General features: G+C 69.9%; 48 protein-coding genes and 1 pseudogene (1 of these 49 running past the window's edge). 29 read left to right on the top strand and 20 right to left on the bottom strand.

The window, feature by feature from the left end:
* Positions 1–627, bottom strand: partial view of a signal recognition particle-docking protein FtsY gene (gene ftsY / locus HBH26_RS12695; protein ID WP_168135002.1) — the 5' portion only. Its footprint begins 303 nt before the window's first position; only the first 627 of its 930 coding nucleotides appear in the window; the start codon lies at positions 625–627; its stop codon lies beyond the left edge, outside the window.
* Positions 624–1883, bottom strand: a complete 1260-nt coding sequence (locus tag HBH26_RS12690) for a MiaB/RimO family radical SAM methylthiotransferase (protein WP_168135001.1) — start codon at positions 1881–1883, stop codon at positions 624–626. Before HBH26_RS12690 ends, ftsY begins: the two co-directional genes overlap by 4 nt.
* Between HBH26_RS12690 and HBH26_RS12685 the strand changes: the two genes are divergently transcribed.
* From HBH26_RS12685 to rimM, 5 genes are all read left to right on the top strand, one after another.
* Positions 1882–2454 (top strand): DUF924 family protein, encoded by a 573-nt coding sequence (locus HBH26_RS12685; RefSeq protein WP_168135000.1) that lies wholly within the window; start codon positions 1882–1884, stop codon positions 2452–2454. The two genes, HBH26_RS12690 and HBH26_RS12685, sit on opposite strands and share 2 nt — an antisense overlap.
* A gap of 395 nt (positions 2455–2849) precedes the next feature.
* Entirely contained in the window at positions 2850–4370 is a 1521-nt protein-coding gene (gene ffh, locus HBH26_RS12680) for a signal recognition particle protein (protein WP_168134999.1), read from the top strand.
* Between the two features lie 119 nt (positions 4371–4489).
* Complete coding sequence (gene rpsP / locus HBH26_RS12675) at positions 4490–4906, top strand: 30S ribosomal protein S16 (RefSeq protein ID WP_168134998.1); 417 nt, start codon at positions 4490–4492, stop codon at positions 4904–4906.
* 53 nt (positions 4907–4959) lie between these two features.
* Positions 4960–5118 carry a hypothetical protein gene (locus tag HBH26_RS20755; RefSeq protein WP_239024772.1) on the top strand — a complete coding sequence of 53 codons (159 nt, stop codon included), beginning with the start codon at positions 4960–4962 and terminating at the stop codon, positions 5116–5118.
* 1 nt (position 5119) lies between these two features.
* The gene (gene rimM, locus HBH26_RS12670) at positions 5120–5596 is read left to right on the top strand and encodes a ribosome maturation factor RimM (RefSeq protein ID WP_338057357.1); all 477 of its coding nucleotides are present in this window, start codon (positions 5120–5122) and stop codon (positions 5594–5596) included.
* A gap of 29 nt (positions 5597–5625) precedes the next feature.
* On the opposite strand, the gene HBH26_RS12665 is transcribed toward rimM, so the two are convergent.
* Together HBH26_RS12665 and HBH26_RS12660 are read right to left on the bottom strand one after the other, a co-directional pair.
* Positions 5626–6672, bottom strand: a complete 1047-nt coding sequence (locus HBH26_RS12665) for an NAD-binding protein (RefSeq protein ID WP_168134996.1) — start codon at positions 6670–6672, stop codon at positions 5626–5628.
* Complete coding sequence (locus tag HBH26_RS12660; protein WP_168134995.1) at positions 6669–7580, bottom strand: NAD(P)/FAD-dependent oxidoreductase; 912 nt, start codon at positions 7578–7580, stop codon at positions 6669–6671. The genes HBH26_RS12665 and HBH26_RS12660 overlap by 4 nt, the downstream gene beginning before the upstream one ends.
* Before the next feature lie 87 nt (positions 7581–7667).
* Between HBH26_RS12660 and HBH26_RS12655 the strand changes: the two genes are divergently transcribed.
* From HBH26_RS12655 to HBH26_RS12620, 8 genes and pseudogenes are all read left to right on the top strand, one after another.
* A complete protein-coding gene (locus HBH26_RS12655) occupies positions 7668–8024 on the top strand; it encodes an AbrB/MazE/SpoVT family DNA-binding domain-containing protein (protein WP_168134994.1) in 357 nt (118 codons plus the stop codon).
* Positions 8021–8395 (top strand): type II toxin-antitoxin system VapC family toxin, encoded by a 375-nt coding sequence (locus HBH26_RS12650; protein WP_168134993.1) that lies wholly within the window; start codon positions 8021–8023, stop codon positions 8393–8395. Before HBH26_RS12655 ends, HBH26_RS12650 begins: the two co-directional genes overlap by 4 nt.
* Positions 8392–9110: pseudogene (trmD, locus tag HBH26_RS12645) on the top strand (tRNA (guanosine(37)-N1)-methyltransferase TrmD); the annotation flags it as partial. The gene HBH26_RS12650 and the pseudogene trmD, both read left to right, overlap by 4 nt.
* Positions 9111–9123: 13 nt before the next feature.
* Positions 9124–9516, top strand: coding sequence for a 50S ribosomal protein L19 (gene rplS, locus HBH26_RS12640; protein ID WP_168134991.1), 393 nt, complete (start codon positions 9124–9126; stop codon positions 9514–9516).
* A 140-nt stretch (positions 9517–9656) separates the two neighbouring features.
* Positions 9657–11894 (top strand): S9 family peptidase, encoded by a 2238-nt coding sequence (locus tag HBH26_RS12635; protein ID WP_239024771.1) that lies wholly within the window; start codon positions 9657–9659, stop codon positions 11892–11894.
* Between the two features lie 9 nt (positions 11895–11903).
* Complete coding sequence (locus HBH26_RS12630; protein WP_168134990.1) at positions 11904–13097, top strand: hypothetical protein; 1194 nt, start codon at positions 11904–11906, stop codon at positions 13095–13097.
* Between the two features lie 36 nt (positions 13098–13133).
* Positions 13134–14168 carry a DUF2336 domain-containing protein gene (locus tag HBH26_RS12625; protein ID WP_168134989.1) on the top strand — a complete coding sequence of 345 codons (1035 nt, stop codon included), beginning with the start codon at positions 13134–13136 and terminating at the stop codon, positions 14166–14168.
* Positions 14165–15511, top strand: coding sequence for a sensor histidine kinase (locus HBH26_RS12620; protein WP_338057356.1), 1347 nt, complete (start codon positions 14165–14167; stop codon positions 15509–15511). The genes HBH26_RS12625 and HBH26_RS12620 overlap by 4 nt, the downstream gene beginning before the upstream one ends.
* A gap of 11 nt (positions 15512–15522) precedes the next feature.
* Here the strand turns inward: HBH26_RS12620 and HBH26_RS12615 are convergent, their stop codons facing one another.
* From HBH26_RS12615 to gltX, 3 genes are read right to left on the bottom strand one after another with little or no spacing between them, the layout of a single operon-like run.
* Positions 15523–15729: a hypothetical protein gene (locus HBH26_RS12615; protein WP_168134987.1), complete on the bottom strand. Its 207-nt coding sequence runs from the start codon at positions 15727–15729 to the stop codon at positions 15523–15525.
* Between the two features lies 1 nt (position 15730).
* A complete protein-coding gene (locus HBH26_RS12610; RefSeq protein ID WP_168134986.1) occupies positions 15731–17014 on the bottom strand; it encodes a citrate synthase in 1284 nt (427 codons plus the stop codon).
* Positions 17015–17027: 13 nt separating this feature from the next.
* Entirely contained in the window at positions 17028–18449 is a 1422-nt protein-coding gene (gene gltX / locus HBH26_RS12605; protein WP_338057355.1) for a glutamate--tRNA ligase, read from the bottom strand.
* Positions 18450–18610: 161 nt separating this feature from the next.
* Between gltX and HBH26_RS12600 the strand changes: the two genes are divergently transcribed.
* From HBH26_RS12600 to HBH26_RS12575, 6 genes are all read left to right on the top strand, one after another.
* On the top strand, positions 18611–20674 hold the full coding sequence (locus HBH26_RS12600; RefSeq protein ID WP_239024782.1) for a ComEC/Rec2 family competence protein: 2064 nt from the start codon (positions 18611–18613) through the stop codon (positions 20672–20674).
* Between the two features lie 94 nt (positions 20675–20768).
* Entirely contained in the window at positions 20769–21419 is a 651-nt protein-coding gene (locus HBH26_RS12595; protein WP_168134984.1) for a hypothetical protein, read from the top strand.
* A gap of 20 nt (positions 21420–21439) precedes the next feature.
* Positions 21440–26992, top strand: a complete 5553-nt coding sequence (locus HBH26_RS12590) for a cupredoxin domain-containing protein (protein ID WP_168134983.1) — start codon at positions 21440–21442, stop codon at positions 26990–26992.
* Positions 26992–28761 carry a YncE family protein gene (locus HBH26_RS12585; protein ID WP_168134982.1) on the top strand — a complete coding sequence of 590 codons (1770 nt, stop codon included), beginning with the start codon at positions 26992–26994 and terminating at the stop codon, positions 28759–28761. The genes HBH26_RS12590 and HBH26_RS12585 overlap by 1 nt, the downstream gene beginning before the upstream one ends.
* Entirely contained in the window at positions 28758–29342 is a 585-nt protein-coding gene (locus HBH26_RS12580) for an SCO family protein (protein WP_168134981.1), read from the top strand. Before HBH26_RS12585 ends, HBH26_RS12580 begins: the two co-directional genes overlap by 4 nt.
* Positions 29324–30508 carry a c-type cytochrome gene (locus HBH26_RS12575; protein WP_168134980.1) on the top strand — a complete coding sequence of 395 codons (1185 nt, stop codon included), beginning with the start codon at positions 29324–29326 and terminating at the stop codon, positions 30506–30508. Before HBH26_RS12580 ends, HBH26_RS12575 begins: the two co-directional genes overlap by 19 nt.
* A gap of 54 nt (positions 30509–30562) precedes the next feature.
* On the opposite strand, the gene HBH26_RS12570 is transcribed toward HBH26_RS12575, so the two are convergent.
* From HBH26_RS12570 to HBH26_RS12550, 5 genes are all read right to left on the bottom strand, one after another.
* Positions 30563–31528, bottom strand: a complete 966-nt coding sequence (locus HBH26_RS12570) for a DUF1861 family protein (protein ID WP_168135075.1) — start codon at positions 31526–31528, stop codon at positions 30563–30565.
* 61 nt (positions 31529–31589) lie between these two features.
* Positions 31590–32441: a carbohydrate ABC transporter permease gene (locus HBH26_RS12565; RefSeq protein WP_168134979.1), complete on the bottom strand. Its 852-nt coding sequence runs from the start codon at positions 32439–32441 to the stop codon at positions 31590–31592.
* The gene (locus HBH26_RS12560; RefSeq protein ID WP_168134978.1) at positions 32438–33328 is read right to left on the bottom strand and encodes a carbohydrate ABC transporter permease; all 891 of its coding nucleotides are present in this window, start codon (positions 33326–33328) and stop codon (positions 32438–32440) included. Before HBH26_RS12560 ends, HBH26_RS12565 begins: the two co-directional genes overlap by 4 nt.
* Complete coding sequence (locus tag HBH26_RS12555) at positions 33328–34611, bottom strand: extracellular solute-binding protein (RefSeq protein WP_168134977.1); 1284 nt, start codon at positions 34609–34611, stop codon at positions 33328–33330. The genes HBH26_RS12560 and HBH26_RS12555 overlap by 1 nt, the downstream gene beginning before the upstream one ends.
* The gene (locus tag HBH26_RS12550) at positions 34608–35882 is read right to left on the bottom strand and encodes an AGE family epimerase/isomerase (protein WP_168134976.1); all 1275 of its coding nucleotides are present in this window, start codon (positions 35880–35882) and stop codon (positions 34608–34610) included. Before HBH26_RS12550 ends, HBH26_RS12555 begins: the two co-directional genes overlap by 4 nt.
* Positions 35883–36012: 130 nt before the next feature.
* Here HBH26_RS12550 and HBH26_RS12545 point away from each other — a divergent pair, with 130 nt between their 5' ends.
* The 3 genes from HBH26_RS12545 to HBH26_RS12535 all read left to right on the top strand — a co-directional run bounded on the left by HBH26_RS12545 (position 36013) and on the right by HBH26_RS12535 (position 40968).
* Positions 36013–37089 carry a LacI family DNA-binding transcriptional regulator gene (locus tag HBH26_RS12545; RefSeq protein ID WP_168134975.1) on the top strand — a complete coding sequence of 359 codons (1077 nt, stop codon included), beginning with the start codon at positions 36013–36015 and terminating at the stop codon, positions 37087–37089.
* The gene (locus HBH26_RS12540; protein ID WP_168134974.1) at positions 37086–38168 is read left to right on the top strand and encodes an ABC transporter ATP-binding protein; all 1083 of its coding nucleotides are present in this window, start codon (positions 37086–37088) and stop codon (positions 38166–38168) included. Before HBH26_RS12545 ends, HBH26_RS12540 begins: the two co-directional genes overlap by 4 nt.
* A 73-nt stretch (positions 38169–38241) precedes the next feature.
* Positions 38242–40968 carry a TonB-dependent receptor gene (locus HBH26_RS12535; protein WP_168134973.1) on the top strand — a complete coding sequence of 909 codons (2727 nt, stop codon included), beginning with the start codon at positions 38242–38244 and terminating at the stop codon, positions 40966–40968.
* 27 nt (positions 40969–40995) lie between these two features.
* Here the strand turns inward: HBH26_RS12535 and HBH26_RS12530 are convergent, their stop codons facing one another.
* From HBH26_RS12530 to HBH26_RS12500, 7 genes are all read right to left on the bottom strand, one after another.
* Positions 40996–42579: a Na+/H+ antiporter gene (locus HBH26_RS12530; RefSeq protein ID WP_168134972.1), complete on the bottom strand. Its 1584-nt coding sequence runs from the start codon at positions 42577–42579 to the stop codon at positions 40996–40998.
* Between the two features lie 227 nt (positions 42580–42806).
* Entirely contained in the window at positions 42807–43871 is a 1065-nt protein-coding gene (locus HBH26_RS12525; protein ID WP_239024770.1) for an acyltransferase family protein, read from the bottom strand.
* A gap of 458 nt (positions 43872–44329) precedes the next feature.
* Positions 44330–47185 carry a TonB-dependent receptor domain-containing protein gene (locus HBH26_RS12520; protein ID WP_168134970.1) on the bottom strand — a complete coding sequence of 952 codons (2856 nt, stop codon included), beginning with the start codon at positions 47183–47185 and terminating at the stop codon, positions 44330–44332.
* A 445-nt stretch (positions 47186–47630) separates the two neighbouring features.
* Entirely contained in the window at positions 47631–48782 is a 1152-nt protein-coding gene (locus HBH26_RS12515) for a discoidin domain-containing protein (RefSeq protein WP_239024769.1), read from the bottom strand.
* A gap of 222 nt (positions 48783–49004) precedes the next feature.
* Positions 49005–49841, bottom strand: a complete 837-nt coding sequence (locus tag HBH26_RS12510; RefSeq protein ID WP_168134968.1) for an outer membrane protein — start codon at positions 49839–49841, stop codon at positions 49005–49007.
* A gap of 88 nt (positions 49842–49929) precedes the next feature.
* Positions 49930–50940: a ferritin-like domain-containing protein gene (locus HBH26_RS12505; RefSeq protein WP_168134967.1), complete on the bottom strand. Its 1011-nt coding sequence runs from the start codon at positions 50938–50940 to the stop codon at positions 49930–49932.
* A gap of 56 nt (positions 50941–50996) precedes the next feature.
* Complete coding sequence (locus tag HBH26_RS12500) at positions 50997–51980, bottom strand: ferritin-like domain-containing protein (protein WP_168134966.1); 984 nt, start codon at positions 51978–51980, stop codon at positions 50997–50999.
* 122 nt (positions 51981–52102) lie between these two features.
* On the opposite strand from HBH26_RS12500, the gene HBH26_RS12495 reads away from it, so the two are divergent.
* From HBH26_RS12495 to HBH26_RS12465, 7 genes are all read left to right on the top strand, one after another.
* Entirely contained in the window at positions 52103–52705 is a 603-nt protein-coding gene (locus HBH26_RS12495; RefSeq protein ID WP_168134965.1) for a sigma-70 family RNA polymerase sigma factor, read from the top strand.
* Positions 52695–53393, top strand: coding sequence for an anti-sigma factor (locus tag HBH26_RS12490; RefSeq protein WP_168134964.1), 699 nt, complete (start codon positions 52695–52697; stop codon positions 53391–53393). Before HBH26_RS12495 ends, HBH26_RS12490 begins: the two co-directional genes overlap by 11 nt.
* Positions 53394–53655: 262 nt before the next feature.
* The gene (locus HBH26_RS20750) at positions 53656–53976 is read left to right on the top strand and encodes a YdeI/OmpD-associated family protein (RefSeq protein WP_168134963.1); all 321 of its coding nucleotides are present in this window, start codon (positions 53656–53658) and stop codon (positions 53974–53976) included.
* A 55-nt stretch (positions 53977–54031) separates the two neighbouring features.
* Positions 54032–54658, top strand: a complete 627-nt coding sequence (locus HBH26_RS12480; RefSeq protein ID WP_168134962.1) for a glutathione S-transferase family protein — start codon at positions 54032–54034, stop codon at positions 54656–54658.
* A 413-nt stretch (positions 54659–55071) separates the two neighbouring features.
* The gene (locus HBH26_RS12475) at positions 55072–55488 is read left to right on the top strand and encodes a hypothetical protein (RefSeq protein WP_168134961.1); all 417 of its coding nucleotides are present in this window, start codon (positions 55072–55074) and stop codon (positions 55486–55488) included.
* 125 nt (positions 55489–55613) lie between these two features.
* On the top strand, positions 55614–56039 hold the full coding sequence (locus HBH26_RS12470) for a hypothetical protein (RefSeq protein ID WP_168134960.1): 426 nt from the start codon (positions 55614–55616) through the stop codon (positions 56037–56039).
* A gap of 76 nt (positions 56040–56115) precedes the next feature.
* Positions 56116–56496 carry a hypothetical protein gene (locus HBH26_RS12465; protein WP_168134959.1) on the top strand — a complete coding sequence of 127 codons (381 nt, stop codon included), beginning with the start codon at positions 56116–56118 and terminating at the stop codon, positions 56494–56496.
* On the opposite strand, the gene HBH26_RS21195 is transcribed toward HBH26_RS12465, so the two are convergent.
* Positions 56493–57545, bottom strand: a complete 1053-nt coding sequence (locus tag HBH26_RS21195; RefSeq protein ID WP_338057352.1) for a tyrosine-type recombinase/integrase — start codon at positions 57543–57545, stop codon at positions 56493–56495. The two genes, HBH26_RS12465 and HBH26_RS21195, sit on opposite strands and share 4 nt — an antisense overlap.
* Between the last annotated feature and the right edge of the window lie 126 nt (positions 57546–57671).

The following is a 57671-nucleotide window of genomic DNA, read 5'->3' as shown; positions in this document are numbered from 1 at the left end:
GATCTTCGCCAGTTCGTCCATCAACTCGCGCTTGTTCTGCAATCGTCCGGCGGTGTCGACGATCAGCACGTCCGTGCCGATCGCGGTCGCCTGCTTCACCGCATCCCAGACGATGCCCGCCGCGTCGCCGCCCTCCGGCCCGGTGACGATGGGCACGCCGATCCGCTCCGCCCAGGTCTTCAGCTGGCCGATCGCGGCGGCGCGGAAGGTGTCGCCGGCGGCCAGCATGACGGCGTAATCCTGTTCGAGGAACAGGTGCGCCAGCTTGGCGATGGTCGTGGTCTTGCCCGATCCGTTGACGCCGATGACCAGGATCACCTGCGGGCGCGGAAAGGCGTCGATCTCGATCGGCCGCGCGACCTGCGCCAGCACCGACTCCACTTCCTCGGCGACGACCAGGCGGATGCCCAGCTCCTCCATGTCGCGCTCGAACGTGCCCTCGGACAGGCGATGGCGGACGCGGCCGGCGGTCTCCGGCCCCAGGTCCGACGCGATCAGCGCCTCCTCGATCTCGTCCAGCGTGCCCTCGTCGAGCCGCGCGCCGCCCAGCCCGGCGAGGTTGCCGACCAGGCGGTCGGAGGTGCGGCGGAAGCCGCCGAGCAGCTTCTCGTGCCAGCTGTTGCTCATGATGCGTGTCCGATGAGATGGGTGTCGGTGGCGGCGGTGATGTGGAGCGTCATCAGCTCCCCGACCTCCGCTCGCCCTGAGCGCAGTCGAAGGGCAGCCGGGGCGCCCGGGCTTCGATGGCGCTCAGGGCGAACGACGGGAAAAGGCTCGCGGTCGAAGCGCACCTCCGCGAACCCCGGCGCGTGGCCGCGGTCGCCGGGCTTCTCGATCAGCACCGCCTGCCGCGTGCCGACCAGCCCCACCAGCCACGCCGCCTTGCGACGGGCCGATGCGTCCCGCAGCCGCTCGGCCCGCTCCTTCGCCACCAGCGGCGCGACCTGCGGCATCCGGGCGGCGGGGGTGCCGGCGCGCGGGGAATAGGGAAAGACGTGGGCGTGGACGATGTCGCACGTGTCCACCGCGGCCAGCGTCTCGGCGAACATCGCCTCGCTTTCGGTCGGAAAGCCCGCGATCAGGTCCGCGCCGATGGCGATGTCCGCTCGCGCCGCCTTCAGCCGCGCGACCAGCCGCACCGCATCGGCGCGCGAGTGGCGGCGTTTCATTCGCTTCAGGATCAGGTCGTCCCCCGCCTGGAGCGAGAGGTGGACGTGCGGCATCACGCGCGGCTCCTGCGTCAGCAGCGCGAACAAACGATCGTCGACCTCGGCCGGATCGATCGATGACAGGCGCAGCCGCTCCAGCGCGGGCACCTGCGCCAACAGCGCCTCCACCAGCGCGGCGAGCGGCGCGTCACCGTCGCGAAAGCTTGTCAGGTCGACCCCGCTCAACACCACCTCGCGCGCGCCCGCCTCCACCAGCGCCGCGATGCGCGGCACCGCCTGCGCGATCGGCTCCGACCGGCTCGCACCGCGCCCGGCGGGGATGGCGCAAAAGGTGCAGGCATGGTCGCACCCGGTCTGCACCGCCACGAAGCCGCGGGTATGCGCGCGCGGCTGCGCCATGTTGCCGGGGCGGCCCCAGCTCGACGGCAGCAGCTTCGCCGCATTGGGGACGATCCGGTCCACCTCGGGCATCGCGGCGAAGGCGGCGCGATCCATGTCGGACGCGCAGCCGGTGACGATCAGCTCCGCCGCAGGCCGCGCGCGACGCAGCCGGCGGATGGCGGCGCGCGTGTCCTTCACCGCGCGGTTGGTGACCCCGCAGCCGTTCACCACCGCCACGTCGCGCCCCGCGGCGAGCGCGCGGATCGTTTCGCTCTCGGCGATGTTGAGGCGGCAGCCGAGGGTGACCACCTCGGGCTGGGGAAGCGACGGCATGGCGGGCGATCTAGTTACGACAGAGGGCGAAGTCGACTCCGCCGCGGGTGAGGTGCTGGACTTCTGGTTCGCCCTGTCGACGGAGCAGCGGTTCGCGAAGGACGCGGCGCTGGATCGCGAGATCGGCGAGCGCTTCGCCGCGCTGCGCGACCGCGTGGCCGCGACCGGCGCCGCGGGCTGGCGTGACGATCCGCGCACGCTGCTGGCCGCGATCATCCTGCTCGACCAGTTCTCGCGCAACTTGTTCCGCGGGCAGGCGGCGGCGTTCGCGGCCGACCCGCTGGCGCGGCGGCTGACCGCGGAGGCGCTGGCGAAGGGGTGGGACGCGGGGCTGACCAACGAGGAGCGCGTGTTCCTCTACATGCCCATGATGCATGGCGAGGATGCCGAGTCGCAGCGGCGCAGCGTGGAACTGTTCACCGCGCTGGGCGAGGAGGAGAACCGCAAGTTCGCCGTGGATCATGCCGAGGTGTTCGCGCGCTTCGGCCGCTTTCCGTCGCGCAACGCGGCGCTGGGGCGGGAGACAACGGCGGAGGAGCGGGCGTACCTCGATGCGGGTGGGGGCTGGTAGGTGCACGCGAAGCCGCGAAGACGCGAACGGGTTGCGGTTCACGCGGAGGCGCGGAGACGCGGAGATTCGCGCTCGCGGTGATGTCCCGAGCCGCCATCGGCGGCTCCATGACGCCGTGCCGACACGATTCTGTCTCGCTGACGCGAGACGATCCCGCGAGCGCTACCCCCTCCGCGTCTCCGCGTCTCCGCGCCTCCGCGTGAACAACACTTCTTCTTCGCGGCTTCGCGCCTTCGGGTGAACCCACACTTGCCCAATTGCGCCTGATCCGCTAACCGACCGCCGACGTTCCTCCGTTGAACGCATGTGACAAGCGCCCATGTGGTGCACGCTGGCCGGCGAGGTTTCGCCCGCCGGCGTTTCTTGCGTTCGGCGGCGGATGGGAAGGATTGTGGATGTTCGATAGCCTGAGCGATCGTCTTGGCGGTGTGTTCGACCGGTTGCGTGGCCGTGGCGCGCTGACCGAGGCGGACGTGCGCCAGGCGATGCGCGAGGTGCGCGTCGCACTGCTGGAGGCCGACGTCGCGCTGCCGGTCGCGCGCGACTTCGTCGAGAAGGCGACGGAGAAGGCGATCGGGCAGAACGTCCTGCGCTCGGTCACGCCCGGGCAGCAGGTCGTCAAGATCGTCAACGACGCGCTGGTCGAGATGCTGGGCGGCGACGATGCCGAGGGCGCGACGCTCCAGCTGGACGTGGCGCCGCCCGCGATCGTGATGATGGTCGGCCTACAGGGCTCGGGCAAGACGACGACCACCGCGAAGATCGCACGCCGCCTGTCCAAGGGCGGCGGCATGACCGGCGAGAAGCCGCGCCGCGTGCTGATGGCCTCGCTCGACGTCAATCGCCCGGCCGCGCAGGAGCAGCTGGCGACGCTGGGCACCCAGGTGGAGGTCGCGACGCTGCCGATCGTCGCCGGCCAGCAGCCGGTCGATATCGCGCGGCGCGCAGTGCAGGCCGCGAAGCTGCAGGGCTTCGACGTGCTGATGCTCGACACCGCGGGCCGGCTGCACGTCGACAGCGCGCTGATGGACGAGATGCGCGCCGTGGCCGACGTGGCGCGGCCGCAGGAGATCCTGCTGGTCGTCGACGCGCTGACCGGGCAGGACGCGGTCAACGTCGCCACCAATTTCTCCGAACAGGTGCCGCTGACCGGCGTCGTGCTGACGCGGATGGACGGCGACGCACGCGGCGGTGCCGCGCTGTCGATGCGCGCCGTCACCGGCAAGCCGATCAAGTTCGCGGGCGTCGGCGAGAAGCTGGACGCGCTGGAGGCGTTTCAGCCGAGCCGCGTCGCCGGCCGCATCCTGGGCATGGGCGACGTCGTCAGCCTGGTGGAGAAGGCGGCCGAGGCGATCCAGCAGGAGGATGCCGAGCGCATGGCCTCCCGCCTGGCGCAGGGGAAGTTCGACATGAACGACCTGCGCGCGCAGCTGGGGCAGATGCGCCGCATGGGCGGGCTGGGCGCGCTCGCCGGCATGATCCCGGGCATGAAGAAGGCGCAGGCGGCGATGGCGTCGGGCGCGGTGGACGAGAAGATCCTGCTGCGCATGGACGCCATGATTACGTCGATGACGCCCAAGGAGCGCGCCAAGCCTGAGCTCATCAACGCCAAGCGCAAGATCCGCATCGCCAAGGGCAGCGGCACGACCGTGCAGGACGTGAACAAGCTGATGAAGATGCACCTCGAAATGTCCACCGCCATGAAGAAGATCAAGAAGATGGGCGGGTTGAAGGGCATGATGGCGATGCTGGGCAAGGGCGGCGGCATGGCCGGGCTCGGCAACGCGCTGGGCGGGCCGGAACTGGGCGACATGCTGGGCAAGGCGGCGCCGGGCGGCTCCCTGGGCGGGATGCCGGGATTGCCCGGCGGGATGCCGGGCCTGCCCGGTCCGCCGGGGTTCAAGTTCAAGAAGTGATCGTCGCCCCTGCGGAGGCAGGGGCCCATGTCTCCCATCCACGGGCGGCGCCGATCGTTGAAGCAGAGATGGGCCCCTGCCTCCGCAGGGGCGACGGATTGAAGGCAAGGAAGTTACCCATGGCACTCAGCATTCGCCTGTCGCGTGGCGGCTCGAAGAAGCGTCCCTATTACCGCATCGTCGTCGCCGACGCGCGTTCCCCCCGCGACGGCAAGTTCATCGAGCGGATCGGCAGCTACAACCCGCTGCTGGGCAAGGAAGACGAGAAGCGCGTGGTGCTGGATTCGGAGCGCGCGTCGCACTGGCTGAGCGTGGGTGCGCAGCCGACGGATCGCGTCGCCCGCTTCCTCGACAAGGCCGGGGTGAAGGAGCGCGCCGCGCGCAACAACCCGCAGAAGGCCGAGCCGGGCGAGAAGGCCAAGGAGCGCGCCGAGGAGCGTGCCGAGAAGCTGAAGGCGCAGCAGGAGGCCGAGGCCGAGGCGGCGAACGCGCCGGCAGCCGAGGCCGAGGCTCCCGCGACCGAGACCGCGGAGTAAGGCACCGGAGCGGCCATCGTGCGTTGCCCTTCGCTTACGTGAAGGAGCGCACGATGACCGCCATGGTACCTGATCCCGATCCCCGCACCGCACCCGATGACGACGAGGACGCCACCCAGCCCCCCGCCGACAACCGCGGGGTCTCGACCCAGGAACCCGCCGAAGGGAGCGACGACGCCCCCGCCGGCGGACCGGGCTCGCCCGACGCCTGACGTGCCGGCCGGCGCCGCGGTGCTCGCCGCGGTGACCGGCGCGCACGGCGTCGGCGGCGAGGTGCGGCTGAAGGTGTTCGCCGACGACTTGGGCGCGCACCGCGTGCTCAACGGCGGGGCGCTGACGCTCGCCGGCCTGCGCGACGGCACGATCGCGCGCCTCGCCGAAGTGCGCGACCGGTCCGCGGCGGAGGGCCTGCGCGGCACCCTGCTGTGGGTACCGCGCGAGGCGCTGCCCCCCCTCGACGAGGGCGAATATTACCATGCCGACCTGATCGGCCTCGCCGCCGTCAGTACGACGGGCGAGGCGGTCGGCACCGTTGTCGCGGTCGAGAACTTCGGCGCCGGCGATGTGGTCGAGATCGAGCGCGCTCCGGTCGATGGACGGGCGGGCAAGCGCGTGATGGTGCCCATGCACGCGGTGCCGGACTGGGGCGACGGGCGGCTGACCGTGGAGGCGGCGTTCGTCGAAGAGTGACGGGCGTCGGGGAGTGATGGATGGGGCGGTCAGTCCGGCTGGCCGCGCACCACCTCCACCACCCGGTCGCCGGGCGCGAGGCGCTCCGCCTCGTCATCCCAGAACCCGTAGACGTGGTCGCCGCGCTGCACGCGCAGGCCCTTGCCGGTGGCGATGCCGGACAGCGGCCGACCCACCTCGTCCGGCGTCACCTCCCGCTCGCGCAGCGCCACCCGGCCGCTGGCGGCGGCCAGGTCGGCGAGATAGTCGGCGATCGCCGGACCATGGGTCGATCCCGCCAGCAGCAGCCCGGCGAAGCTGGTCGGATTGATGACGGTGTCGGCGCCCGCCTGGTGCGCCAGCGGCTCGTTGTCGTGCGATCGGATGCTGACGCTGATCGGCACGTGCGGAGCCATGCGGCGCGCCGTCAGCACGATCAGGATCGACGTGTCGTCGCGACCGGCCGCGACGATGATGGCACGCGCCCGCGGCGCCTTCACCGCCTCCAGCGTGGCGTCGCGCGTGGCGTCGGCCGCGAGGACCGCCACGCCCAGCTCCTCCGCCTCGCGCAGGTCGTCCTCGTTCAGGTCGATCGCGACGATGCAGGCGGGGTCCGCGCCGCGACGGATCAGCTCCTTCACCGCGCCCGCGCCGCTGCGGCCGAACCCGGCGACGACCACGTGGTCTTGCAGCCGGTCCTGGATCAGAGACATGCGCCACTTCTCCCAAATGCGCTTCAGCAGGAAATCGTACGCGGTGCCGAGGAAGATCAGCCACACGAACAGCCGGATCGGCGTGACGACGAAGGTGTCGAACAGCCGCGCCTGCGGCGTCACCGGGATGATGTCGCCGTAGCCGACCGTCGTCACCGTGATCATGGTGAAGTACAGCACGTCGACGAAGCTGATATGGCCATCGACATTGTCGCGCAGGCCATCGCGGTCGAACCAATGCACCGCCAGCGCGATGCCGATCAGGACGAAGACCAGCACGGCGCGCCACAGCAGCGCCACCCACACCGGGATGCCCGCCCGCCGGTGCAGCCGCAGCCGATCGCCGGCGCGGGCCGCGCGGCGGCGAGGGCGCGTGCGCCTCACCGCCGCAGCGGTGCGCGGTCGGCGAGCGTGTTGCGGATGGTGGTGGCGGCGACGCCGGCCTCGCCCATCGCATGGCTGATCTGATCGAGCCCCTTCACCACGTCCCCCGCCGCGAACAGCCCCGGTATAGACGTCCGCTGGTGGTCGTCCACCTCCAGGCAGCCTTCCGCCGTCGCCCGCGCGCCGGCGGCGACGGCGAGCTCGGAGCGGATGCGCGAGCCCAGCGCGGGGTAGACGCTGTCGAACGCCATCCGCCCCGCCGCGGTATCCAGCGCCAGCCGGCCATCCTCGATCGCGAAGCCGCCGCACGGCCCCTCGACGCGCGCGATCCCGGCGGCATCGAGCGCGCGTGCGCAGGCGTCGTCGAGGTCGTGGACCGCGGCGGGGGAGACCAGCGTCACGTCGCGCGTGTAGCCGCGCAGGAACAGCGCCTCGCGCATGCCGTGATCGCCCGTGCCGACGACGCCGACGCGCTTGTCGGTCACTTCATAGCCGTCGCAGATGGGGCAATAGCGCAGCAGCCCGGCGGCCAGTGCGCGGTCGTGCAGCGCGGCGTCCATGTCGGGCCGGTGGTTCACGACGCCGGTGGCGAGCAGGACGGTGCGCGCGCGCCACTCGCCATGATCGGTGCGCACGCCGAAGTCGTCGCCGTCGCGCGCCAGGGCGGTGACCTCCACCGCCTCGCGCCGCGCGCCGTAGCGTTCCGCCTGCGCCAGCATCAGCGCGAGCAGGTCCTTACCGGCGATGCCGTCCGGGTACCCGGCATGGTTGTGCGTGCACGGGATCGTCGCGGCGCGGCTGGAGCCGCAGTCGAACAGCCGGATCGAGAGGTGGAAGCGCGCGAGATAGATCGCCGCGGTCAACCCCGCCGGCCCCGCGCCGATGATGATGCAGTCGTCGGTTTCCATGGGCGCGCAACACGATGGGGCCGGCGGCGTTCCCTTGAGGGATCCCTGCTCATCATGTATATACCGCCCGTATATACGGAGGTTCGGATGGACATCCCTGATCGTAGCGATGAACACCGGCGCAAGGCAGGATGGGATCGTGTGGTCGGATCGATGCCCTGGTTGCGGGTACGGGACCGGAAGCACTATCGCGTGAAGGTCTTCAAATCCGGCAACTCGCTCGCGGTGCGATTACCCGCGGGGCTCGATCTGCGTGCTGGCATGGAAATGGAGCTGGACGTCGAGGATGGCCACATGCTGACGCTGGAACCGGTGGAGCGTCCGAAGCGCAAGTTCAACGTGGCCAAGGTGTGCGGTTCCGCCACGAGCCTTCAGCCGATCGCGGATGACGATCGCTCCTTCGATGACCGTCCGTTGCGCTGGTCGGAACAAGACGCCGAATGAAGTACCTGCTGGACAGCAACATCATCATCGCGCTGGTGATGAACACTCATCCGGGCGTCGTCGCGCGGGCCGCCCGGTGCGACGAGGATGAGATCGTGACCAGCGCGGTCGCCATCGCGGAAGTGGCCTACGGTTCCGCTCGGGAGAAGCCGCCGGCCATGGAGCAGCTGGCGTCCTTCCTGGAAGAGGTCCCCGTACTGGCGTTCGACTACAAGGCGGCGCTCGCCTATACGACGCTGCCGTTCCGCCGTGCGAGTTACGATCGCCTGATCGCGGCGCATGCGCTGTCGCACGATCTTGTGGTCGTCACCGACAACTCACGCCACTTCGCCGACATTCCGGACCTCCGCGTCGAGAACTGGATGGCATGACCTTCCGCGCCACCATCCTCACGCTCTACCCCGACATGTTTCCCGGTCCGCTCGGCCACAGCCTGGCCGGCCGCGCCCTGGCGGAAGCGAAGTGGACCCTCGACGCGATCAACATCCGCGATTCGGCCACCGACCGCCACCGCACCGTCGACGATACGCCTGCGGGGGGCGGGGCGGGGATGGTGCTGCGCGCCGACGTGGTCGCGCGCGCGCTGGATGCCATCGCGGACGGGCGGCCGGTGTTGGCGATGACACCGCGGGGGCGCCCGCTGACGCAGCGGCGCGTGCGCGACCTCGCCGCCGGGCCGGGCGCGATCGTCCTGTGCGGCCGGTTCGAGGGGTTCGACGAGCGGTTGTTCGAGGCGCGCGCGATCGAGGAAGTCGCGATCGGCGACTACGTCCTCTCCGGCGGAGAGATGGCGGCGCTGGTGCTGCTGGACGCTTGCGTTCGGCTGCTTCCCGGCGTAATGGGCGCCGCTTCCAGCGGGGACGAGGAGAGCTTCGAGAGCGGCCTCCTCGAATATCCGCATTATACCCGACCTAATGAATGGGAAGGGCGCACGATCCCTGACGTGCTGCGATCGGGGGATCATGCGAAGGTCGCCGCCTGGCGGAAACGACGGGCGGAGGACGATACACGGCTACGGCGGCCGGACCTTTGGGAGCGCCACGTCGGCGCTCGGGTCGGTCGCCCTCTGGCGCGCAGCGACGAAGAAGGACGTTCGTAAGTGAACATCATCCAGCAGCTCGAGGCCGAGCAGATCGCCAAGCTGACCGGCGCCCGCGCCATTCCGGAGTTCCGCCCCGGCGACACGCTGAAGGTCGGCGTGAAGGTGGTCGAGGGCGAGCGTACCCGCGTGCAGAATTACGAGGGCGTGTGCATCGCCCGCGCGAACAAGGGCATGGGCTCCTCGTTCACCGTCCGCAAGATCAGCTTCGGCGAGGGCGTGGAGCGCGTCTTCCCGCTCTACTCGCCCAACATCGAGTCGATCACCGTGGTCCGCAAGGGCGCGGTGCGTCGCGCGAAGCTGTACTACCTGCGCGGCCGCACCGGCAAGTCGGCGCGCATCGCCGAGCGCCGCGACACGCGGTCGGCGAAGGATGTCGCCGCGGCCGAGTAAGCGATCCGGCTTGGGCAATGCCAGGGGGCGCGGACGGGATGCCGTCCGCGCCCTTTCGCGTATGCGGCGAGTGGGCGCGCGTGGCCCTTTACCTCGCCCGTGCATCTGCCGATAAGCCGCGCACCAGCGGGGAGAGTTTCATGTGGCGAGTGGCGGTGGTGATGGCGGCGGCGATCGTGAACGTGCCGGCCGTGGCGGCTGATCGCGCGCCGCTGACGCTGGAGCGCGTCTTCGCCAGCCCCGACCTCGCCGGACCGCAGCCGCAGGCGCTGCGGCTGTCGCCCGACGGCACCTTGCTGACCTCGGTCCGCCCCCGAACGGACGAGAAGGAGCGGTTCGACCTGTGGGCGCTCGACACGCGCACGGGCCAGTCGCGGATGCTGGTCGATTCGAAGAAGGTCGGCAGCGGCGCCGCGCTGTCCGAAGCGGAGAAGATGCAGCGCGAGCGCGACCGCTCGCTGACCGGCAAGACCGGGATCCTCACCTACGACTGGTCGCCGGACGGACGCACCCTGCTGGTGCCGATCGACGGCGACCTCTACCTGGCGCAGCGCGACGGCGGCGCGCGGCGGATCGAGGGGACCAAGGACGCGCTGAACCCGGCGATCAGCCCGCGCGGCCGCTTCGTCAGCTTCGTGCGCGACCAGAACCTGTTCGTCCAGCCGCTGGCCGGTGGCGCCCCGCGCGCGCTGTCGCGGGACGGTGGCGGCACCGTCCACTGGGGCGAGGCCGAGTTCGTCGCGCAGGAGGAAATGGATCGTCGCACCGGCTATTGGTGGTCGCCCGACGAGACCCGCGTCGCCGTCGCGCGCTTCGACGAGGCGCCCGTGCAGGTGTCGGTGCGCGCCGCCATCGGCGACGCGGGCACGAAGATCTACGAGCAGCGCTATCCCGCGGCGGGCACGCCCAACGTGCGGATCGCGCTCTATGTCGCCGGGCTCGACGGGCGCGAGCCGGTGAAGGTGGATCTTGGCCAGGACACGGACATCTATCTCGCGCGTGTCGACTGGCTGCCGGACGGCTCCGCGCTGCTGGTACAGCGGCAGAACCGCGCGCAGACGCGGCTGGACATGCTGCGCGTCGACCCTGCCACCGGCAAGGCCACCTTGCTCTTCACGGAGAAGGCGGGCGCGAAGAGCTGGATCAACCTGACCGACGCCTATCGCTGGATGGCGGACGGCAGCTTCTTGTGGCGGTCGGAACGCGACGGCTTCGGGCACCTGTGGCGGTGGAAGGCGGGCACGTGGAGCCAGCTGACCAAGGGGCCGTGGGTGGTGCAGGGCCTGGTCGCGGTGGACGAGCCCGGCGGGCGCGTCTTCGTCACCGGCAACAAGGACGACGTGCTGGAACAGCATCTCTACGCCGTCGACCTGAAGACCGGCGCGACGACGCGGCTGACGGAGCGCGGCTGGTGGAACAATGCGGTGGGCGACGGCACGGGCACGCGCTTCATCGTCACCCGCTCCAATTCCGCGCAGCCGGCGCAGACCTACCTGGCCGACGCGAGCGGAAAGCGCGTCGCCTGGATCAACGAGAATGCGGTGACGGGCGCGCACCCTTATGCGCCGTATCTCGCCGCGCATCGCTCGCCCGAGTTCGGCACGCTGAAGGCGAAGGACGGGACGACGCTGTATTGGGAGATGATCTCGCCCGTGCGCGAGCCGGGGAAGCGTTACCCCGTCTTCTTCGAACATTACGGCGGCCCCGGCACCGGGCAGATGGTGACGCGCGGCTGGCAGGGCGCGCTGGCGCAGTATCTGGTGCAGCAGGGCTGGATCTACTTCCGCATCGACAATCGCGGGTCGTACAATCGCGGAAAGGCATTCGAGGACCAGATTTGGCACGCCATGGGAACCGTCGAGGTGGCGGACCAGCAGGCCGGGGCGCAATACCTGAAGTCGCTGCCGTTCGTCGACGCGCGAAGGGTGGCGACCTACGGCTGGTCCTACGGCGGCTATCTGTCGCTCAAGATGCTGGAGAAGACGCCCGGCGTGTACGCCGCGGCCGTCGCCGGCGCGCCCGTCACCGACTGGCGGCTGTACGACACGCATTACACCGAACGCTACATGGGCGACCCGCGGCAGGTGGCGGATGCCTATGACGCGTCGGGCACGATCGTCGACGCCGCGAAGATCGCCGACCCGCTGCTCGTCATCCACGGCATGGCCGACGACAACGTCTTCCTCGACAACACGACGAAGATGGCGGCGGCGATGCAGCGGCAGGGCGTGCCATTCGAGATGATGCTCTATCCCGGGCAGACCCACCGTGTCGGCGGGCCGGGCGTCAGCGTCCACCTGTGGCGCACGATCCTCGACTTCCTCGAGCGTCACGTGAAGCGCGAGGGAGCGGTTGCGGGCGCCGCGGCGAGAAACTAACCGCGCGCCATGCTGGCAGGGCTGATCTTCGCGACGCACGAGGCCGAGGACCGCGCGGGGACGCTGGCGGCGACGCTGCCGTTCGCCGCGGCGACGCTGATCGAATATCAGGCGCGGCTGCTGATCGCGTGTGACGCGGCGCAGATCGTCGTCGTCGTCCAGCGGCTGACGCCCGAGCTGATCGGTGCCATCGCGCGGATCGGCAAGCGCGGCGTGGCGGTGGATACGGTCCGTTCCGCGCGCGAGGCGGAGGCCAAGCTGCACCCGCTGGCGCGCGTCGTGATGATCGCCGACGGCCTGGTCACCACCGGCAGCATCGTCGAGGTGATGGCGGGCGTGGGTGCGGGAGAGGGCGGCGACGCGCTGCTGGTGGTGCCGCGCGACGGCGCCGACCCGGCGTTCGAGCAGGTGGGCGGCGGCAGTGCCTGGGCCGGCGTCGCGCGGATCGAGGCGCGCCGCGTGGCGGAGGCCGCCGCGATGCCCGCCGACTACGACCTGCAATCGACGCTGCTGCGCGCCGCGGAAGCCGCGGGTGCGCGCCACGTGCCGCTGTCGATGCGCGAGGTGGAGCGGGGCCACGGCGTCGAGCGCCAGGGGGCCGCGCTGGAGGCGCGCGGGCGCGCGGTGCTGGCCGCGTCGATGGCGCTGCGGCCCGGCTGGTTCGACCGCATCGTGCTGCGCCCGCTCGCCAGGCTCGCCATCCCCGCGGTCGCCCGGCGCGGCATCGGAACCGGGACGCTGATGGGCGGGGGCGGCGCGCTGGCGGTCGCGGGCCTCCTCGCCACGCTGGCGGGCTGGACCGCGAGCGGGCTGCTGGCGACGATGGCCGGGGTGCTGACGATCGAGATCGGCGGCGCGCTGGCGCTGTTCCGCGACGAACCCGACGCGAAGCGCGCCGGGCGCATCGCCGCGCTGGTGCTCCCTGCGCTGGCGGTGTTGGTGCTGGGCCACGTGTCCGACGGCGCGACGGGGGAGCTGACCGGCGGGTTGCTGGCCATCGCCACGGTGGTCGCCGGGGGCATCGGCGAGCGCGCGGCGGTGGCGACGCGGCGGCGGGCGTGGTGGGGCGGCGGCCCCGCCTACCTGCTGCTGCTGTCGCTCGCCGCACTGGTCGGGTTGCCGCGGCTGGGCCTCGCGGCCACCGCCGCCTACGCCGCCGTGACGCTGGGCGCCGCGGTGGAGGCGCTGCGGCGGCAGGCTTAGCGCCGCCTTAACGAAGCCGCCGCTACGGGGGAGAGGATGTCAGAGGATCGCCTCTTCCCGCCCGAGCCCGATCGCGGCCCGGCGTCGCCCGAGACATGGGCGGCGGCGGACGACCGGCGGCAGGCGGCGCGCGCGGCCGCGGCCATGACGGACCTGTTCCTGGACCCGCGCGACCGCCTGCACGAGCAGACGCGCGTCGCCGCGCTGGCGGTGATCGAGGCGGCGGTGGCGCGGCTGGAGCGCGACCTGCGGCACCTGCTGGGCGAGGCGGCGGGCGCCGCGTCGAACCTGTCCGTGGCGGAGCGATTGACCGCCAGCGGGCTGCTGCGCGATCCGCCCCTGATCGAGGAGGCGGTGGCGCAGGCGCGGCTCGCCGCGATCGACGCGGCGTTGGTGGCGCAGCGGGCTCCGGGCACGAGCGTCGACCTGATCCAGCGGTTGTCGCGATCCGACGACCGCAAGGTCCGCGCGGCGACGCTGGCCTGGCTGATCGCGGAGAATGCGCGCGCGCAGGGCGACGGCGACCTGCCGCCGGCCCTCCACCGCCGCACGATCTGGTGGGTGGCGGCGGCGCTGCGCGAGCGGTTGCCGGCCGACGCGGCCACCGACCGCGCGCTCGCCGAGGCGGCCGAGCGCAGCATCGCCGCGCGCGAGGAGACGCCGGACGTGGTCGAGGCGGCGGCGGCGCTGGCCGCGGCGATCGACGCCGCGCCGGCGGACCTGCCGCACCTGCTTCCCGACGTGCTGGCGGAGGGGCGAACCCATCTGTTCGTGGCGCTGCTCGCCCATGGCCTGTCGCTGGACGCGGGAGAAGCGCGCGCGCTGGTGCTGGACGCCGAGGGCGACCGGCTCTGCTACGCGCTGCGTGCGCTGGGCTTCACGCGCCCCACCATCGCGCGCGTAGGCTGGATGCTGGGCGAGGCGGACATGGCGCGCGACGTGGAGCGTCTGCCGGGCGCGCTCGATCGATGCGAGGCGATGACCGCGCAGGCTGCACGACGGGCGCTGGCGACGATGGCGCTGCCCGCGCCGTTCCGCGCCGCCGTGCGGGCGCTGGGGCGCGCGGCGTGAGCGAGGTCGCGCCGCTGGACCTGCGCGTGGATCGCGAGGACCGCCTGCTGGCGGCCGACCCGCTGCTGGCGGCGATCAACGAGCGGGCGGGCGGCGCCACCGGCCGCGCGCTGGCGGTGCCGCAGCTCGCCGCGATCGCCCGGCTGGCGCGGCGGCTGGACATCGGGATCGGCCGCGCGACGACGATCGCCGACGGCGAGGCCGACCTCGACTGCTGGATCGCCGCCACGCCCGACCGCGGCGACGTGACGCTGTCCGTGTCCCTGCTGCGCGAGCGTCCCGCGTGGCGCGCGCCCGTCGCCACCGCCGTGCCGGCCCGCGTGCCGCCCCCGCCTGGCGCGGACTGGACGTGGGAGACCGATGCGGACCTGCGCATCGTCCGGATCGACACCGCCGGCGCGCTGCTGGCGGGGGTGACGCCCGCGGACGCGCTGGGGCAGCCGGTGACGCGGCTGTTCGCGCTGGCCACCTCGCCCCAGGGCGGGCTGCCGCTGGTCGACGCCATGGCGGAGGCGGCCGACTTCGACGCGCAGCCGGCTAGCATCCCGGCGACCGGGGCGCCGGTGATGCTGGCGGGGCACGCACGGCTGGACGCCGCCGGCCGCTTCGCCGGGTTCGCCGGCGGCACCTTCGCCGCGCCGCGAGCGTCCGCCGAGGCGGCACCGGCGGCGGCGACTCCGACCTTCAACGCGCGGCTGGAGCGGATCCTGCGCGGACCGCTGGGCCGGATCGTCGCCCACGCCGACAGCATCCACGCCGGCGCGGACGGCCCGCTGGAGCCGCATTACGCCGACTATGCCGCCGATATCTCCAGCGCCGGGCGCCACCTGCTCGGCCTCGTCGACGACCTGGTCGATCTGGAGGCGATCGAGCGCGCGGATTTCCGCATCGAACGAGAGGCGGTGGACCTCGCCGACGTGGCGCGGCGTGCTGCCGGGCTGCTGGCGGTCCGCGCCGCCGACGCGGGCGTCACGATCGACCGCAGCGGCCTGGACCAGCCGCTGCCCGCGATCGGCGAGTTCCGCCGCTGCCTACAGATCCTGGTCAACCTCGTCGGCAATGCGGTGCGCTATTCTCCGCGCGGCGGGACGGTGTGGCTGACGCTGCAGCGCGAGGAGGCGCGCGCCGTGCTGATCGTTGCCGACCAGGGGAAGGGGATCGCCGTGGCGGACCAGGCGCGCATCTTCGAGAAGTTCGAGCGGGTCGACGTGACCGAGCCGGGGGGCAGCGGCCTCGGCCTCTACATCGCGCGGCGTCTGGCGCGCGCGATGGACGGGGACCTGACCGTGGACAGCGCGCCAGGCATGGGCGCGCGCTTCGTACTGTCGCTGCCGCTCGCCTGACGCCTTCTACGTCAGCGCCGCCGCATCCGCCGTGCGAGCAGTACCAGCAGCAGGCCGGCCACCGCCAGCCCCGCGCCGTAGTCCGCCCATTGCCGCTCAGCGATCATGAAGCTGGACGCGGGCCAGCGGACGTAGCCCAGGCCCTGCCCGATCCACAGCAGGCCGGTGAGCGTCAGCGCGACGCCCACCGCCAGCAGGACGGGTCGGAGCCTGACCACCTCAGCGGCTGCCGACCGGCAGATACTCGCGCTGCGTCGGGCCGGTGTACAGCTGGCGCGGGCGGCCGATCTTCTGGTCCGGGTCGGTAATCATCTCGTTCCACTGCGCCACCCATCCGACGGTGCGGGCGAGCGCGAACAGCGCGGTGAACATCGACGTGGGGAAGCCGATCGCCGACAGGATCACGCCCGAGTAGAAATCGACGTTGGGGAACAGCTTCTTCTCGACGAAATACTCGTCGTTCAGCGCGATCTCCTCCAGCCGCAGCGCGGTCTCGAACACCGGGTCCTGCACGTTCAGCGCCTCGAACACCTCGCGCACCGTCTTCTGCATCACCGTGGCGCGCGGATCGTAGTTCTTGTAGACGCGGTGGCCGAAGCCCATCAGGCGGAACGGGTCGTTCTTGTCCTTGGCGCGCGCGATATATTCCGGGATCTTCTCCGGCGTGCCGATCTCGTGCAGCATGTTCAGCGCCGCCTCGTTGGCGCCGCCGTGCGCCGGCCCCCACAGGCATGCGATGCCCGCCGCGATGCAGGCGAAGGGGTTCGCGCCCGACGATCCGGCGAGGCGGACGGTGGAGGTGGACGCATTCTGCTCGTGATCGGCGTGCAGGATGAAGATGCGGTCCATCGCCTTCTCGACCGCCGGGTTCACCTCGTAGGGCTCGGCGGGCACGCCGAAGGTCATGCGCAGGAAGTTGCCGGTGTAGGACAGCGAATTGTCGGGATAGAGGAACGGCTGTCCCACGCTGTACTTGTACGCCATCGCCGCGATGGTCGGCATCTTCGCGATCAGCCGGTGGCTGGCGATCATGCGCTGGCGCGCGTCGTGGATGTCGGTCGAATCGTGGTAGAAGGCGCTGAGCGCGCCGACGACGCCGCACATGATCGCCATCGGATGCGCGTCGCGGCGGAACCCGCGGTAGAAGGTCGCCAGCTGCTCGTGCAGCATGGTGTGGCGCGTGATCGTGTTCTCAAAACCGGACAGCTCGTCCGCGCTGGGCAGCTCGCCGTTCAGCAGCAGGTACGCGACCTCCATGAAGCTGGAATGTTCGGCCAGGTCGCCGATGGCGTAGCCGCGATGCAGCAGCACGCCCTCGTCACCGTCGATGTAGGTCAGCTTCGACTGGCACGACGCGGTGGAGGTGAAGCCGGGATCGTAGGTGAACGCGCCCGTCTGTCCGTACAGCTTGCGGATGTCGACCACGTCCGGCCCGACGGTGCCGGACAGGACCGGATATTGGAAATCCTTGCCGGACAGCGAGAAATTGGCGTTGTCGGTCATGGGTGGTCTCCCGTCAGGCGCTGTGGTCGGCAATCCGTGCCAGGCTCTCTTCGCGCCCCAGCAGGACGAGCACGTCGAAGATGCCGGGCGACGTCCTGCGACCGGTTAGGGCGACGCGGAGCGGCTGGGCGACCTGGCCGAGCTTCACGCCCGCCGCCTCGGCCACCTGCCGTACCGCGTCTTCGAGAGCCTCCGTATCCCAGTTGTGCACCGCGTCAAGCGCGGCGTGGAGGCGGGCGAGCAGCGCGGGCGCGTCGCCGGAGAGCAGCGCGGCCGCATCGTCATCCACCGGCAACGGGCGGGACACGAACAGGAAACGCGCGCCCTCGGCCAAGTCGTTCAGATTCGCGGCACGCACTTTCAGCACCGGCATGGCCTGCGCCAGCAGCGCGCGACGCGTGTCGTCGTGATCGAGTTCCAGCCGCGCGGCGACCTGATCGGCCAGCCGCGCGTCGTCGGCGGCGCGGATGTAATGGCCGTTGAGGTTCTCCAGCTTCTTCAGGTCGAAGCGGCTGGGCGACTTGCCGACATGGTCGAGGTCGAACCAGCGGACCGCGTCCTCGCGTGCGATGAACTCCTCGTCGCCGTGGCCCCAGCCGAGCCGCAGCAGATAGTTGCCGAGCGCTTCGGGCAGGATGCCCATCTCGTCGCGATATGCCTCGATGCCGACCGCCCCGTGGCGCTTCGACAGCTTGGCGCCGTCCGCGCCGTGGATCAGCGGGATGTGCGCGTAGACCGGCTCGGGCCAGCCGTTCGCACGATAGATCGGCAGCTGGCGGAAGGCGTTGTTGAGATGGTCGTCGCCGCGGATGACGTGGGTGACGCCCATGTCGTGATCGTCGACCACGACGGCCAGCATGTACGTCGGCGTGCCGTCCGACCGAAGCAGGACCAGATCGTCGAGCTCGGCGTTCTGCACCGTCACCTCGCCCTGCACGCGGTCGGCAATCGTCGTCGCGCCCTCGGTCGGCGCCTTCAGCCGGACGACATAGGGCTTGTCCGCCGAATGGTCGCTGCGTTCGCGCCAGGTTGAGCGAATGCGCAGCGGCTTCTTCGCCACCTGCGCCTCCTCGCGCATGGCGGCGAGTTCCTCGTTGGTCAGGTAGCAGCGATAGGCGTGCCCGCTCGCCACCATCTGGTGCGCCACCTCGGCGTGGCGCGCGGCGCGTGAGAACTGGAACACCGCGTCGCCGTCCCAGTCGAGGCCCAGCCAGCGCATCCCGTCGAGGATCGCGTCGATCGCGGGCTGGGTCGAGCGGGCGCGGTCGGTATCCTCGATCCGCAGCAGGAAACGCCCGCCGTGGTGACGCGCGAAGAGCAGGTTGAACAGCGCCGTGCGCGCGCCGCCCAGGTGCAGGAAGCCGGTGGGCGAGGGCGCGAAGCGGGTGACGACGGGCGCCTGGTCCGACGTGGACTTGATCTCGGTTGCGCTCACGCGCGCTTGCTCCCAGGCTGAGTGAAACGATGGCCAGTTCCGCCGCGCCCGCCCCTAGCAAAGCAATCCGGCCGCTTCAAATCGCGGTGGGGCGCTGGCGCGACGCGGCGGAGCGGCGTCTGGAGGCGGAGCGGGACCAGCTGTTCCTCTTCCTGCCCGTGATGCTGGGTGGCGGCATCGCGGCGTGGCTGCTGCTGCCCGATCCGCGCCACTGGGCGGCGGCGATGCTGGCGGCGGGGGCGGTCGGCTGCGCGGCGCTGGCGGGCGGGGGCGGCGGACGGCTGGGGCGCGCGGTGGCGGTCGGCGCCGCGGTGCTGGCGCTGGGCGTCGCGCTGATCTGGTGGCGGGCGGATCGGGTGGCGGCGCCGGTGCTGGCGCGCGCCGCGATCGTGGCGGTGGAGGGACAGGCGACGGCGGTGGAGCCGCTGCCCGCGCGGGCGCTGGTGCGCGTCACGCTGGTCGCGCTGCGCTGGCAGGCGCCCGTGCCCGATCCGGCGCCGCGGCGCATCCGCGTGAACCTGGCCGCGGCGGACGTGCCCGCCGGGCTGTCGCCGGGCGCGACGATCCGGCTGCGCGCGCGGCTGATGCCGCCGGCGCCCCCCGCGGTTCCCGGCGCCTACGATTTCGCGCGCGTCGCCTGGTTCCAGAAATGGGGCGCGACCGGGCGCGGCTTCGCACCGGTGGCGGTGATCCGGCCGGGCGAGGTCCGGGCCGATGCCCGCGCGCGGCTGACGCGGCACATCGAGTCGCGGCTCGACGGATCGGCCGGCGGCATCGCCGCGGCGCTGGCCACCGGCAGCACCGGCGCGATCGGCGAGCCCGACGCGGAGGCGATGCGCCGGGCCGGACTGGCCCACCTCCTGTCCGTCAGCGGGCTGCACATCACCGCGGTGGTGGCGCTGGTGATGCTGGTGGTGTCGCGCCTGCTGGCGCTGTCCGTCCGCGTCGCGCTGACCGGGCGGGTGCCGCTGCTGGCGGGGTCGGCGGCGGCGCTGGCGGCGATCGGCTACACCTGGCTGGCGGGCGCCGAAGTGCCGACGATCCGCAGCTGCGTCGCCGCGCTGATGATCCTGGCCGCCATCGCGCTGGGGCGCGAGGCGATCACGATGCGGCTGGTGGCGGTGGGGGCGCTGATCGTGCTTGCGGCCTGGCCGGAAGCGCTGGCGGGGCCGAGCTTCCAGCTGTCGTTCGCCGCGGTGACGGCGATCGTGGCGCTCCACGAGCACGCGCCGCTGCGCGCCTTCCTGTCGCCGCGTGGGGAGCGATGGCCGCGACGGCTGGGACGTGGCTTCGTCTCCCTGCTCGTCACCGGGTTGGTCGTGGAGGCGGCGCTGATGCCCATCGCCGCTTTTCACTTCCACCGTGCCGGCCTGTACGGCGCGTTGGCCAACCTGGTCGCGATCCCGCTCACCACCTTCGTCGTGATGCCGGCGGAGGCGGCGGCGCTGGCGCTCGATGCGGTCGGGCTGGGCGCGCCGCTCTGGTGGGTGGCGGGGCAGGGGATCGCCCTGCTGCTCGCCATCGCCCGCCACGTCGCGGCGGCGCCGGGCGCGGTGGCGGCGGTGCCCGCGATGCCCGCGGGAGCCTTCGCGCTGATGGTTTCGGGCGGGCTGTGGTTCGCGCTGTGGCGCACGCGCTGGCGCCGCTGGGGAGCACTGCCCTTCGCGATCGGCGCGGCCTGGGCGCTCGCGACGCCGCCGCCGGACCTGATCGTCACCGGCGACGGCCGGCACCTGGGCCTGCGCACTGACGACGGACGGGTGGCGATGCTGCGCGACCGCGGGGGCGATTACGTGCGCGACACGCTGGGCGAGGCGGGGGGCGCGCGGGTGGAGGGCGACGACGCCGCGCCCACGCTCCTCTCCGACCTGCCCGCCGCGCGCTGCAACCGCGACCTGTGCCGCATCGCGCGCGGCGGGCGCGAAGTGCTGGCGACGAGGAGCGCGTTCCTCGTCCCCGCGGCGCGGCTGGTGCCGCTGTGCCGCCGCGCCGACGTGGTGGTCAGCGAGCGCCGCCTGCCGCGCCGCTGCCGCGCACGCTGGCTGACGCTGGACCGCGCGACGCTGGAGCGGACCGGGGGCGTGGCGGTGACCTTCGCCACCGGGCGGATCGTGACGGTGCGGCGAGCGCGGGATCGCCACCCGTGGGTGGTAGCGGTCGACGATGCGGCGATGAAGGGCCGGCCTGCCCGGTACAGGATGCAGGCGTGGTGGCCAATGCGGTAAACTAGGACCCGAGTTTTCAGGATCATGTCGTGCGTCGTTTCTGGCAAGATCGAAATCTATCGCGGACCTGATTCGTCCTTCTGAGGAAAGCACGATGCCCGTCGCCGTGCAGACTTTCGCGAAAAGCACTTTGCCCCAGGGCTTCGGCAGCGAGGGCCGGGTGCGCTTCCTTAAGTCGATGGACTGGGGCTTTCGCGCCCAGGACAAGACGAACGTCGAGCCCGGCATCGAAATCCTTCCGCAGACCTCGGGCTATTTCTGCCTGATCGACGATCCGCATCACAATGGCGCCGGCGTTCGCGCGTTTCCCGGCGCCGACATGAGCCAGTTCACCTGCGATCACGGCGACGGCACCGTGACATACGGCCACAAGGGGGCGCGGCTCTACTGGGCGGACGTCGCGATCGCGCCGGGTGGCAAGTTGCAGTTCCACTATATCTTCCTGCGCGGGCAGCAGAACAATCCGTTCAACGCCTTCGCGCAGTTCCTGGCCGTCAGGCCGACCGGCGAGATCGTGCGACGGAGCAGCTTTGCGCAGACGAAGGACGCGGGACCGGTCGAGCATGGCAGGTTCTATCGCTGGCGTGCGCATCCGCCGATCGTGTTCGCGGCCGGTTTCGCCGGGACGCTGCAATGGGTGGTCACCAACGGTCAGCGCCGGGCCAGGGGCGATCCGATGGTCCACCCGGACACGGACCTGCATCCATCGGGACTCGCGATCGACTTCATCTCCATCATCGCCTGACAGGGGGCACGAACGCCGTGATGTGGATCACCAACGCCCTGCGGGGCGTCGCATTGGCCGCCTGCCTCGCCGGGGGGGTGTCGGCGAGGCACGCCCGTGCGGAGCCGGCCCGCGCGGCACAGGCCGCGCCGGAGCCGTCGCCGGCAGGGGCGGGGCGGACGGTCCATGCCGACGTGGTGGCGATCAATCAGCCGCTGGTCTACAATCGCTTCGGCTCGGTCAATCCGTGGGGCATGATCTACGCCCTGCGCGATCACGTGGCGGGATGCGCGCGCGCTCCCGGCCGCCCGGGCGGCGTCGAGGATGCGGCCCGGTGCCGGCCGGGTCTGGCCATGCTCAAGCCGCAATACCGCCCGCGTCCGCTGGTGCTGCGCATCAACGAAGGCGATCGGCTCGTCATCCGGTTCCAGAACCTGCTGATGCCGATGCCGGGACGGTCACGCCCGCTCGATCGTGGCGCGGTCGGCGGCGTGGCCGTCCCACCCGCGTTGACGACGGTGCAGAAGGTCGCCGAGCCCGCGGAGCCGGGCGAAGCGCCCGAGTTGGAGACGGTCGATCCGCGCACGCTGCCGGACCCCGCCAACGATCCTGCGACCCGCCTGGCCGGCATCGCGGTCGTCGGGCTGCGGACGCTGAACGGCGACGATCCGGCGGCCACCGGCCTGCGCGGCGTCGCCCCGGGTGCGGCGATCGAGTACAGCTATGTCGGCGACCGGCGCGGCAGCCACTTCTTCTCCAGCCTGGCCGCGGTGCAGGGCGGGGAGGGGGACGGCGGATCGCTGACGCACGGCCTGTTCGGCATGATCGTCGTCGAGCCCCGCGACGCGCGCGTCTACCGCAGCCAGGTATCGGCCGAGGACATGGCCTGCCTGCGCGGCGGACCGGAGAGCGGCACCGGATGCGAGCGGCGGGCAGCGCCGGGTGCGCTGGACTATGACGCGACCCGCGGCGGCCACCCCGTCGCCGCCATGCACGAGCGGCAGGGGGACGGCAGCTGGCGGATCGTCCATTCCGATCTGACCGCGATCGTCGCGCCGCCGGTCCCGGCCGGGGCGGCCGATTGCGCTCCGCATGACGCGGGGAAGGACGTGGGCAAGACGCCCATGGCGGCATGGCGCCGGCCGGCGCATTGCCCCTACCGCGAGTTCGCGATCGTCTTCCACGACGAACTGAAGACGGTCCATGCGCCCGATTATGCGATCCTGAACGGCCCCACGCTCGACCGCACCGATCCCGCCGACAGCTGGGCCAAGGCGCAGGCGCGGCACAAGCAGATCGTCGGCGCGCGCGACGGCTTCGCGATCAACTACGGCGCCAGCGGCATGGGCACGGTGATGATCTCCAACCGCGCCGGCGTCGGCCCGGCGCGCAATTGCGTCGACTGCGCCTATGAGGAGTTCTTTCTGCAGAGCTGGGCGAACGGCGACCCCGCGCTGCTGCCGCAATATCCGGACGACCCCAGCAACGTGTACCACAGCTACCTGGGCGACCCGGTGGAGTTCCACAACGTCCATGCCGGGCCGAAGGAGACGCACGTCTTCCACCTGCACGCGCACCAGTGGCTGTCGCAGGAGGCGAACAGCGCGAGCAACTATCTCGACAGCCAGACGATCGGCCCATTCCAGAGCTTCACCTACCAGATCGAATATGGCGGGAGCGGCAACCGCAATCTCGGGCCGGGGGATTCGATCTTCCACTGCCACCTCTACCCGCACTTCGCGCAGGGCATGTGGGGATTATGGCGGACGCACGACGTGTTCGAGGACGGCACGCGCCTGTTGCCCGACGGCGGCGGCCTGAACCGCGTACCCGGCACCGCGATGACCGAGTGGCAGGGGCCCGGTACGGATCCGGTGACGGGGACGACCCCGCGGCAGCGCCACGCCAACGGCATGCTGACCGGGGGCACGCCGATTCCCGCGCTGGTGCCGCTGCCGAACATGCCGCTGGCCCCGCGGCCCAGCTACGCTGCCAACGGCATGCCCGGCTACCCCTTCTACATCCCCGGGAGGCCCGGCTTCCGTGCGCCCCAACCGCCGCTGGACATGGCGCGCGACGGCGGCCTGCCACGCCACCTCACCGGCGAGGGCAAGCGGAGCGCGTTCGGCAAGCCGCTGGGCGACCCCGCCACCGCCGCAAGCCTGCTGAACAAGGGGCTGGACGAGGGCGACCTGACGTTCACGATCGATCGCGTCTCGCTCCAGCTGCTGCCGCAGCAGGGCACCGCGCTGGAACAGGCGGCGATGGCCTTCCACGCGCAGGCCCGCACGCCCGACGGATTCCGCCTGAACGGGCGCCCGGCGGCGCCCGGCGCGCCGTTCGGCAACCCCTGTCCCACCGGTGCCCCGCAGGTCCGCTACAACGCCTCCGCGATCGAGACCAACCTGCTCGTCAACCGCTACGGCTGGCACGATCCGCAGGCGCGCATCAACGTGCTCGACGCCGACCTGCCGCGATTCCAGTGGAACCTGCAGCGCAGCGCCCGCACGCCGCAGGCGGCGGACCCCTTCTTCTTCCGCGTGCATTCGGGCGACTGCGTCACCTTCCGCCACACCAATCGCACGGCCGCGAAGACCGGGCGGGACCCGTTCCAGGTGGCCGCGCCCACCGACATCATCGGCCAGCATATCCACCTGGTGAAGTTCGACGTGACCTCGTCGGACGGGTCGGCGAACGGCTTCAACTATGAGGACGGCACGCTGGCGTCGGAGATCATCGCCGAGCTGATCCACGCGTCCGCCGCCTCCGGCGGCGCGGTGGTGGCGGCGGACGGCCAGCCGACGACGCTGGGCGTCCCCGCCGACGCCGAGGCGCGCTACCAGTCCACCTACCAGCGGTGGTGGGCCGATCCCCGTCTCGACCAGTCCGGCAAGGACCAGACGCTGGGCACCGTCTTCACCCACGATCACTTCGGCCCGTCGAACATCCAGCAGCACGGCTTCTACAGCGCGCTGATCGTCGAGCCGAAGAAGTCGCGCTGGCGGAATCCCGACGGCACGTCGATGGCGAAGCTGGGCGCCGACGGCAGCGGCGCGGCGGTGGGTACCCAGGCGATCGTCTCCACCCCGTCAGGTTCCGGCGCCGCGCCGTTCCTGCGCGGCGACCGCCGCGAGTTCGCGCTGGCGGTTGCCGATTTCGCGCTCCTCTACGACGGCAGCGGCCCCAATCCCGCCCATCCGATCGACGACGATCATGCGCCCCCGGGACAGCGCGTCACCTTCGCCGCCAACGGGCGCCCGATCGCGGCGCCGCAGCGGCCCGAGGCGATCTCGGTGGATCATCACGACCCCTATCTGTTCAATTACAAGACCGAGCCGCTGCCGCTGCGTCTGGGCGACTACAGCGGCCGATGGACCCAGCATTCCGGCCAGCGCGGGGATCCGGCCTACGCCTTCTCCAGCTTCGTCCATCGCCGCGGCGGCAACGCGATCGCGCCGGTATTCGCGGGATCGACCCGCCGCTGCGGCACGGCCGCCCGCCCCCTCGACCTCGACGCGATCGACCAGCGATGCAACCACGCCGATGGCGATCCCTCCACGGAGATCTTCGAGGCCTACGTGGGCGACAAGGCGCTGGTCCGCCTGATCCAGGGTGCACAGGAGGTCCAGCACGTGTTCGAGATCAACGGGCTGTCGTGGCGTCGCCAGCCCGGCGATCCGGCCAGCCCGCTGGTCGCATCGCAGGAAATCGGCATCTCCGAGCATTTCGAGATGGACCTCGACACGCCCCTGTCGTCCAGCACCTATCGCAACGGCGAACCGGTGGACTTCCGGTACGACGCCGGCACGGTCGATGCGCTGTGGAACGGGGCCTGGGGCCTGATCCGCACCTATCCCGATGCGAAGGGCGCGCAGGATCCGGCGGGCGCCGATTACTGGAAGAGCCGGCTCGACGCGCCCGCCTCGGCGCAGGGTTCGTCCCGCGTGGGCTGTCGGCTGGCCACGGTTCGCGGCCGGCGCCTGAGCGGCTGCGGCCCTGCCGATCCGCCCGTCGCGGTCCGCGACGGCGCCGCCGTGGTGCCGCCGCTGGGCACCTGGTCGGTCCTCCAGGGAGAGATGCTGCCCGATTTCAGCAAAGGCTCGGGCATGGACCGGTTCCGGCTGCGCAAGTTCTGCGTCGCCGTCGATCAGCGACCGATCGTCTACAATCGACGCGAGGCGATCAGCGATCCCGACGCGCTGCGCTACGTCGCCGTCACCGATCCCGCTCTCGCCGGCCGCGACAGCGGAGCCTGGATCACCCCCGGGGATGCACCGAACGAACAGGCCATGGAGCAGCTGGTGCGCACGATGAAGTGCGAGCCTGCCGCGCCAGTCACCGCGACGAGGCCGCTGGTGTTGCGCATGAACGCCGGGGATTTCGCCGTCGTGGAGCTGCGCAACGATCTGCCGGCCGCGCTCGTCCGCTCGTCGAAGGTCGGCAATGCCGTGCTGCCGCCGATCGTCCCGTCATCGTCCGGCGACCGCGAGATTTCGGACCATACCGCCGCCGACCGGCTGGCCGCGTCCGCCAACGTCTCGATCGTGCCGCAGCTGGTGACGCACAACATGCGCAGCTCGCCGGGCACGGCGACCGGGGCCAACGACCTGGGCGGGCAGCCCACGGGCATCGTGCTGCACACCGGTTATGCCGGCACCGAGGTCGCGAACCGGAGGGCGCGGTCGCAGGTCTGGTTCGCCGGCACCTTCGCCACGCTGCGCAAGAAATCGGCGCCGTCGAAGTTCCGGGCGTTCACGCCGTTCGCCACGGAGCGCGGCATGGTGGCATCGCTGACCTCCTTCGCCGATCCGATCAAGCATCCCGCCATGGGGCTGGTCGGCGCACTGGTGATCGAGCCGTCCGACGCCACCTGGCAGGCGGACGCCGACGATCCCACGCTGGCGCGCGTCACGCGCGCGAACGGGCAGGTCCATCGCGAGGCGGTGCTGGTCTATCAGGACGGCCTGAACCTGAAGACCGAGGTCGCGCGCCATCCCGCCCCGGGCGGGCCGCTGACCGCCGAGGAGCGCGGCGGCAAGGCATCGATCGCCGACTGCCATGTCTGCGACGACAGCTACGACAGCGGCGACGTCGCGGTGAACTACCGCACCGAACCCTTCTGGGCGCGCCTCGGCACCAGCTGGCGCGACGCCAAACCCCATCCCGAGACGGGCGCGGCCGCGCTGGTCGACCTGAACACCGTGACGTTCCCGCGCGACATCTGGTCGGATCCGAAGCGCGGCGCGCCCGACGGGCTCGCGGTTGAGACGCCGCTGATCCCCGTCGTGGAGGGCGAGACGCTCGTCATCCATGCCGTGCACCCCGGCGGGCGGGCGCGCCAGCGCGCGCTGGTCACCTACGGCCACCGCTACCTCGATCACAACCTTCCCAAGTTCGGCTCGCCGGCCTCCGCGCTGCTGGCCCCGCGCAAGGACGTGACTGCCGTGATCGACCGGGTCGAGCAGGGATGCTGGCTGTGGCGGGACGGCCCGGCGCAGTTCGTCGGCGGCGGGGCCTGGGGCATGATCGTGGCGCGCGCGCCGGGCGACGCCACCGCGGCGGACCGGCTATGCCCGCCTCCGTCGCCGGACTGATGCGGGCTCCGGCCGTCTGCTTCGCCGGACTGGCGCTGATCGCGCTGGTCGCGGCCGCGCCGACGATCGCCGAGGAGAAGCGCGCGGAGGGGGCGCAGTTCATCTCGGCGACGGTCGCGGGCGAGCCGAGGACGTCCGGCAGGGTCGAACCGGGCAGGCCGGCCCGCCTCTCCGTTTCCGTGCGCGATCCGGCGAGCGGCTTCGCGCTGGGCGGGCTGGGCATCGCCGCGTGGATCGTGCCCGACGACGGCACCAGCTGCCAGGACTGGTACGCGCGCGTCGGTCGCGCCAGTCAATTGCCGGATCAGGTGATCCCGCTGATCGGATTCGACATCATCCAGGCGACTCGCGACCGCCACGTCGCGCTGGTCGATCCGGTGCTCGACCTCGCCAGTGCCAACCTGCGCGCGGTGACGGCGATCCGCGCGCTGCCGAGCGCCTGGGCCATTACGCGCGACGGCGACACGCTGGGGATGATCGGGGGGCAGGACGGCGCGCTGACGCTCGCCGACGCCGCGCTGCGCCGGCTGACGCCGGTGGCCCTGCCCGCCCCCGCGCACTCGCTGACCGCGGTGGAAGAGGGCTTCTGGGTGGGATTGCGCGACGGGCGCGCGGTGCCCGTCGATGGCGCCGGGCGGATCGCCGCGACCGTGCCGGTCGGCAGCGGCGCCGTCACCGTCCTCGCCGATCGCGACGACCGGCTGATCGCGCTGTCTGCCGATGGGCAGGGGCGCGGTTTGCAGGCCGGTGCTCCGGGGTTCCGCCTGCCGGGACCGGTCGGCGCCGCCGTGCTCGCACCCCTTGCCAACAGCCTGTTCGCGCTGGCCGCGGACGGTCGCACGCTCTACGCCGCGGACCTCGACGAGCCGTCCGACGTCCGCCGGTTGCCGCTGGCCTTCGCGGCCGATCGCATCGCGGCCGACCCGACGGGCCGCTGGGTGGCGCTTGCGGACGCGGCCGGCACCACCATCGCGATCGTCGACACGCGAACGACGAGCGTCCGCTGGTCCATGGTCATGCCCGACCCGGTGATCGAGATGACGTTCAGCGACGCCTTCCTGTACTTCATGCATCGCCGCCAGGGCGGCGTCACTCGCGTGACCTTCGACGCGGACGGCGCCGCGCCCGGCCTCGCCGCGATCGCCGCCGGGATGGCGTCGGACGTTCCGCAGGTGGCCGGTCCGCTGCCGCACCTGGTGCGCATACCGGCAGGCGGCGTGCTGGTCGCCAGCAGCCGCGAACGCCGCGCCTATATCGTGTCGGAGAGCGGCGCCCAGGCCGCCATGGCGATGGTGCCGCTGCGTGCCGGCGAGACCGCCGGCATCGCGATCCGTCAACGCGGCATGGTTCCCGCCAAGGCCCGCGGCAGCTATGTCGCGAGCTTCACCGCACCCGCCGAGGGCGCGTATCGGGCGGTGATCCGCACCGACAGCCCCGACCTGCTGCAATGCCGCAGCTTCGTTGTCGGAACCGGCCGGCCTCGGATGGCCAGGGCGCGCCCGGTCGCGGCGGTGGCCGCCACGGAGATGCAGGTCAGCCTGGTCGAGACCGGCATCCGCCTGACGCTTTCCGATGCGACGGTGCCGGCCCGTGCGCTGCTGATGCGGGCCGATGGCAGCTGGCGCAGCTTTCTCGATCCGGTGAGGCAGGGCGACGGCTTCCTGCTCGCGACGCGCGACCGCGCGGCACCGGGGGCCTATCGCTTGTTCGTCGAGGTCATCGCCGCGGACGGCACGGTCGCCACACTCTCTCGGGATCTGGCACTATGACCTTTTCGATCGATCGACGTGCGTTCGTCGCGGGCACCTCTTCGCTCCTGCTGACGAGCGGATCGGCAATCGCCGGCGCCGCGGTTCCGGCGGCGCGGTTCCCGATCCGCCTGCACGAAATGCCGGTTCTCGATGCGCGATCGCGCCGGCGCGGCCTGTTGATCCGCGACTTCATGCGGGATCGCGTGACGGTGCTGAACTTCATGTTCACCGGCTGCTCCACCATCTGTCCGATGCAGGCCGCGCTGCTGTCCGCTGCGCAGCGGCTGCTCGCGCGCGAGATGGACGCGCGCGTGGTCTTCACGTCGGTATCGATCGCGCCGCTGACGGATACGCCCGAGGCCCTGGTCCGCTTCGCCGACGCCCAACGTGCCGGGCGGGGATGGCACTTCCTGCGCGGCGCACTGGACGAGACGCAGCGCTTTCAGGAAGGCGTCGACAGCCTGGCTCCCCGCGTCGAGGATCATCCGCCGGTCATCGCGATCGGCCGCGCCGGCGCACCCCGCTGGAGCCGTCTCTACGGCGCGCCGGCCCCGGACCTGATCGCCGGCGAGGCACGCAAGTGGCTGGTCCCCGCGTGATCGCGCGGGCGCTGGGCGCCCTGGCGACGCCGGCGCTGCTCGGCGCCGCGTCGCCGCGGGAGGTGGAGGCCGGACGGGACATCTACGAACTCGGCACCGGACGATCCGCGATCGCCACGCGCTTCATGGGCGGCGCCTGGCTACCGGTCGGGCCGGCGAGCGCCTGCCGCGCGTGTCACGGCGACGGCGCGGCGGGGGGAAGCGAGGGTACGATCGTCGCGCCGGACCTGACGGGGGCGGCAGCGGCCCTTGGCGGTAAGTCGTCGGGCTGGCTGGCGGAAGCGCTGACCCGAGCGCGCGGCCGGGACGGCAGGCACCTGTCCGCCGCCATGCCGGCCTACCGCATGGACCGGCGCGACATCGCGGCGCTGGCCGACTATCTGCGCGCGCTTCCGGCGGTGCCGACCGCCGGTGTCGAGCCTCGCCGGGTGACGATCAGGATCGTGACCGCCGGGGCGGGGCTGGACGAGCCGGCGCAGCGGGCGCTGATGGCGCAGCTGGACGCGGTGGGCGCGAACCTTCGCCGATCGGGTGGTCTCTACGGCCGCGATCTCGCGTTCACCACGGAGGCCGGCGGCGACGCGCTGCTCGACCTGGCGTGGCGGGGCGGGGACGCGGCTCGCCCTACCTTCGCCGTGCACGAGCGGTCCGCCGGCGTGGATTGCGGCACGGTCGACCCGGCGGACGGCGACCAGGTGCGCGCCGTCGCCGCCTGGAGCGAGCGGCAGGGGCAGCCCGCCACGGTGATCGACGGGAACGCGCCCGGTGACGTGTCCGGCAAGGCGACCATCCTGCTGCGCGGCGCGGCCTTTCCGCCGGCGTCGCTCGCGTCCGCGGCGATCGTCTACGCGCCCGCGCGCTCGCCGCTGCACGGCGCAGGGGCGGGCGGCGCGCCTACCGTCAGGATGTTCGTTCCCGGCGATATCGAGGCGCGGAGCGCGCGTGCCAGGGGAATCGGCAGGGAAGGGGTCGCCGATCCCCGCGCGGCGTTGGTCGTCGCCGTGTACCTGGAGGCGGCGGGGCAGATCGTGGCGGTGTTGAAGGACGAGGGCCGTCGCCTGTACCGGATGCGGATCTGCGACAGCCTGCGCCGGATGTCGCGATCGCGGCAGAGCGTCTCGATCATCGAGGGGAGCAAGGTGACGGTGATCGCCGCCACCGACTGAAGTCCCCGCCGTTCCCGGTCGACACGGCCTGTCGACGGGATCGTGCGGTGTCGATCAGGACAGGATCCGGTGCGGCACCTGCTCCGCAGGCACGATCGCCTCGACCGGGCTCGTCCTCGCCAGCGGCGCGTCGAAGGGATAGTCGATGTGGACCCATTGCGCCTCCGCGTCAGAGGTGCCGGCGAAGAGGCGGGTCGCGCTGCCCACCTGCTCGATCCCCGATGAGAACACCACGTCGACGAGGTCGGCGCGCTTGGCCGGACCGGGCGGGAACTGGTCGCGAGAGGCGATGATGCGGTAATCGCGCCAGGCGTGCGCCGCGGGATCGTAGACGAAGGAAACCGCGTAGTAGCGTCGCTTGCCGTAGAGGATGTCGTCCTCGAAGAAGGCGGCGTGTGCGATCACCCCGATGTCGCCCGACGCCAGCAGATGCGCTTCGTTCGCGCCGCCCCAGTCGAGCGGATGGAACATGTCGTCCAGCATCGGCGCCGCCTCGATCGCCTCGATCGTCATGGCGTCGAGCGCTTCGACCTCGGTGTAGCCGATGGTGCCCCGCCCGCCCTTGCTCCCGCGCGGCCGGGTGAAGATCGCGACGCGACCGTCGGCAAGTTCGCACAGCCGAATGTCCTTCATGCCGACCGGACCGGCGAAGAAGGGGCGCAGATGGAACAGGTCGGTGCCGCGGTAGAAGACCGTGTGCCAGATCGGCTGCGCCGGGCGCAAGTCCACTTCCACCCCGCCGAACACCAGTTCCCCCGCGATCTCCGCGACGAACGGGTCCTGGAGGCGGAATTGCGGCGCGCCCGGGATGGGGGACCAGATCCCGTCCGTCTCCTCGAAGAAGACGGCGATCGAATCCTCGCTGTCGCGCCGCTCCACCCGTCCCGCGATCACGCGCCGCCCGGCCGAGTGGAAGGGCGCGGAGATGTTGTAGACGTCGCGGTCGCCGACGCCGGCGAAGCGAAGCTTGCCCGTGGCTTTTGGCTCCGCCATTACGTCTGCGGCGAAGGCGTCGGCCATGGTCTTCACGCGGATGATGCTCTCGCGGGTCAGCGGATATCTCCTGAAATGATCGCGGGGCTCACTTGAGGCTCAACGCCATGCCCTGGAGGAACTGGCGGCGGAACACGAGGAACAGCAGTGCGAGCGGCAGCGTCTGCAACACCGCGCCCGCCATCACCGGCCCGGCATAGCCGCCATATTGCTTGCTGAACGTCGCCAGCAGTACGGACAGCGGCATCCGGTCCGCTTCGGATATGGCGATCAGCGGCCACAGGAAATTGTCCCACGTGCCGGTGAAGGTGAACAGGGCGACGATCGCGATGATGGAGGTGTTCAGCGGCATCACCACCCGGGCGACCGTCTGCCACAGGCTGGCGCGGTCGAGACGCGCGGCGTCGAAATACTCCTCCGGCATCGCGCGGAACGACTGCGACATCATGTAGATGCCCCACCCCGACATCATGAACGGCAGGATCAGCGCGGCGAGCGAGTTGAGCAGTCCCAGTTCCTTCACCAGCACGAACAGCGGCAGGATGAACATGGTGGTGGGAATGACCATCTGCAGCAGCAGGAAGTCGCCGAACAGCTTGCGCCCGGGAAAGCGCAGCCGCGCGAGCGCGAAGGCGATGAAGGCGGAGGTGACGAGCACCGACGCCGTCACGCACAGCGTGACCAAAGCGGAGATACCGAGCGCTTGGAGGAACGGCCGATCCAGCTTGTCCGCGGTGGCGAAGAGGAAGCGGAAATTGTCGAGCGTCCAGTCGCCCGCGAACAGCGCGGTGGTGTAGATCTGTGGCGTCGGCTTCAGCGACGCCGCCACCATCCACGCGAAGGGATAGAGCCAGGTGAGCGCGAGCGCGTAGATCGCGACCGTCGCTGCCCATCCACCGGGCGTCTTCGATCGGAGCAGGGCGGAAAGACGCGTCCTCATGCGATCACCACCTTCTTCTCGAACAATCGCCGCGCCAGCACGACGAGCACATACGACGCCAGCGAGATGACGATGCTCATCGTCGCCGCGTGGCTGGGCTGCAGGCGGCGGAACGCGGTCTCGTAGATGATCATCTGCGGCGTGGCGGTGCTGTCGGCCGGCCCGCCGCCGGTGATGAGATAGGGTTCGGTGAACAGCCCGAACGCGACGAGGATCGCAAACGTCAGCACCATCATCAGCTGCGGATTGAGCATCGGCATCGTGATACGGAGCAGCCGCGTCAGCGGCCCGGCATGGTCCAGCCGCGCCGCATCGTACAACTCCCTGGGTACCGTCAGCAGTCCCGAATAGACGATCAGCCCGTAATAGCCGACGAACTTCCACGCGACGACCAGCGCGATCGCCAGCATCGCCAGCGTCGGATGGTTGGTCCACGGGATGCGCACGCCGATCGCCGCGTCCAGCGCGTTGTTGAGCGGCCCGGTCGAGCTGAAGATCTTGAGGAAGACGAGCGACAGCGCGACACCCGACGACACGTTGGACAGGAGGAAGCACAGCGCCACGAACGCGCGTCCGCGCCCGACCTGCTGCAGGCCGAACGCCACCAGCAGCGCGCCGCCGAACGCGAGGGGCAGGTAGAAGGCGAGGAAGCGCACCACGTTCCACAACGAACCGAGGAACTGCGGATCCTGCATGGTGCGGACGAGGTTGCGCGCGCCGGTGAAGACCGGCTGGTCGAAGAAGCGCCACTGCGTGACGGACAGCTTGGCCAGCCAGAAGAAGGGATATGCCCAGAACACCGCGGTGAAGAGCAGGTAGGCGCCGGCGAGCGCCAGTCCGACGATCGCCTCGCGCGACAGGCCGCGGCCGTTGCCCGTCCACCGCATCAACCCTGCGCCTCCAGCATCCGGTCCGTTCGCGCGGCGGCGTCCGCCAGCGCGGCGCGCGGGCTCCGCTGCCCGGTCATCAGCGGTTCGATCAGTTGCGCGCTCATGATCTTCTGCACGTCGATCGTGTGTTCGGACAGCGCGGGCGGGCGCGCGCTCGCGACATGCTCGGCATAGGCGCGTCCGATCGCGCTGGTGCGATAGTAACCGGCGAAACGCGGGTTCTCCAGCAGGTCGGCGCGGGCGGGCGAGAGCCCCGTCTTCTCCAGCCACAGCAGGTTCATCGCCTCGTCGCCCAAGACCCAGGCGAGAAAGTCGAACGCCTGCCGCTTGACCCGGCTGTTGCGGAAGATGACGACCCCCTTGCTGTCGGAGAAGGTGGCGGCCGGCTCCTGCGAGGGCGTGGCGGCGACCATCGGGCCCACGGCGATCCGCGCCAGCGTGTCGGGATAGAGGTTGGCGAACCGCTCCACGTCCCACGGCCCGCGCACCGCCCCCGCGGCGAGGCCGGAGACCAGGGGTTCCTCCGCATCGAAATCCATCGCGGTCCAGCGCGCACGGAACATGCGGTCGATGAACGTCGCCACCTGCAACCCCGCCGCATTGGCGTAGAGCGCGTGGCCGCCGTCCAGGTACGGACGGCCGTCCGCCGCGGCATAGTAGAAGGAGATGAAGTCGAACCAGCGATCCTGCCAAGCGCGGCCGGCGATCACCTGCATGCCGTAGCGCGACCGCCCCCTTGCGCCGCCGTAGCGCTGCGAGAAGGCATACACCTCGTCATAGGTCCGCGGCGGCGCGGACAGCCCGTTCGCCTCCAGCAGGTCCGCGCGCCACCACAGCAGCGTCGGGCTGGAATAGATCGGCAGGGCATGGACGCGGCCGTCCTGCGTCCAGCCGGGCACGATCGCGCGCATCCGGCGCCGTTCGACCAGCGCGTCATAGCCCGGCATGGCCGCCAGATCCTCGACCTGCCCGAGCGTCGCCAGCTGCACCGCGAAGCCGGAGAAGATGTTGGTCGACAGGTCCGGCTCGGTTCCCGCGATCAGCGCGGAGAGGACCGTGTCCTCCGAATTGCCCGCAGTGGGGATGGTGGTGAAGGTGACCGGCAACCCGCGGCCCGCCTCGTTCCAGCGCGCGACGGCGACCTTCCAGAACGATTCCTCCGCGGCGTTCGGACCGACCCACAGGCGGATGCGGTCGACGCGTCGCTCGCCCCCACGCGGCGAGCAGCCCGCGAGCAGCGCGGCCGCGCCATAGCGAAGCAGGTCGCGGCGCCGGGTCACGGCAGCGAGTGGCCCTGCATCGCCATGGACGCGAACAGCGCCTCCACGGTGGATTCCGCGCCCGAATTCGCGTTGATCTTCGCTGCGCCGACGATCCCGTCATAGGCGCGTCCGGTCGCCGGGTCGTACATCGGCCGGGCCGCGGCATTGTCCCCCTCGAACCAGGCAAACAGACGTTCGGCCAGTGCGTGGTAGCGATGGTCTCCCGTCACGCGATAGGCTTCGCCGGCGGCCAGCACCATCGGGCTGAGGCCGTAGGCGATCTGCGGAAAGCGCTCGGCATCCGACGCGAGCCAGCGGTCGCCGGCCCGGTGCAGCGCGAAGCTCGACAGCATGCCGGTGCGAAGGAGGTGCGGATAGAAGCCGTCCACCTCGGCGAGCGCACTGCGCGTGAAGTCCGCGCGGTCCAGCAGCGAACCGGCGCGCAGCAGCGCGTAGGCCTGCGCATTGCCCCACGCGTGCCAGCGATTGCGCCAACTGAGATGCGCGCCGTGCGGGAACGTCGCCGCGTCGCCGGCGCGCATCGCGACCATGCCTTCGCCCAGCCGCGCGATCAGCGCCCGCGTGCCCGGCTCGCGCGTGCGCCGGTAATGCGCGGCGAGCCCCAGCACCGCGGTGGAGGCGGCGTCCGCACCCGATCCGAACGGCAGCCAGTCGGGCACGGGGACGCCGTCGACCGTCGTCGACCCGGTCCGCTGCGGCAGGTCGCGCACCAGGTTCGCGACCAGCCGGTCCGCCGCGAGCCGCGCGCGCCGGGCCGTGTCCGAGGCCGGCGGCAGCTTCTGCAACGCGGCCTCCAGCCCCCACAAGGCGCGCAGCGACCACCAGTTCAGCTCGGCGAGCGAGGTGCGGTAATCGCGATTGATGCGCCCGTCGTGCCAGATGAAATTGTGGAAATAGCCATTGTCCGCCTGCATGGCGACGACGAAGCGCGTCATCAGGTCCAGCTGCCGCTGTCGCGCCGGCGTCAGCGTCGGCATCGCCGCCAGCAGCACCATGCCGCGCGCAACGTCGTCGACGCAGGCATAGCCCTCGTTCGGCTCGATCGCGAAGCGATAATCGGGCGCCTCGCTGTAGATGCGCAGCACGCCGACCGGCTCCCCACCGACCACCGCCTCTGCGAACAGGTGATCGAAATGGGCGAGGTTGACGCGCTGGCGGTCGGCCGCCGGCGGCGCGTGCGACACCGATCGTGCGCCGTGCGGGGCGGCGCAGCCGGCCAGCGCGGCGGCGGCCAGGGCTGTGAGCAAGGTGTTGTACCGACGTACCATTCCGTGCGGTTCACCTTCCCCGAGACCGGCCTCTCGCCGGCTTCGTTTAACGATAAACATCGCCGGTTGTACGTGTCAATCGCGCTCGCTAAGCGGGGCGGGACGGCGGGCGAACCGCGGGAGAGGGACCATGGCGCGGACCAAACGGGCCACATTGAAGTCGATCGCGTCCGATCTGGGCGTCACGCACACGTCGGTGTCGAACGCCTACAACAATCCGGCGAAGGTGTCGAAGGCACTGCGCGACCGCATCATCGCGCACGCGCGCTCGGTGAACTACGAAGGGCCGAACCCGGCGGCACGGTCGCTGCGCACCGGGCGCTGCGGCGCGATCGGCGTGCTGTTCAACGATCCATTGAGTTATGCTTTCACCGACCCGCACGATATCGCGTTTCTGCGCGGCATCTCTTCCGTCTGCGAGGACGAGGGCGCGAACATCGTCCTGATCCCGTTGCAGAACAAGCGGCCGCAGCAGCGCGACCAGCTCGCCGCGATCGTCGACGGCTTCATCCTCAACGCGCCCTATCGCAGCCACCCGACGATCCGCCAGGCACTGGCGCGGGAATTGCCGACCGTGGTCGTCGACTTCGACGCGCCGGCGCTTTCCAGCGTGCTTACCAACGATCGCGCGTCGATGCAGGCCGTGGTCGCGCATCTGCTCGCGCTCGGTCATCGTCACATCGCGATCGTCACCTTCCCGCGCGAGGAAGGCGCCGGGGACGTCCGCTCGCTGGCGGACGACTTCTCCGACGAGAGCCATGTCGTGCACGAGCGGATCGAGGGGTGTCGCGCCGCGCTCGACGCGGCTGGCATCGCCCGGGCGTCGGTGCCGGTGTGCGAGACGCCGAACAGCGAGGACGGCGGTCGGCGTACCGCCGGGTGGCTGCTGCACCGCCGGCCCGATCTGACCGCGCTGGTCTGCTTCTCCGACCGGCTGGCCCACGGCGCGATCGCGGGGGCGGGTGCGCTGGGCCTCGCGGTGCCGGACGCGCTTTCCGTGACCGGGTTCGACGGAGTCGAGCTGCCGGGCGGCGCGCCCGCCGCGCTGCGGCTCACCACCGTGCGGCAGAACGCATGGGAGAAGGGGCGCCGCGCGGCGGAGATCCTCCTTCGCCCACGCGACGTCGACGCGGGCGCGGTCGTGATCCCGGCCGAGTTCGTCGTCGGCGATACGACCGGACCGGCCAGGGACGCGCGCGGACGATGAGCACGCTGTCCCTCACCGATCTTCGGAAATCCTACGGCGACGCGGAGACGATCCGCGGCATCGACCTGGAGGTGGCGGACGGCGAGTTCGTGGTGCTGGTCGGCTCGTCCGGGTGCGGCAAGTCCACGGTCCTGCGCATGATCGCGGGGCTGGAGGAGGTGACGTCCGGCACGATCCGGATCGGCGACCGCGACGTCACCCGCGTCCCCGCCGCGTCGCGCGGCATCGCCATGGTGTTCCAGTCCTACGCGCTCTACCCCCACATGACGGTGCGCGAGAATCTGAGCTTCGGCCTGAGGAACATGCGCACGCCGCGCGAACAGATCGCGCGTCAGGTCGCCGACGCTGCCGCGATCCTGGAGCTCGACACGCTGCTCGACCGCCTGCCGGCGCAACTGTCGGGCGGGCAGCGCCAGCGGGTCGCGATCGGCCGCGCGATCGTGCGCGATCCGTCGCTGTTCCTGTTCGACGAGCCGCTGTCGAACCTGGACGCCGACCTGCGCGTCCGGATGCGGCAGGAACTCGCCAGCCTGCACAAGCGGTTGGGCGCGACGATGATCTACGTCACGCACGACCAGGTCGAGGCGATGACGCTTGCGGACCGGCTGGTCGTGCTCGATCGCGGGCAGATCGCGCAGGTCGGCACGCCGCTGGAGGTGTACGACCATCCCGCCAACGTCTTCACCGCAGGGTTCATCGGCAGCCCGCGCATCAACCTGCTCGACGCGCGTGTCGTCGCGACGGACGGGGCCGAGGCGCTGGTCGAACTGGCCGGAGGGGCGCGCTTCGCGAAGCCCGCCGGCGGGCTCGCCGCCGGTGACATGCTGACCGTCGGGCTGCGCCCGGAACACTTGCGCCGCGACGCCGCGAGGGGGGCGATCGCGCTGGAGATGACGGTCGAGGCCGTCGAGGCGCTCGGGCATTCGACGTTCCTGTACGGTGCGATCCCGGGGGCGAGCGAGTTCCGCGCGAAGCTGGACGGGCATCACCACGTGGCGGTGGACGGGGTCGTGCCGCTCTTCGCCGATCCGGCGCGCGCATTGCTCTTCGATCGTTCCGGCAAAGCGTTGATTCGGTGAAGGTTGATCGTTAAACGTCACCGCAAGCGCCTGCGCAGAAGACGGGCGGACCGACGGGCAGGGAGAGGATGACATGGCGAAGGGTTGGTCTCGGGTCTGCATGACCGGTCTGGCGACGATATTCGTCGCGGCGGGCGCCGGCGCCGCGGGCGCGCAGGAGCGTCGTGCCGGACCGGAGGACGCGCAGATCAAGGATCAGCCCGCGGACGCCGCCGCGGCGCAAACGGGCACGCCGCTCGACGAGGAGGCAGGCGCCGACATCGTCGTTACCGGCCTGCGAGAGAGCCTTCGCCGCGCCACGGACATCAAGCGGCAGGCGCCCAACATCGTCGATTCCATCGTCGCCGACGATATCGGCAAGCTGCCCGACCAGAACATCGCGGAGGCGATCCAGCGCATCCCCGGCGTCACCATCTCGCGCGACAACGGCGAGGGGCAGTTCATCACGGTGCGCGGGCTGGGGCCGGCGTTCAGCACCGCGCTCTACAACGGCCGCGTCCTCGCGACGGAGAACCAGGGGCGCGAATTCTCGTTCGACATCCTGCCCGCCGAGCTCATCAACCGCGTGGACGTGTCGAAGACGCCGACCGCCGCGCAGTTCGAGGGCGGGATCGCCGCCACGGTCGACATGTACACCGCGCGCCCGTTCGATTTCGGCGAGACGCGCGCCGTGCTCTCCGCGCAGGGCAATTACGACGACCTGCGCGGCAAGGTGTCGCCGCAGCTGTCGGGCCTGTTCAGCACCACCTTCGCCGACGATACGTTCGGCGTCCTGGCCGCCTTCTCCTATCTCGACCGCAAGATCGCGGGCCGGCGGATCTTCACCGACGGCTGGGAAGCCAACCAGAACCTCGACCTGAACGACGACGGCACCAACGAATTCACCGGCGTGTCGCTGCCGACCTACGTCGAATATGGCGTCAACAGCACGTCGCGAAAGCGCCTGTCGGGCCTCGCCACGCTCCAGTGGAAGCCGGCGGACACGCTGCAGCTGACGATCGACGGCCTGTATTCGAAGCTGGACGTCAACGACGACAACAAGGTGTTCTTCGTCTACGGCGGCCCCGGCGACATCACCGCCGCGACGGTGAACGAGAACAACAGCATCACCAGCTACACCGGCATCGCGTCGGGCCCGTTCATCACCAATCAGGTGCGCCCGCGCCTGGCGCAGACCTATCAGGTCGGCGGCAATCTGGAGTGGCGGCCCGCGGAGGGACTGTCCGGCTTCGTCGACGTGTCGTGGTCGCGCGCGACCGACGACACCGGCGGGAACCAGGCGTGGTTCGAATCGAACCTCTCCGGGGTCGGCTACTCGCCCGCCACGGCGCAGTTCAGCCTGAGCGACAACGGCAAGCCGGTCTACAGCAATCTCGGCAACTTCCTCGACACGTCGAACGCGCGGCTCGGCTACATCACCTACGAGGGCGTGAGCGTGGAGGACGAGATCTTCCAGGTGAACACGCAGGCCAAGTACGAGGCGCCGGCCGATTTCCTGCGCGGGATCAGCGTCGGTCTCAACTATTCGGACCGCAAGAAGGGCCGCATCTCGACGAAGACTCCCGACGCCTTGCAGAGCGTGTTCGGCGGCATCCCGGTGCCGCAGGACCTGTTCGGCCGGCCCGCCGACGCCAAGGATTTCCTGGGCATCGGCATGTTCCCCAACGGCTTCCCGGCCTATTCGGCGGGCGATGTCGCCGCGTACCTGCTGACCGATGCCGCGATCAATGCGACGCGCGATCCCAACGCGACGCGCGCGGCGCTGGCGGCGAACGGCGGCACGCTGGACGTCGTGCTGGTGCCCAGCAACAGCGGCACCGCACGGGAGGAGACGATCAGCGCCTTCGCGCAGGCGTCCTTCGGCGGGACGTTCGGGACCCGGAACTGGTCGGGTAACGTCGGCCTGCGCTACACGCGCACCGACGTGACCTCGACCGGCTTCGGTCAGGAAATCCTCAGCATCACGCAGCCGGGGCCGGGCCTCGACCCCGTCGTCAATCTGTCCGCACCGCAGGCGCTGGAGGAGAAGGGGCGCTACGACGAGTGGCTGCCGAGCGCGAACCTGAAGGTCGACGTGGTCGACGACGTGATCTTCCAGGCCGCGGTGGCGCGCACGCTGACCCGCGCGACGCTCAGCGACCTTCTGCTGATCCGCAACATCAACCCGCGCCCGCGCGAGCGCGCGATCACCGACGGCAACCCGGGGCTGCTGCCGCTGATCGGCTGGAACTACGACGCGGCGCTGACCTGGTACATCGACCGGGCAAGCTACATCAGCGTCGCGGCATTCCAGAAGGACCTGAAGAACCTGACGGAATCGGTGACGACCAACATCGAGATCCTGGGCCTCGATTTCCGCCGCACCCGTCCGGAGAACGTCGGCGACGATCGCATCCGCGGGATCGAGATCGGCGGTCAGTACACCTTCACCGGGCTGCCGGCGCCGTTCGACGGACTGGGCGTGCAGGGCAATGCCAGCTTCGTCGGCGACGACGGCAACACGTTCAACGTGGTCGGCTTCTACGAGAAGGGGCCGCTGCAGATGCGGATCGCGTACAACCATCGCGAGGCGTACGAGCAGACGGCGCAGGGCAACCGCGGCCAGCCGGTGAACGTCGCCGCCTATGGCATCGCCGACGCGAGCATCAACTACGCGATCACGCCCAACGTGACGGTGTTCGCGCAAGGGTTGAACATCTTCAACGAGAAGACCTTCACCTACTCGGTCTTTCCGGAGCGGGTGATCACCTACGAGACCTACGGGCCCCGCTACGCTTTGGGGGTCCGCGCCACCTTCTGAGGGGGAGCGCTCGCCCTCGCGCGAGCGTCATCCCTTGGCGGCGATGGCGCCCAGTTCCTCCAGGTCCAGGTCGTGCTCGAGATCGTGGAGCGTCGCGTCGTCGATGCGCCCGTGGCGGTGCAGCCGGACCAGTTCGGCACGGCCCGCCTGCACCGCGGCGATGATGACGTCGAAGTGGCGCGCGATCGCGTCGCGGCGTTCCTCGTCGGTGCCCTCGAACGTCTCGCCGGCGGTGGCGCGCGCGCGGTAGCGGCGCAGCAGCTGCGGGTGGACCAGCTCCCCGCGCTCGTCATGCGCCTCGCGCTCCACCGCGGCGAGTTGCGCGCGGAACATCTCCCGCTCCGCGGCGGAGAGGTCGAGCGGCGGCAGCGCGGCCGGGTCCTCGCGCGGCCGGGCACGGCGGATGATCCAGCCAAGCGACGTCCCTTGCACCAGCACCGTGACGAGGATGACGGCGAAGGCCGTGACCAGCATCAGGTCGCGCGCGGGCATCGCTTCCGGCAACGACAGCGCGACCGCCAGCGTCACCACCCCGCGCATCCCGGCCCAGCTCATCACCAGCGCCGCGCGGCTGCCGAGCGGGCGGGCCGCTGTCCAGCCGGCCCGGCCCAGCAGCGCGACGATCGCATCGGTGCCGAAGATCCACACGAACCGCGCGACGATCACCGCCGCGACGATCAGCAGCACCGGGACCGCCATCGTGCCGACGATGCGCGCGGGGTCGCCGATCCGGTCGAACAGCCCGCGCAGCGACAACCCGATCAGCGTGAACACCGCGGCTTCCAGCAGGAACACCAGCACCTGCCAGAAGGCGAGCGCGCGGATGCGGACACTCGCACTGAACACGACGTGCTGGTACCAGCCGCAGATCAGGCCGGCGGTCACCACCGCGATCACGCCGGAGACGTGGAGCAGCTCGCCCGCGATATAGGCGCTCCAGCAGACGAGTATCGTCGCCGCGATCATCAGCGTGTCGTCGCCCAGCCGGCGCAGCAGCGCCACCCATGTTCCGCCGATCGCCGCGCCGACCGCCACCCCGCCCAGCACCAGCAGCACGAAGGTGCCCGTCGCCGCCCCCAGGCTGAAGGTGCCGGTCAGCACCGCGGCCACGGCGAAGCGGAACAGCACCAGCCCGGCGGCATCGTTCAGCAGGCTCTCGCCCTCCAGCAGCGTCGACAGGCGCCGCGGCAGTCTGACCCGCTGCAACACCGCGCGCGCCGACACCGCGTCGGGCGGCGACAGGATCGCGCCAAGGACGACGCACGCGGCCCAGGGCAGCGAGGGCAGCAGCAGCTTCGTGACCACGGCGACCGCCGCGGTGGTGAAGAAGACCGCGCCGACCGCGAGCGACAGGATGCCGGCCATCTGCCGCCGGAAGGGGGCGATCGCGGTGAACCACGCGCCGTCCATCAGCAGCGGCGGCAGGAACAGGACGAGCACCAGCTCGGGATCGATCGCGATGCCCGGCGCCCCCGGCAAGAACGCGACGGCACCGCCGCCGACGATCAGCGCCGCGGCGGGCGGCAGCGACAGGCGCCGGGCGAGGTAGTGCAGCCCCACGATCACGAGGAACATCGCGATGATCAGCTCGAACCCCGCCGCCGCATGCATGTCGCCGCCCTCCCACCGTGATCGTCGGGAAAAGCCGAAAAGGTCAGCGCGATCAACACGAACGTGCGTGTGCGGGAACGTGCGACCGGCAAGTCAACGCTCACCCCTGTCCCACCCGCGCTGGCGCGCGGCGACACCGGTCAGCGCCCGGTCTTCGCCCGAGGAAAGGGGCGCGTCGATTTGTGTCGACGCCGGAAGAGGAGCCAGCAGGTTTCCCGCGCGGCGCTTCAGACAACCTTGGTCATGGTGGCGACGATGTCGCGGTCGCCGGCTCTCCTCGGCAACCGATACATCCACCCCGCACCCGCGGCTTTGGCAAGCGCCTGTATGCCCAGCGTAAGCAAGACGACCATGGCGGTCACGAACACCGTTCCCGCCGCCGTCACCAGCTTTCCAGCCTGCCCGACGTATGGATGCATGAGCGCCATGAAGATGCAGATGACGGGGATCTGGGCGACATAGATCGCCAGTGTATTCTTCCCCAGATAGTTGAATGCCTGTCCAACGACGTTCGACGTGACGATCCGGCTCGCGATGAGGACGCCGCTCACCCCCAGCACGGACGAGGCAAGCCTCGCGGTGCCATCGAAGATGGGTATCGGAGCGGCACGGGCGATCGCCAGGATCGCGAAGGAGGAAGCCAGGGCTGGCAACACCCACCTTCCCGACAGAACGCCGATCCGGAAGATCAACTGCGGCATCAACGCCGCGGCAACGAAGAACACGAAGTATAGCATCGAGTTGCGGTACGCTATGTTGTCGAACACGAATGTCGCGATGGCGGACCGGTCCAGTGACTGCCAGGTCACCGAGAGGATTGATATGCCTCCCGCGACTGCGACCGCAGTCATCGTCGGAAGGGCGCGCAACACCTTCGTCAGCACGAAGAAAATGGCCAGAGACCAGAGAAACCAGATTCCCGTGATCGGCGCGAAGAACGGGTACGCGAGTTCCGTGATCTGGCCGCCCTCAAGCGGGTTGTCGGGATTGTTCACAACGAAGGTAATCATCGACCAGCGCACGATGGACCAGATCAGGATCAGCCACGCGTAGAGCGCCACCTTCGTTCGGAGAAGGGAGGGCCACGAGCCCGCGATCGCCTTGCCCGCGAACACGCCGGCGACAGCGAAGAACAGCGGCATGCGGATCTGCGACAGATACGAGTTCAGCCGGACGAGGCGATAGACGGGCAGGCCCGAAGCTTCAGATAACTGAACCACATGGAGAAAGGTGACCAGAACGATCGACACACCTTTCGCCGTGTCAACCCAATCGACCCGTTGCTTCGACATATCAGCGCCCCCCGCTGCTCGCCACAATGGCCGGGGGCCGCTAACGCATCCTTGCCGTCTAGCCAATCGGCAGAGCCGGCGAATGTTGGTAAATCGTAAGGAAACGCTTGTTTTGAGAAGCGGCAGCTCCTGGCGATCATCAGGATCCGCTTTGCGTCGTTAATGAATTGACCGAGTTGGATGCTGATGATCCGTTGCTGATTCGGGTCATGGAGGCAGTGACGTCCTCCCTATGTTTTCAATCGGTTTGGGTGAGAAGTCTTCGGCCCGTTGAAACCTGCGGGAAAGGAGCGGGGACATGAAGATGTTGATCTGCCGGGCGGAGCCGGACACGCGGCCGAGGCGCAGTCCCGTAGCCTCGTCGACTCCCTTGGTCGTGGTGTCGTCGTTTTCCGGCCGCTGCAACGGCGGGACGGGACAGCGGACGTCCGGGCGCGAACGCCCGGACGCTCGGCGCCTCAGAAACCGTAGCTCAGGCGGGCGTAGCCGAACCGGCCCGGTACGTCATAGGTAGTCGGGTCGTAGTTGTTCAGGCTGCACGAGAAGCAAGCCGGCGGATCGGTGTCGAACACGTTGTTGATGCCCAGCGTCAGGCCGACGCGCTCGCCGATCCACGTCGGCCGGAACGTCAATTGCACATCGCCGTAGAAGCGGCTCTTGAGCTTGTTGCCGCCCTGCTGCTCGATCACGTCGTCGATGTAGCGCCCGGTGAAGGCGGCCGCGACCGGGCCGATATCCCAGTCCAGGGTCGCCTGCCCCTTGAAGTGGGGATAGGCCTGATCCGGGCTACCGCGCTCGGTGCCGGTGTAGTCGGTGGCGGTGGTGCCGGTGGTGGCCGGCACCTCCTCCTCGTACTTCAGCAGGTAGTTGCCGCTGACCGATAGGCCGAACGTGCCCGCGCCGGTCTCGCGCGAGCGCAGGTTGAACGTCACGTCGACGCCGCGGGTGCGGATGCCGTTGGTGTTCAGCAGCACGCCGTTGATCGATGACACGAAGCCGCTGCCGCTGCGCACCACCGCCGCGCAGGACAGGGCGTCGCCGGTCTGCGCGCAGCGGTTCAGCAGCACGTCCGCCGGGATCGAGGCGATCGCGCCGTCCACCTTGATGTCGTAATAGTTCACTTCCAGGCTGAGCGCGCTGGCGAAGCCCTGTCGTGCCCAGACGGGGCTGTAGACACCGCCGAACAGCCACGTCCGGGCGGTTTCCGGCTGCAGCGCCTGGTTGCCTCCCGTCAGCACCGGCAGCTGGCCGGTCGGCTCGGCATAGCTGCCGTTCGCGGGCACGCCATTGGCGGTGCAGTTCGCGCGCACCGTCGCCGATGCCTGGTAGGGCGAACCGGCGATGTTGCTGCACGGGTCGGCCAGCGGCTGGTCGAACCGCGATTGCGCGCCGAACAGCTCGCCGATCGAGGCGGCGCGATAGCTCTCGGCATATTGGCCGCGCAGCAGGAGGTCGGCCACCGGCTTCCACAGCGCGCCACCGGTCAGCGTCGTGTTGCTGCCGAAGGTCGAGAAGTCGGAATGACGCACGGCGCCGTTCAGCTCGACCAGGTTGAGGAACGGTACGTCCCTGATGAGCGGCAGGCGAAGCTCGCCGTAGAATTCGTCGACGTTGAACCGTCCCCGTGCCGCCTGCGCGGGGATGTCCGCACCCAAACCCGCCTGGATGATCGGATCGGGCGTGAAGCTGCCCTGCTGGTCCCGGTGTTCGTAACCGAGGGCGACGCCCACCGCGCCACCGGGCAGGTCGAACAGCTCGCCGGAAAGGTTGACGGTGTAGTCGTTCAGCCGCTGCTGACTGCGCGAGCGTTCGTCGAAGGCGACGAAGCCCAGCATCTCTGGCGTGATCGAACCGACGCCGCCGAAGAAGTTGAACGGGACGCAAGCGCCCGTGCACTGGCTGACCGGGCCGAGCGCCTGTTGCAGCCGCGCCGCGTTGACGTTGCCGGTGAACAGCTGGTGCGCGTCGTTGGTGGCGAGCACGGCATTGGCGTCGTAATACCAGTTGCGCCCGAACAGGTCGAACTTGCCGTCGATCGTGCCGGTCACCGACCAGGTATCCACGGTCTGGCTGTAGGTCCGCTGCCCGTTCTCGATCAGGCGACGGAAGATCGCGGTGTAGTTCTGCCCCGGGACCAGCGTGACGCCGAACGGATTGAACGGATTGGTGGCGTCGACCGAGATCGTGTCCAGCAGATTGCCGTTTCCGACGTCCGGTCCGATCCCGAGCGGCAGGAACGCGGCCTGGTTCTGCGACTGGCGGTGGTTCCACACCGCCTTCACCCGGACGTTGAACGCGTCGCTGAATTCCGCGCGCGCGTTGGCGAAGCCGCCGTAGCGCTCGTTCGGGGTGAGAAAGTAGTTGAACGGTGCAAAGTTGAAGCGGTCCGCCGCGGTGAAGGCCTTGAAGTCCCCGGTTGCCAGGGTCGGATCGTACACCGGGCGGCGACCGATCACCGGCGCGCGCAACGTGATGTTCTGGCCGTTGACGAGGAACCGGCCCAGCGGCGTGAAGCTGCTGCACGGGCTTGGATTGATGTCGCAGGTCGTCTGGCCCGGATTGGGGAATTGCGAGATCGAGCGGTTGCTGGCGCGGACCGACTCCTGCTTGGTGTAGAAGCCGCCGACGTCGAGATGAACGCCGTCGGAGCCGCCGCCCCAGCTGAGCTGATAATTCTGCGTCGCACCGTCGTCGTACTTCAGATACTGGCCGTATTGCGCCGACGCGCGAAAGCCGTTCTGGCCGGACCGGGTGATGATGTTGACGACGCCACCGATCGCGTCCGACCCGTAGAGCGCCGACGCCGCCGATTGCAGCACCTCGACCCGCTGGATCATCACGTCCGGGATGGAGTTCAGGTCGACGGTGCCCGGAATGCCGCTGGCGCTGGCACCGTTCACGTAGCGCAACCCGTCGACCAGCACGAGCGTCCGCTTCGCGCCGAGATACCGCAGGTCGATCGCCGCCGAGCCCGCGCCCACGCCGCCGCCGTCGGGCGGATTGCCGAGGTTGCCGGAATTGTTGAATTTGGTGTTGAGACCACCCGACGAGGCGGGAATGCGCTGCAACACGTCGGCGATGGAGGAGAGGCCGGTCTTGGCGATCGCCGCTTCGTCCACGGTGACCACCGGGGAGGGATTGTCGAGCGGATCGCGCCGGATGCGCGAGCCGGTGACGACGATGTCCGTCCCGGTCTCCGCCGCGACATCGGCGGGCGCCTGCTCGGGAGCCGCCTGTGCCCCCGCCGAAGACGGTGCCAAAGCAGTCGCGATGCTCATCACGCCGACGCTCGTCACCAGCCACCTACGTGTCATACGATCCCCCGTGGTTCGGATGCTATGCATCGCATTTATGGATCCATGCTGATCGTCAGACCGGAGGGCTGCAAGGCTTTGCGATGTTTCTCAGTCGATTGTCCGGAAGTTTCCGGGTCGGTGTTGCCCGCCGGCCACATGCTCGAAAGAGCGACGATGGCGGACGCTCGCGGCCGCTTGCATCGTTCCGAGCGCGGAACGTTCCATCGGGCGACGGGGCACGACGGGGCACGACGGGAAAGCGGGCATCGCGGCAGCTCTGGTCGGCGACGCGGATGTCGATCGCACGATCGGTGGAATCGAGGCTGCGCCGCACCGCGACGGGCGGGCGGGGTCCGGTAGGCGACGCGACGATCTCAGGCGGGGGAGGAGCGAGGAAGAGCATGCTCCCGCTACACACCGCGCGGCGGGGCGCGGAAATCGGCGCTGCCGCCGGGGACGGCCGTCATCGGTCCAAGCTCGAGAACAAGCCGACCTCTGCCAGCGCGAGCCGGTCGGCAGGGACCGCCAGATCGGCGAAGCTGAGGCGGACGTAACGGGCCTCGCGGGGCGGGGCGATCGGAAAGCGCTGGGCCGAGCGCGCATAGGCGATGTTCGGCAGCACGCCGCCCGCCGCCGGCTGCCAGGTCGCACCGTCGACGCTGGTCTCAGCGACGAAGCCGCGCGGAGGCGACGCCCGGCTCATCACCGCCCGGCTCGGCACGATGCTGAGCCCGCCGAGACGGACGGGCGCGCCGAGCGCGATCACGACGACGGCGGGGGCGCGGGACGACGGGGCGGGGGCGACCCAGCTGGTACCGGGATCGTCGTCGATCAGCTGCTCCGCGCCCGGCGCGCTCGCCGAGACGATGCGCCATCCGGCGGAGGACAGGACGGTAGGATCGCTGGACCGGACTCGTGCCACCGCGCGGGGTGCAACCGAGCGGAACACCGCGATCCGGCTGATGGCGGGGGGCACCGGCGCGTCGAGGATGGTCAGGCGCAGTCGCCTTGCGCTGACCGGTTGTTCCAGCCGCACGATGCGCGACTGGCCGATGCATTCGTGCTCGGCGATCCGACGCCACGCATCGCCGTCCTCCTGCACGTCGAGCGCGAAGCGGGAGACGCGGACGCCGAGCGGAAGATACTCCTCCAGACGGATCAGGTCGAACGGCCGGCCCGGCGGCAGGTCGAGGATCAGCTCGGGCGTGCTCACCCCGTCGTCGGTCGACCAGTAGCTGCGCCAGTCGCCGTCGAGCACCTTGGCGGCGGCGAAGGCGGGTCCGCGCTCGTGGCTGGCGTGCGCGATCGCGCCTTGCGCGAGGTCGGTCGCGAAGCTCGCGCGGAGAGCGTGGCCGAACGACGCCAGCACCTCGACGTCGTGGGGATGGACCCGACCGCGCCGGTCGGGCGGAATGTTGAGGTGCATGTTGGTGCCGCGCCCGACGCTCTCGTCGAAGAAGCGCATCAGCCGCTGCGGGCTCTTCACCCGGCCGTCCTCGTCGGCGTGGTAGAACCAGCCGGGACGGATCGAGGTGTTGGTCTCCGCCGGCCACCACAGAGCGCCGCCGCGGACGCCCGAATTGCCGTTCTTCTCCGTATAGGGTGCGTCGGGCATGGTCGGCCAGCAGGGATCGCCCGCCACCCCGTGCATCACCGCCGCTGAGCGGCATGAGCGGCGACAGGATCGTCAGGCGGGCCAGCAGTCCAGCGATGCGATCGAGTGCGTGGGTCCAGATCGGTCCGTGATGGCAACGGGACTTCAGGATGCTGCAACCCGGACCGACGAGAGCCGCCTGCCCGACCGGCGCGACCGGATCGGGCAAGCGGCACAGGCCAATCAGAAGCGGAAGCCGACCGTCGCCCGCATCGAATGCCAGCGGAACTTGTCGTCGCTGCGGATGAAGTCGGTGCCGGCGGCGTTTCCGCCGTTGGCGGCATTGGTGAAGGGCGTGCCCGCCGGCCCGGCGGCGCGCACGACGTAATCGTCGTCGCGATATTGGTGGTACAGGTACTCGAGTCCGATGGAGAAGCGCCCGATCCGCTGTTCCACGCCGCCGCCGCCCTGGATGCCGAACTGGTTGCGCTTGCCGCTGCCGGTGAAGGTGTTGGTGGTGTTGGTCGATCCGAAGGCCCGGTCGATCCGGGCGTAACCGGGACCGAAGGTGCCGTAGAACAGCGTCGTGTCGTTGGGCGTGAAGCCGGCTCGCGCGCGGATGCCCGCTTCCCAGTCGATCCCGCGATTGAACACGTAGCTCGCCGGGGTGCTGGAGAAGGCGGTGACGGCGTCGGTGATGTTCGTCGTGCCGAACTCGCCGACGACGCCGACGACGATCCGTCCGCGCTGCGCGTCGAGGCCGACCCGCCCGTAATAGGCCCAGTCGTCCTTGTCGTTCGCGCACGACCCGCCCGCGCCGGGGCTGAGCTGATTGCGTGCCGCGCCGTTGCAGAAGCCCGGCGAGAAGGCGTCCGCGCCCGATCCGGTACGCACGACATCGCCGTACCGGCCGTCGAGGTTGCGGTCGAACAGCACGCCGGAGCCGGTGTCGTTGGGCTGCACGTCGTAGCCGCCCGCGGCGCCGACATAGAGTCCGTTGAACCCCGCATCCTCCTGCGCGGCGGCGGGAAACGTGGTGAGGGCGATGGCGACGCCCGCGGCCAGAGCGATGATCTTCATGCGATATTCCCTTCTGACGAGACGGCGGCGGGCGCGTCGAACGCACCCGCCGGCGAGAGGCAAGGTCGGCTGGCGGTCGTCGGCATCGTCACGGCAAACCCACCCGCAGCGTGGGGTTGGGATTGTTGGTCCCGTTGGGGAAGAAGCCGCCGCCGTTCAGGTTGGCGCCGGTCGCATTCAGGTACACGATGTTGTGCACCTGCCGGCTGTTGCGGCTGTAGGCGATCGCGTCGCCGTCCGCCGGCACGATGTTCGCGGCGCCGCCCGCCGCGGTCAGGCCCTGGTCGGAATCGCCGTTCTGATCGAGCGCGTCGCGGGCATCGGAGATGCGGCCACTGGCGGTGATGAGCGACGCGGTCGTCAAGCCCTTGGCGTACAGGACGGTGCGCACGAGCCCCGCGTGATATGCCTCCGCCGCGAGGATCCCCGCCGCCGCCTCAAGAAAGACCTTGCTGCTCAGCAGCGGGGCGGCGCCCTTGTACGCGGTGACGCCGACGTCCTCGAAGATGTACGCGCCGAGCAGGAAGTTCTCCGGCGACGAATAGGGATTGAAGGTCTCGTTCGCGCCGATCACTCCGGCCGCCCGGGCCGCCGCGGTGAACGCACCGTTGGCATCGCCCGAGATGTTGATGTTGGGCATCGCCACCGCCGCGGAGCCGAGCGCGGTGCGCAGGAACGCGACGTGCGCCGCCTCGTCCGCCGCGATCTCGCGGGCGTAGGCGCCGACCAGCGGGTCACGCGTGAAGTCGACCCGTGCCCCGCCCGTCACGGTGCCCCCGGCGGCTCCGCTGCCGCTGGCGATCTGCGACGCGGGCAGCCCGGTGCCGTTCACGGCGAAGAGGTAGAATTGCGCTTCGAGATACTCGAGGTTGAGCGCCAGGTTGAGGATGTCGCTGTCGGTCACGGCCGCCGGCGTGGGTGTCGGCGTGGGGGTGGGCATGGGCGCGTCGTCGCCTTCGGAATCGAAGCAGCCCGACAGCAGGCTGGCGCCGCCGAGCGCGAGCGTGCCGCCGCCCGCCACCTTCAGGAACTGTCGTCGGGCGCTGCGCCGCGCGTCCGCGGCAGCGAGGATATCGAGAGCTTGGCGATGGTCGATCATGGGAACCGTCCTGAATTTGAAAAAGCCGCTGGGCGTGAGGAACCGGACCGGCCCGATCACGTCGTGGAGCGGATGTTTCCGTTGACGCCGTTCGGGAAGAACCCGCCCATCGTGGTGGTGCCCGCGTTCAGGTAGACGATGTTGAGCACCTGTCCCGTGGTGCGGCTGTACGCGAGGCCGTTGACGTTGAGCGGCGCGATGTTCGACGTCAGCGTGTTGCCGCTGCCCGACGGCGCGATCCCCTGGTCAGCCTCGGGCCCGATACCGCGGATGCGGTCTTCGGCCGGACTTCCATCCAGCGTATCACGCGCGTTGGAGATCAGCTCGGTCGCATCGACCAGCGCCTGCACGCCCTTGGCGTACAGTGTCGTGCGAACGATGGCGGCGTGGTACGCCTCCACGGCGAGAATGCCTGCCGCCGCTTCCAGGAAGGTCTTGTTGCTGAGCAGCGGCGCGGCGCCTTTGTAGGCGGTGACGCCGACGTCCTCGAAGATGAAGGCGCCGAGCAGGAAATCATTGGGCGAGGCATAGGGATTGAACGTCCCCGTCGGCCCGACCACCCCGGCGGCTCGCGCGGCGGCGGTGAACGGTCCGTCCGACGCGCCGGAAATGTTGATGTTCGGCATGGCCACTGCCGCCGAGCCGAGATTGGTGCGCAGGAAGGCGACATGTGCCGCCTCGTCCGCGGCGATCTCCCGCGCATAGGCGCCGACGATGGGATCGCCGGAGAAATCGACGCGGGCACCGCCGGTCACTGTCCCGCCTGCTGCGCCGCCGCCGCTGGCGGTCTGCGACGCGGCCAGGCCGGTGCCGTTCACGGCGTAAAGGTAGAATTGCGCCTCCAGATACTCGAGGTTGAGCGCGAAGTTGAGGACGTCGGCGTCCGTCACCGCCGACTGCGCCAGCGCGGGATCGCTGTAGGCGAAGGCCGATCCGACCGCCGCCGCGCCGAGCGCCGCGGTGAACAGCGCCCTGCGATTGTGTCGTCGCTCGACCCGCGCGTCAAACGCGTCGATGACCAGATCCTGCTGCGTCGTCACTCGGCACCTCCCAATGGCCCGCGAGGGATCGGAACGGTTTCATTCATGCGGGCGTATTCAGCTACGAGTGCCGACGCGGCAGGGATGCACGCAGACCGGGAAAAATTCCAAAGGGACGAGGATTGGCCGAAGAATCGCCACAGGCCGCAGATGAAGACGCATCGACGCGCCGGCAGAGGCTGGCCGCCGCGCTCGTCGCCACCGGGCTGGCGGACAAGTCCGCCTTCGCGCGCGTGTACCGCATGAGCTCGGCGAAGCTCTACGGCGTGTGTCTTCGTATCTGCGGCGAGCGACAGGCGGCGGAGGATGTGCTGCAGGAAGTGTATCTGATCGTGTGGCGGCGCGCGTCGAGCTTCGATCCGCTGCGGTCCAGCCCGATCACCTGGCTCGCCACCATCGCGCGAAACCGGGCGATCGACTGGCGGCGCGCGCACGATCGTCCACCCCCCGCTGCGGTCGGAGATGACGCCGCGTTCGATGGCGATCGTCCGGACCCCGCGCCGGCCGCCGACGACGCGATGATCGTGGACGAGGAGGCGGACCGGCTGCGCCGCTGCCTGACGCTGCTCGGCGAGCGGCCCCGGCGCGCGATCAGCACCGCATTCCTGGACGGACTTACCTACAGCGAGGTCGCGCAGCGCGAGGGCGTGCCGCTCGCGACGATGAAGAGCACCGTGCGACGCGCGCTTCTCGAGCTGCGAAAGTGCATGCGACATGACGCCTGACGATCAGATCGAGGCGGCCGAACTGGCGCTGGGGCTGCTCGAAGGCGGCGATCGCGCGGCGGCCCTGGAGCGGATGCTGGCCGACAGCGATTTCGCCATGGAAGTCGCCTGGTGGCGGGAGAAGCTGGCTGCGCTGATCGCAGGGTATGACGCGGTCGTGCCGCCGGCGGACGTGCTCGCCAGGATCGAGCTTGCCGACCATCGCCCGGCCGGCACGCCCGTCGCGAAGGTGCGCCCCCGCTGGCCGTGGTTCGCCGGCGGCACCGCGGCGGGGGCGATCGCGGCGACCCTGGTCGCGCTGGTGGCCTTTCCCGCTCCGCAGGTCGCCCCCCCGGTCGCGCCGCCGCCCGCCCGCCCGCTGGTGGCGGTTCTGGTTCCCGCCGAGGGGGCCGACCAGCCGCCCATCGCCGCACTCGTCGATCGTCGCAGCGGGTCCGTCCGGCTGACGGCCACGATCGTCGTCCCTGCCGATCGCGTGGCGGAACTGTGGCGTATCGGCAGCGACAAGGTACCGCGTCCGCTCGGGCTGCTGGCCCCGGGGGCGCTCACCCCTGCGCTGCTGAAGAACGCTCGCCTCCCCGGTCGGGACGAGGTGCTGGCGATCTCCATCGAACCGCAAGGTGGCTCACCCACCGGCAAGCCGACGGGCGCGGTGATCGCGACGGGCGCGGTCGTCGACATGACGTAGCTCCGCGCACGACCGGATCGGCTCGATCCCGCGCGAATGTTGGTTCGCCTGTTCGCGCCTTCTTGTGCGTCACCGCCGCTTCGTGATGCTTTCCTCTCCTCCACCAAGATGGTCTGACCTTCGCGCGCTGAAGGGACAGCGGCGTTTTCCCGAAGCGTCGTGGAAGCTGCATTCGACAACCCACGCGCGGAACGTCATACTGGCCGGCAGCTTCGCGCCGCCCGCCGGCGGTACCGCTTCCACACGTACATCGGGAGGCCTTGTGGCCGACGCGCTCCTTCATGGTACCGTGCACGAGGCTTCCGAAGATCTCGAAGCCGCCTTGCGATCGAACGGCGACGTGCTGGCGCTGTGGCAAGGCCTGACGTCGCTTGGTCGCAACGAATTCATCTGCTGGATCGAGGACGCCAAGTTGGCCGCAACCCGCCAGCGGCGGATCGCGCGAACTGGCGAGGAACTGCTCCAAGGCAAGAAGCGGCCGTGCTGCTGGGCGGGGTGCATCCACCGATCCGACAAGGCGCCGAGCCGATGGCAGCAGGCTGTCCTCATCGACGGTAAAGCGAGGACCTCGTCCGCAGGATGACGACGCCGTTCACGTCATGGTGCGATCAGATCAGCCCTCACGGAGATTCGGGAAGATGATCACGGTTTGGGGTGGACAGACCTCGCGTTCGATCAGAGCCGCGTGGGTGCTGGAGGAAATGGGCATCCCCTACCGCCTGCGGCACGTGGACATGCTGGCCGCGCGAAGAGAACCGGAGTGGCTCGCCGTCAACCCCGGCGACTTCCTGCCCGCAATCCAGGACGGGGACGTCACCATGGTCGAGTCCATTGCGATCATGGAATATCTGATGGGTCGTTACGGGCCGACGCCGATGCAGCCCTCGACCGATGATCCAGCCTTCGCGACCTACCAGCAATTTCTCCACCTGGGCGAGGCGGGGCTGGCGACCTTGATGATGGTTCCGTTGGTGAGCGGCTTCATCGCGCCAGAGGCAGAACGCGACAATTGGGGCGCACGTTGGGCGCGCGAATGCGTGGAACGGCGGCTGCTGCTCGTTCGACGGCAGCTCGCTCGCGCTCCCTACATGGCAGGGGAAAGGTTCACAGCCGCCGACATTTCGGTATCCTACGCGCTCAACCTGGGCGCGAACCATGCTGGGTTCGTCATCGGCGACGCCGAAGCCGACTATCTATCCCGCACCACGAGCCGCGACGCCTACAAGCGCGCCTTCGACCGCTCGCATGAACACCCCGCAGTCTAGATCGACAACCGATCAGGGGATGCGCGCTGTATCCGAAACCATGCATCCGTCGAATTCGCGCGCTTGTGCGAGTGGCTCGATCCACGGCCCATTCCCGGCATCGCGCGCCTAAGGCAGCGTTGGATTTCGTCGGTTTTCCGCCAAATCCCGCCACTTGGGGCGGGGCTGGTGACCCCTACGGGAATCGAACCCGTGTTTCAGCCGTGGAGGCAATTTTTGGTGTAAAATCAACGGTCCGTACCCTTCGACCGGGCAAAACTGGCGGAAGCGATATCAATGGGTTGCCACGCTGGGGGTACAGCTAGGCTCCCTGTTCGAGCGGGATCGCCCCTGAAACGGGGTAGGCCGCGTTTGTGGGTGTATCCTTCGAGCTTATCCGCACTATATAGGGGCCTCCTGGGGGTAGGAGTGTTATGGCTGATACGGTGGAGATGAGCGTCCGCAGAACGGTTGAGGATCGCGCTGACACGCAGCCCGACGGCACCGTGCCGGTGGTTGTTGAACGCGATCCGGCCTTGGACATAGCGACTGTCGACATGTCCATCATTGGCTTCCTCGGTCGTGACTTTACCGTCTCCTGCTTCGCTGCCGTGCCGCGGTTTACGGCTATGTACATGAGCAACGCTGGGAACGTTATCGGGCCAGAACGCGTCGATCATCAGACCGCATACCGCGAGACCATTTCCTTGCGGATTGCTCCAGCCGCAGCCAGTCAGCTAGCGGTGGGCTTGGTTCAGGCAATCAAGGATGCGGCACCTGATGCATATGCAGATCTGCATAGGCATCTTATGACGATCCTCGAAAACTCTAGCCAAGAGACACTAAATTGAACCTCTCGCCATTGCCTCGCTACGACACGGGTGCTGTGCGCACTAACGGTCGCGCTACAATCTTCCGAGAAACCGCAACCTTGGGATCGTTCGGGTCCTACGTTGCGGCACTAGCGGTCGGCGCGATGACGACGAGCACTCCAGCTAACGCGTCTTCGTCCAAAAGCTACTCTGTTGCCAGCATCAAGGACGACCTTGGACAGCAGCTCATGCAAGAGGTGGAGGCCCGGTGCGCCGAGCTTGAGGAACTAGCGGAAGACGAGGATCTTCCGTTTAACGCCGCTTCGATGGCGATCCTACGAGGATTTGTAAGAACGAGCGCTACGATCATGCCTGCCGTAGTTCTAACGGATGGTGGTCATCTGCGTGCTATTTGGCGGTCGGGCGATAACGAGCAAGCTGCACTTATTTTCCGATCGGTCGGGGAGATCCAGTTCGTCTTCTTTGCCGAAGCCAATGGTGTGGTGTCGCGTGCCAGTGGCGTTGCTCCGTTGTCGAAGATCGCGGGATTGCTGGTGTCGCACGGTGTGAGCAAGCTAGTTCGAGGCTGATTGTATTGTGGGTGAAGCAGTCGACACGAGCTGCGATATCGTGCGGTACGCTAGTGGAGGTCATGTCCAAGGGGGCGTGGTCTCGGGAGGTGCGTTCAAGCCGCGGCCTGCTGATGACGGCGCTCTTTCGGTCAATCGTTGTGGTGTTTTCTCAAACGATCCAGACGATGACCTTGCGACGATAAGGGATGTTGTCGGTAGATGGATGACTACTCGCGCCACGGGTAGGTTGCTTCAGATTGTCGCAGATTCGATCGGAGCGGTGCTTGCTGATACAGCGGCCAAGTTCTGGCTAGAAGAAGATCCCCGGAGCGGCGAGGGCTTGCCCGATGATCCCTCGCACGCGCTCGTGCATGGTATCCCGACGGACGAGAGCGACGGATCGATAGCGATCAGAGATATGATCGCGATGAAGGTTACTGCCGTGCACGCCGGCAAAAACGATGTTCCGGCTTAGCGGCCAGCGAGCGCGACAATCTGGCCGCTCGTCATACGGTCGGCCGCGCCGCGAGCGACCATCAGGGCGCGAGCGCGCTTGCCATAGTGACGGACCATCTCCGGCGACATGCCAAGGATCTCCCCCACCTCGCTGTCGTTCAAGCCGCGCTCCAGCAGGTAGCAGCAGGCGTTCTTCCGCAGCCCGTGGAATGTGAACCGCGCGCCCTCCGCGATGACCTCGCGGGCGACAAGGTCCGCGGAGACCTGCTGGACGGCTTCGTGGTCCATCAGCGCACGGAGGCGCTCCTGCAGAGCGCCGGTCGTCTTGAACGGTGCGCCGCTGCGCTCGTAGAGCAGCGTGACGGAACGCCGCGGCAGCTTGGCCAGCTCCTCGGTCCAGAATGGGTGCATCGGCACGGCGACGTGCTTTACGATCCCGCCGCGGCGTCGCTTCTCCTGGTCCAATTCCATGATGCCGCCGGAGATCCAGCCGTACTGCATCCGGACGAGATCGCCGATGCGCTGTCCGGAGCAGAGCGCGCTGACGATCGCCAGCCGGGTCATAGGCGTGGCCACCTCCAAGCAGACGCGCAGAAGGTCGGCCGGCCATGGCTCATGCTCGCCAGTCCGCAGGATCGGCACGTTGTCGCAGGGATTGTCGTCGCGCACGCCCAGGCGGACCGCATGACGCATCAGCGACCCGAAGACGCTTAACCAGACGTTGGCCTTGCCCGGCGTGTCCAGCAGGCGGTCGCGCAGCTTGTAGACATGGACCGGCCGCACGCCCGAGGTGCTGCGGTGACCGTCCTTCTCGGCGATCAGATCAAGGTAGCGAGCCTGGTTCTCGCGGGTTCGGCTGCTCTTCGCCTTCCACTCCGCGCTGGCGCGATAGCTCGCGACCAGCCAGCCGAGTGTCCCGTGCGCGGGGCCGGGCTTCACGATCTCAGGGGCGGAGAGCCGTGCGTACTCGGCCGCGAAATCCGGATCGTCGATCGCGGGCAGGCGGTGATAGGAATCCTTCCCCGCGACCTTGCGGCGGAAGTAGAGCCGTCCGCCGATCTCCTTCACTGTCAATCGGCGTCCAAAAAGGACCCCCTATCGGCGTGCAAAAGGGACCCCCTTCGTCAAGCAGCGTGACGGGTATGGGGGTCGCACCGTTCGCGCTGGTTGCGGCGTAGGGCGGGCGTAGCCCGA

Origin of the sequence: Sphingomonas corticis (genome assembly GCF_012035195.1) — a bacterium.
Classification (GTDB): domain Bacteria; phylum Pseudomonadota; class Alphaproteobacteria; order Sphingomonadales; family Sphingomonadaceae; genus Sphingomonas; species Sphingomonas corticis.
The sequence above is the reverse complement of the archived record's forward strand: the minus strand, read 5'-3'. Positions and strand labels throughout refer to the sequence as shown.

Excerpts from the sequence above, each read along its gene's own strand:
- HBH26_RS12685 (WP_168135000.1), top strand. The coding sequence starts at position 1,882 with ATGGCGGGCGATCTAGTTACGACAGAGGGCGAAGTCGACTCCGCCGCG.
- HBH26_RS12690 (WP_168135001.1), bottom strand. The coding sequence starts at position 1,883 with ATGCCGTCGCTTCCCCAGCCCGAGGTGGTCACCCTCGGCTGCCGCCTC.
- ffh (WP_168134999.1), top strand. The coding sequence starts at position 2,850 with ATGTTCGATAGCCTGAGCGATCGTCTTGGCGGTGTGTTCGACCGGTTG.
- rpsP (WP_168134998.1), top strand. The coding sequence starts at position 4,490 with ATGGCACTCAGCATTCGCCTGTCGCGTGGCGGCTCGAAGAAGCGTCCC.
- HBH26_RS20755 (WP_239024772.1), top strand. The coding sequence starts at position 4,960 with ATGACCGCCATGGTACCTGATCCCGATCCCCGCACCGCACCCGATGAC.
- HBH26_RS12660 (WP_168134995.1), bottom strand. The coding sequence starts at position 7,580 with ATGGAAACCGACGACTGCATCATCATCGGCGCGGGGCCGGCGGGGTTG.
- HBH26_RS12655 (WP_168134994.1), top strand. The coding sequence starts at position 7,668 with ATGGACATCCCTGATCGTAGCGATGAACACCGGCGCAAGGCAGGATGG.
- HBH26_RS12650 (WP_168134993.1), top strand. The coding sequence starts at position 8,021 with ATGAAGTACCTGCTGGACAGCAACATCATCATCGCGCTGGTGATGAAC.
- HBH26_RS12635 (WP_239024771.1), top strand. The coding sequence starts at position 9,657 with ATGTGGCGAGTGGCGGTGGTGATGGCGGCGGCGATCGTGAACGTGCCG.
- HBH26_RS12630 (WP_168134990.1), top strand. The coding sequence starts at position 11,904 with ATGCTGGCAGGGCTGATCTTCGCGACGCACGAGGCCGAGGACCGCGCG.
- HBH26_RS12625 (WP_168134989.1), top strand. The coding sequence starts at position 13,134 with ATGTCAGAGGATCGCCTCTTCCCGCCCGAGCCCGATCGCGGCCCGGCG.
- HBH26_RS12610 (WP_168134986.1), bottom strand. The coding sequence starts at position 17,014 with ATGACCGACAACGCCAATTTCTCGCTGTCCGGCAAGGATTTCCAATAT.
- HBH26_RS12600 (WP_239024782.1), top strand. The coding sequence starts at position 18,611 with ATGCTGGGTGGCGGCATCGCGGCGTGGCTGCTGCTGCCCGATCCGCGC.
- HBH26_RS12595 (WP_168134984.1), top strand. The coding sequence starts at position 20,769 with ATGCCCGTCGCCGTGCAGACTTTCGCGAAAAGCACTTTGCCCCAGGGC.
- HBH26_RS12590 (WP_168134983.1), top strand. The coding sequence starts at position 21,440 with ATGTGGATCACCAACGCCCTGCGGGGCGTCGCATTGGCCGCCTGCCTC.
- HBH26_RS12585 (WP_168134982.1), top strand. The coding sequence starts at position 26,992 with ATGCGGGCTCCGGCCGTCTGCTTCGCCGGACTGGCGCTGATCGCGCTG.
- HBH26_RS12580 (WP_168134981.1), top strand. The coding sequence starts at position 28,758 with ATGACCTTTTCGATCGATCGACGTGCGTTCGTCGCGGGCACCTCTTCG.
- HBH26_RS12570 (WP_168135075.1), bottom strand. The coding sequence starts at position 31,528 with ATGGCCGACGCCTTCGCCGCAGACGTAATGGCGGAGCCAAAAGCCACG.
- HBH26_RS12565 (WP_168134979.1), bottom strand. The coding sequence starts at position 32,441 with ATGAGGACGCGTCTTTCCGCCCTGCTCCGATCGAAGACGCCCGGTGGA.
- HBH26_RS12560 (WP_168134978.1), bottom strand. The coding sequence starts at position 33,328 with ATGCGGTGGACGGGCAACGGCCGCGGCCTGTCGCGCGAGGCGATCGTC.
- HBH26_RS12550 (WP_168134976.1), bottom strand. The coding sequence starts at position 35,882 with ATGGTACGTCGGTACAACACCTTGCTCACAGCCCTGGCCGCCGCCGCG.
- HBH26_RS12545 (WP_168134975.1), top strand. The coding sequence starts at position 36,013 with ATGGCGCGGACCAAACGGGCCACATTGAAGTCGATCGCGTCCGATCTG.
- HBH26_RS12540 (WP_168134974.1), top strand. The coding sequence starts at position 37,086 with ATGAGCACGCTGTCCCTCACCGATCTTCGGAAATCCTACGGCGACGCG.
- HBH26_RS12535 (WP_168134973.1), top strand. The coding sequence starts at position 38,242 with ATGGCGAAGGGTTGGTCTCGGGTCTGCATGACCGGTCTGGCGACGATA.
- HBH26_RS12530 (WP_168134972.1), bottom strand. The coding sequence starts at position 42,579 with ATGCATGCGGCGGCGGGGTTCGAGCTGATCATCGCGATGTTCCTCGTG.
- HBH26_RS12525 (WP_239024770.1), bottom strand. The coding sequence starts at position 43,871 with ATGTCGAAGCAACGGGTCGATTGGGTTGACACGGCGAAAGGTGTGTCG.
- HBH26_RS12520 (WP_168134970.1), bottom strand. The coding sequence starts at position 47,185 with ATGACACGTAGGTGGCTGGTGACGAGCGTCGGCGTGATGAGCATCGCG.
- HBH26_RS12515 (WP_239024769.1), bottom strand. The coding sequence starts at position 48,782 with ATGCCCGACGCACCCTATACGGAGAAGAACGGCAATTCGGGCGTCCGC.
- HBH26_RS12510 (WP_168134968.1), bottom strand. The coding sequence starts at position 49,841 with ATGAAGATCATCGCTCTGGCCGCGGGCGTCGCCATCGCCCTCACCACG.
- HBH26_RS12505 (WP_168134967.1), bottom strand. The coding sequence starts at position 50,940 with ATGATCGACCATCGCCAAGCTCTCGATATCCTCGCTGCCGCGGACGCG.
- HBH26_RS12490 (WP_168134964.1), top strand. The coding sequence starts at position 52,695 with ATGACGCCTGACGATCAGATCGAGGCGGCCGAACTGGCGCTGGGGCTG.
- HBH26_RS12480 (WP_168134962.1), top strand. The coding sequence starts at position 54,032 with ATGATCACGGTTTGGGGTGGACAGACCTCGCGTTCGATCAGAGCCGCG.
- HBH26_RS12475 (WP_168134961.1), top strand. The coding sequence starts at position 55,072 with ATGGCTGATACGGTGGAGATGAGCGTCCGCAGAACGGTTGAGGATCGC.
- HBH26_RS12470 (WP_168134960.1), top strand. The coding sequence starts at position 55,614 with ATGACGACGAGCACTCCAGCTAACGCGTCTTCGTCCAAAAGCTACTCT.